General features: G+C 51.6%; 64 protein-coding genes (1 of these 64 cut by a window edge). 26 read left to right on the forward strand and 38 right to left on the reverse strand.

Annotated features, from left to right (window positions below; all coding sequences use genetic code 11):
* Positions 1 to 316: transposase (locus tag Q371_RS27770; RefSeq protein ID WP_034341845.1), on the forward strand; the 316-nt coding region annotated here is incomplete at its 5' end.
* 137 nt (positions 317 to 453) lie between these two features.
* Positions 454 to 1,269: a 1,4-dihydroxy-6-naphtoate synthase gene (locus tag Q371_RS14960; protein WP_034341846.1), complete on the forward strand. Its 816-nt coding sequence runs from the start codon at positions 454 to 456 to the stop codon at positions 1,267 to 1,269.
* Positions 1,270 to 1,322: 53 nt separating this feature from the next.
* Here Q371_RS14960 and mqnB read toward each other — a convergent pair whose 3' ends face one another.
* From mqnB to pyrE, 3 genes are all read right to left on the reverse strand, one after another.
* A complete protein-coding gene (gene mqnB, locus Q371_RS14965; protein WP_034341847.1) occupies positions 1,323 to 1,958 on the reverse strand; it encodes a futalosine hydrolase in 636 nt (211 codons plus the stop codon).
* 1 nt (position 1,959) lies between these two features.
* Positions 1,960 to 3,000: a stage II sporulation protein M gene (locus Q371_RS14970; RefSeq protein ID WP_157442727.1), complete on the reverse strand. Its 1,041-nt coding sequence runs from the start codon at positions 2,998 to 3,000 to the stop codon at positions 1,960 to 1,962.
* A gap of 92 nt (positions 3,001 to 3,092) precedes the next feature.
* A complete protein-coding gene (pyrE, locus tag Q371_RS14975) occupies positions 3,093 to 3,659 on the reverse strand; it encodes an orotate phosphoribosyltransferase (protein WP_034341848.1) in 567 nt (188 codons plus the stop codon).
* A gap of 164 nt (positions 3,660 to 3,823) precedes the next feature.
* Between pyrE and Q371_RS14980 the strand changes: the two genes are divergently transcribed.
* The 4 genes from Q371_RS14980 (at position 3,824) to Q371_RS14995 (ending at position 7,333) form a co-directional block, all read left to right on the forward strand.
* Positions 3,824 to 4,744 (forward strand): nitroreductase family protein, encoded by a 921-nt coding sequence (locus Q371_RS14980; RefSeq protein WP_034341849.1) that lies wholly within the window; start codon positions 3,824 to 3,826, stop codon positions 4,742 to 4,744.
* Positions 4,741 to 5,808 (forward strand): glucose-1-phosphate thymidylyltransferase, encoded by a 1,068-nt coding sequence (locus Q371_RS14985; protein ID WP_034341850.1) that lies wholly within the window; start codon positions 4,741 to 4,743, stop codon positions 5,806 to 5,808. Before Q371_RS14980 ends, Q371_RS14985 begins: the two co-directional genes overlap by 4 nt.
* 73 nt (positions 5,809 to 5,881) lie before the next feature.
* Positions 5,882 to 6,115, forward strand: a complete 234-nt coding sequence (locus Q371_RS14990; RefSeq protein ID WP_034341851.1) for a hypothetical protein — start codon at positions 5,882 to 5,884, stop codon at positions 6,113 to 6,115.
* Between the two features lie 522 nt (positions 6,116 to 6,637).
* Entirely contained in the window at positions 6,638 to 7,333 is a 696-nt protein-coding gene (locus tag Q371_RS14995) for a GntR family transcriptional regulator (protein WP_034341852.1), read from the forward strand.
* A gap of 52 nt (positions 7,334 to 7,385) precedes the next feature.
* Here the strand turns inward: Q371_RS14995 and Q371_RS15000 are convergent, their stop codons facing one another.
* The 6 genes from Q371_RS15000 to Q371_RS15025 all read right to left on the reverse strand — a co-directional run bounded on the left by Q371_RS15000 (position 7,386) and on the right by Q371_RS15025 (position 10,780).
* Complete coding sequence (locus tag Q371_RS15000; protein ID WP_034341853.1) at positions 7,386 to 7,670, reverse strand: hypothetical protein; 285 nt, start codon at positions 7,668 to 7,670, stop codon at positions 7,386 to 7,388.
* Position 7,671: 1 nt separating this feature from the next.
* Positions 7,672 to 8,061 (reverse strand): hypothetical protein, encoded by a 390-nt coding sequence (locus Q371_RS15005; RefSeq protein WP_034341854.1) that lies wholly within the window; start codon positions 8,059 to 8,061, stop codon positions 7,672 to 7,674.
* A gap of 59 nt (positions 8,062 to 8,120) precedes the next feature.
* Complete coding sequence (locus tag Q371_RS15010; RefSeq protein WP_034341855.1) at positions 8,121 to 8,729, reverse strand: TetR/AcrR family transcriptional regulator; 609 nt, start codon at positions 8,727 to 8,729, stop codon at positions 8,121 to 8,123.
* Positions 8,726 to 9,223 carry a DinB family protein gene (locus Q371_RS15015; protein ID WP_051964514.1) on the reverse strand — a complete coding sequence of 166 codons (498 nt, stop codon included), beginning with the start codon at positions 9,221 to 9,223 and terminating at the stop codon, positions 8,726 to 8,728. Before Q371_RS15015 ends, Q371_RS15010 begins: the two co-directional genes overlap by 4 nt.
* 124 nt (positions 9,224 to 9,347) lie before the next feature.
* A complete protein-coding gene (locus Q371_RS15020) occupies positions 9,348 to 9,710 on the reverse strand; it encodes a hypothetical protein (protein WP_034341856.1) in 363 nt (120 codons plus the stop codon).
* Between the two features lie 68 nt (positions 9,711 to 9,778).
* Positions 9,779 to 10,780: a TerC family protein gene (locus tag Q371_RS15025; RefSeq protein WP_034341903.1), complete on the reverse strand. Its 1,002-nt coding sequence runs from the start codon at positions 10,778 to 10,780 to the stop codon at positions 9,779 to 9,781.
* Between the two features lie 274 nt (positions 10,781 to 11,054).
* Here Q371_RS15025 and Q371_RS15030 point away from each other — a divergent pair, with 274 nt between their 5' ends.
* Both Q371_RS15030 and Q371_RS15035 read left to right on the forward strand, forming a co-directional pair.
* A complete protein-coding gene (locus Q371_RS15030; RefSeq protein ID WP_034341857.1) occupies positions 11,055 to 11,579 on the forward strand; it encodes an O-acetyl-ADP-ribose deacetylase in 525 nt (174 codons plus the stop codon).
* An 82-nt stretch (positions 11,580 to 11,661) separates the two neighbouring features.
* Positions 11,662 to 11,922 carry a hypothetical protein gene (locus tag Q371_RS15035; RefSeq protein ID WP_034341858.1) on the forward strand — a complete coding sequence of 87 codons (261 nt, stop codon included), beginning with the start codon at positions 11,662 to 11,664 and terminating at the stop codon, positions 11,920 to 11,922.
* A 44-nt stretch (positions 11,923 to 11,966) separates the two neighbouring features.
* Here Q371_RS15035 and pgm read toward each other — a convergent pair whose 3' ends face one another.
* From pgm to Q371_RS15075, 8 genes are all read right to left on the reverse strand, one after another.
* A complete protein-coding gene (gene pgm, locus Q371_RS15040; protein ID WP_034341859.1) occupies positions 11,967 to 13,607 on the reverse strand; it encodes a phosphoglucomutase (alpha-D-glucose-1,6-bisphosphate-dependent) in 1,641 nt (546 codons plus the stop codon).
* Positions 13,608 to 13,739: 132 nt separating this feature from the next.
* Positions 13,740 to 14,006, reverse strand: a complete 267-nt coding sequence (locus tag Q371_RS15045; protein ID WP_157442728.1) for a hypothetical protein — start codon at positions 14,004 to 14,006, stop codon at positions 13,740 to 13,742.
* Between the two features lie 137 nt (positions 14,007 to 14,143).
* Complete coding sequence (locus tag Q371_RS15050; protein ID WP_034341861.1) at positions 14,144 to 14,836, reverse strand: DUF1648 domain-containing protein; 693 nt, start codon at positions 14,834 to 14,836, stop codon at positions 14,144 to 14,146.
* Positions 14,833 to 15,102, reverse strand: coding sequence for an autorepressor SdpR family transcription factor (locus Q371_RS15055; protein WP_034341862.1), 270 nt, complete (start codon positions 15,100 to 15,102; stop codon positions 14,833 to 14,835). Before Q371_RS15055 ends, Q371_RS15050 begins: the two co-directional genes overlap by 4 nt.
* 84 nt (positions 15,103 to 15,186) lie before the next feature.
* The gene (locus tag Q371_RS15060; RefSeq protein WP_034341863.1) at positions 15,187 to 16,113 is read right to left on the reverse strand and encodes an alpha/beta hydrolase family protein; all 927 of its coding nucleotides are present in this window, start codon (positions 16,111 to 16,113) and stop codon (positions 15,187 to 15,189) included.
* A 110-nt stretch (positions 16,114 to 16,223) separates the two neighbouring features.
* The gene (locus Q371_RS15065; RefSeq protein WP_157442729.1) at positions 16,224 to 16,541 is read right to left on the reverse strand and encodes a hypothetical protein; all 318 of its coding nucleotides are present in this window, start codon (positions 16,539 to 16,541) and stop codon (positions 16,224 to 16,226) included.
* Positions 16,542 to 16,658: 117 nt separating this feature from the next.
* On the reverse strand, positions 16,659 to 17,207 hold the full coding sequence (locus Q371_RS15070) for a hypothetical protein (protein ID WP_034341865.1): 549 nt from the start codon (positions 17,205 to 17,207) through the stop codon (positions 16,659 to 16,661).
* A gap of 302 nt (positions 17,208 to 17,509) precedes the next feature.
* The gene (locus Q371_RS15075; protein WP_051964518.1) at positions 17,510 to 18,259 is read right to left on the reverse strand and encodes a DUF4344 domain-containing metallopeptidase; all 750 of its coding nucleotides are present in this window, start codon (positions 18,257 to 18,259) and stop codon (positions 17,510 to 17,512) included.
* 149 nt (positions 18,260 to 18,408) lie between these two features.
* Between Q371_RS15075 and Q371_RS15080 the strand changes: the two genes are divergently transcribed.
* Together Q371_RS15080 and Q371_RS15085 are read left to right on the forward strand one after the other, a co-directional pair.
* Positions 18,409 to 18,708: a hypothetical protein gene (locus tag Q371_RS15080; protein ID WP_034341866.1), complete on the forward strand. Its 300-nt coding sequence runs from the start codon at positions 18,409 to 18,411 to the stop codon at positions 18,706 to 18,708.
* Complete coding sequence (locus Q371_RS15085) at positions 18,708 to 19,706, forward strand: DUF6745 domain-containing protein (RefSeq protein ID WP_051964520.1); 999 nt, start codon at positions 18,708 to 18,710, stop codon at positions 19,704 to 19,706. Before Q371_RS15080 ends, Q371_RS15085 begins: the two co-directional genes overlap by 1 nt.
* A 55-nt stretch (positions 19,707 to 19,761) precedes the next feature.
* Here the strand turns inward: Q371_RS15085 and Q371_RS15090 are convergent, their stop codons facing one another.
* The 11 genes from Q371_RS15090 to Q371_RS15140 all read right to left on the reverse strand — a co-directional run bounded on the left by Q371_RS15090 (position 19,762) and on the right by Q371_RS15140 (position 29,661).
* Positions 19,762 to 20,616: an STM4011 family radical SAM protein gene (locus tag Q371_RS15090; RefSeq protein ID WP_034341867.1), complete on the reverse strand. Its 855-nt coding sequence runs from the start codon at positions 20,614 to 20,616 to the stop codon at positions 19,762 to 19,764.
* A complete protein-coding gene (locus tag Q371_RS15095) occupies positions 20,613 to 21,143 on the reverse strand; it encodes an SMI1/KNR4 family protein (RefSeq protein WP_034341868.1) in 531 nt (176 codons plus the stop codon). Before Q371_RS15095 ends, Q371_RS15090 begins: the two co-directional genes overlap by 4 nt.
* Positions 21,130 to 22,434, reverse strand: a complete 1,305-nt coding sequence (locus Q371_RS15100) for an STM4012 family radical SAM protein (RefSeq protein ID WP_245618356.1) — start codon at positions 22,432 to 22,434, stop codon at positions 21,130 to 21,132. Before Q371_RS15100 ends, Q371_RS15095 begins: the two co-directional genes overlap by 14 nt.
* 2 nt (positions 22,435 to 22,436) lie before the next feature.
* Positions 22,437 to 23,225, reverse strand: coding sequence for an STM4013/SEN3800 family hydrolase (locus Q371_RS15105; RefSeq protein ID WP_034341870.1), 789 nt, complete (start codon positions 23,223 to 23,225; stop codon positions 22,437 to 22,439).
* Complete coding sequence (locus Q371_RS25845; RefSeq protein WP_051964522.1) at positions 23,219 to 24,337, reverse strand: STM4014 family protein; 1,119 nt, start codon at positions 24,335 to 24,337, stop codon at positions 23,219 to 23,221. Before Q371_RS25845 ends, Q371_RS15105 begins: the two co-directional genes overlap by 7 nt.
* A 3-nt stretch (positions 24,338 to 24,340) precedes the next feature.
* Complete coding sequence (locus Q371_RS15115; RefSeq protein ID WP_034341871.1) at positions 24,341 to 25,258, reverse strand: STM4015 family protein; 918 nt, start codon at positions 25,256 to 25,258, stop codon at positions 24,341 to 24,343.
* 298 nt (positions 25,259 to 25,556) lie between these two features.
* Entirely contained in the window at positions 25,557 to 26,141 is a 585-nt protein-coding gene (locus tag Q371_RS15120) for a GNAT family N-acetyltransferase (RefSeq protein ID WP_051964523.1), read from the reverse strand.
* A gap of 56 nt (positions 26,142 to 26,197) precedes the next feature.
* Positions 26,198 to 26,695, reverse strand: a complete 498-nt coding sequence (locus tag Q371_RS15125) for a MogA/MoaB family molybdenum cofactor biosynthesis protein (RefSeq protein ID WP_034341872.1) — start codon at positions 26,693 to 26,695, stop codon at positions 26,198 to 26,200.
* 225 nt (positions 26,696 to 26,920) lie between these two features.
* Entirely contained in the window at positions 26,921 to 27,775 is an 855-nt protein-coding gene (locus tag Q371_RS15130; protein ID WP_034341873.1) for a DciA family protein, read from the reverse strand.
* Positions 27,759 to 28,808: a DNA replication/repair protein RecF gene (gene recF, locus Q371_RS15135; protein ID WP_034341874.1), complete on the reverse strand. Its 1,050-nt coding sequence runs from the start codon at positions 28,806 to 28,808 to the stop codon at positions 27,759 to 27,761. The genes Q371_RS15130 and recF overlap by 17 nt, the downstream gene beginning before the upstream one ends.
* A gap of 187 nt (positions 28,809 to 28,995) precedes the next feature.
* Positions 28,996 to 29,661, reverse strand: coding sequence for a PspA/IM30 family protein (locus Q371_RS15140; RefSeq protein WP_034341875.1), 666 nt, complete (start codon positions 29,659 to 29,661; stop codon positions 28,996 to 28,998).
* A gap of 296 nt (positions 29,662 to 29,957) precedes the next feature.
* On the opposite strand from Q371_RS15140, the gene Q371_RS15145 reads away from it, so the two are divergent.
* The 4 genes from Q371_RS15145 to Q371_RS15160 all read left to right on the forward strand — a co-directional run bounded on the left by Q371_RS15145 (position 29,958) and on the right by Q371_RS15160 (position 34,197).
* Positions 29,958 to 30,986, forward strand: coding sequence for a thiamine ABC transporter substrate-binding protein (locus Q371_RS15145; RefSeq protein ID WP_034341876.1), 1,029 nt, complete (start codon positions 29,958 to 29,960; stop codon positions 30,984 to 30,986).
* Between the two features lie 115 nt (positions 30,987 to 31,101).
* Positions 31,102 to 32,652, forward strand: coding sequence for an ABC transporter permease (locus Q371_RS15150; protein ID WP_034341877.1), 1,551 nt, complete (start codon positions 31,102 to 31,104; stop codon positions 32,650 to 32,652).
* Entirely contained in the window at positions 32,627 to 33,571 is a 945-nt protein-coding gene (locus Q371_RS15155) for an ABC transporter ATP-binding protein (RefSeq protein WP_034341878.1), read from the forward strand. The genes Q371_RS15150 and Q371_RS15155 overlap by 26 nt, the downstream gene beginning before the upstream one ends.
* Positions 33,568 to 34,197, forward strand: a complete 630-nt coding sequence (locus Q371_RS15160; RefSeq protein ID WP_034341879.1) for a thiamine diphosphokinase — start codon at positions 33,568 to 33,570, stop codon at positions 34,195 to 34,197. The genes Q371_RS15155 and Q371_RS15160 overlap by 4 nt, the downstream gene beginning before the upstream one ends.
* A 241-nt stretch (positions 34,198 to 34,438) precedes the next feature.
* Here the strand turns inward: Q371_RS15160 and Q371_RS15165 are convergent, their stop codons facing one another.
* Together Q371_RS15165 and Q371_RS15170 are read right to left on the reverse strand one after the other, a co-directional pair.
* On the reverse strand, positions 34,439 to 34,918 hold the full coding sequence (locus Q371_RS15165) for a GreA/GreB family elongation factor (RefSeq protein ID WP_034341880.1): 480 nt from the start codon (positions 34,916 to 34,918) through the stop codon (positions 34,439 to 34,441).
* Positions 34,919 to 35,191: 273 nt separating this feature from the next.
* Entirely contained in the window at positions 35,192 to 35,560 is a 369-nt protein-coding gene (locus tag Q371_RS15170; protein ID WP_034341881.1) for a hypothetical protein, read from the reverse strand.
* 121 nt (positions 35,561 to 35,681) lie between these two features.
* Between Q371_RS15170 and recO the strand changes: the two genes are divergently transcribed.
* Positions 35,682 to 36,371, forward strand: coding sequence for a DNA repair protein RecO (recO, locus tag Q371_RS15175; protein WP_034341882.1), 690 nt, complete (start codon positions 35,682 to 35,684; stop codon positions 36,369 to 36,371).
* Positions 36,372 to 36,433: 62 nt separating this feature from the next.
* On the opposite strand, the gene Q371_RS15180 is transcribed toward recO, so the two are convergent.
* From Q371_RS15180 to Q371_RS15190, 3 genes are read right to left on the reverse strand one after another with little or no spacing between them, the layout of a single operon-like run.
* Positions 36,434 to 37,123 carry a Type 1 glutamine amidotransferase-like domain-containing protein gene (locus Q371_RS15180; RefSeq protein ID WP_034341883.1) on the reverse strand — a complete coding sequence of 230 codons (690 nt, stop codon included), beginning with the start codon at positions 37,121 to 37,123 and terminating at the stop codon, positions 36,434 to 36,436.
* 9 nt (positions 37,124 to 37,132) lie between these two features.
* The gene (locus Q371_RS15185; protein ID WP_034341884.1) at positions 37,133 to 38,473 is read right to left on the reverse strand and encodes a phytoene desaturase family protein; all 1,341 of its coding nucleotides are present in this window, start codon (positions 38,471 to 38,473) and stop codon (positions 37,133 to 37,135) included.
* Positions 38,470 to 39,306: a UbiA family prenyltransferase gene (locus Q371_RS15190; protein ID WP_211253850.1), complete on the reverse strand. Its 837-nt coding sequence runs from the start codon at positions 39,304 to 39,306 to the stop codon at positions 38,470 to 38,472. The genes Q371_RS15185 and Q371_RS15190 overlap by 4 nt, the downstream gene beginning before the upstream one ends.
* A 114-nt stretch (positions 39,307 to 39,420) precedes the next feature.
* On the opposite strand from Q371_RS15190, the gene Q371_RS15195 reads away from it, so the two are divergent.
* On the forward strand, positions 39,421 to 39,654 hold the full coding sequence (locus tag Q371_RS15195) for a hypothetical protein (RefSeq protein ID WP_157442733.1): 234 nt from the start codon (positions 39,421 to 39,423) through the stop codon (positions 39,652 to 39,654).
* 101 nt (positions 39,655 to 39,755) lie between these two features.
* On the opposite strand, the gene gatA is transcribed toward Q371_RS15195, so the two are convergent.
* The 3 genes from gatA to Q371_RS15215 form a co-directional block, all read right to left on the reverse strand.
* Complete coding sequence (gene gatA, locus Q371_RS15200) at positions 39,756 to 41,207, reverse strand: Asp-tRNA(Asn)/Glu-tRNA(Gln) amidotransferase subunit GatA (RefSeq protein ID WP_034341887.1); 1,452 nt, start codon at positions 41,205 to 41,207, stop codon at positions 39,756 to 39,758.
* 240 nt (positions 41,208 to 41,447) lie between these two features.
* Positions 41,448 to 41,960, reverse strand: a complete 513-nt coding sequence (gene scpB / locus Q371_RS15210) for an SMC-Scp complex subunit ScpB (RefSeq protein ID WP_034341889.1) — start codon at positions 41,958 to 41,960, stop codon at positions 41,448 to 41,450.
* A complete protein-coding gene (locus tag Q371_RS15215; RefSeq protein WP_034341890.1) occupies positions 41,953 to 42,552 on the reverse strand; it encodes an L-threonylcarbamoyladenylate synthase in 600 nt (199 codons plus the stop codon). Before Q371_RS15215 ends, scpB begins: the two co-directional genes overlap by 8 nt.
* A gap of 9 nt (positions 42,553 to 42,561) precedes the next feature.
* Here Q371_RS15215 and pilC point away from each other — a divergent pair, with 9 nt between their 5' ends.
* Complete coding sequence (gene pilC / locus Q371_RS15220) at positions 42,562 to 43,779, forward strand: type IV pilus assembly protein PilC (protein ID WP_034341891.1); 1,218 nt, start codon at positions 42,562 to 42,564, stop codon at positions 43,777 to 43,779.
* Positions 43,780 to 43,996: 217 nt separating this feature from the next.
* Here pilC and Q371_RS27090 read toward each other — a convergent pair whose 3' ends face one another.
* Positions 43,997 to 44,152, reverse strand: a complete 156-nt coding sequence (locus Q371_RS27090) for a hypothetical protein (protein WP_157442734.1) — start codon at positions 44,150 to 44,152, stop codon at positions 43,997 to 43,999.
* Positions 44,153 to 44,467: 315 nt separating this feature from the next.
* Here Q371_RS27090 and Q371_RS27095 point away from each other — a divergent pair, with 315 nt between their 5' ends.
* From Q371_RS27095 to Q371_RS15250, 7 genes are all read left to right on the forward strand, one after another.
* Positions 44,468 to 44,620: a hypothetical protein gene (locus Q371_RS27095; RefSeq protein ID WP_157442735.1), complete on the forward strand. Its 153-nt coding sequence runs from the start codon at positions 44,468 to 44,470 to the stop codon at positions 44,618 to 44,620.
* A 247-nt stretch (positions 44,621 to 44,867) separates the two neighbouring features.
* Entirely contained in the window at positions 44,868 to 46,229 is a 1,362-nt protein-coding gene (locus tag Q371_RS15225) for a metallophosphoesterase family protein (protein ID WP_157442736.1), read from the forward strand.
* Position 46,230: 1 nt separating this feature from the next.
* Complete coding sequence (locus Q371_RS15230; protein WP_034341893.1) at positions 46,231 to 47,295, forward strand: GTPase-associated system all-helical protein GASH; 1,065 nt, start codon at positions 46,231 to 46,233, stop codon at positions 47,293 to 47,295.
* A complete protein-coding gene (locus Q371_RS15235) occupies positions 47,295 to 48,350 on the forward strand; it encodes a TRAFAC clade GTPase domain-containing protein (RefSeq protein WP_034341894.1) in 1,056 nt (351 codons plus the stop codon). The genes Q371_RS15230 and Q371_RS15235 overlap by 1 nt, the downstream gene beginning before the upstream one ends.
* Positions 48,347 to 49,216, forward strand: a complete 870-nt coding sequence (locus Q371_RS15240; protein ID WP_034341895.1) for a TRAFAC clade GTPase domain-containing protein — start codon at positions 48,347 to 48,349, stop codon at positions 49,214 to 49,216. The genes Q371_RS15235 and Q371_RS15240 overlap by 4 nt, the downstream gene beginning before the upstream one ends.
* Complete coding sequence (locus Q371_RS15245; RefSeq protein ID WP_157442737.1) at positions 49,213 to 51,321, forward strand: GAP1-N1 domain-containing protein; 2,109 nt, start codon at positions 49,213 to 49,215, stop codon at positions 51,319 to 51,321. The genes Q371_RS15240 and Q371_RS15245 overlap by 4 nt, the downstream gene beginning before the upstream one ends.
* Positions 51,322 to 51,674: 353 nt before the next feature.
* The gene (locus Q371_RS15250; protein WP_051964525.1) at positions 51,675 to 52,559 is read left to right on the forward strand and encodes a transposase; all 885 of its coding nucleotides are present in this window, start codon (positions 51,675 to 51,677) and stop codon (positions 52,557 to 52,559) included.
* Between the two features lie 495 nt (positions 52,560 to 53,054).
* Here Q371_RS15250 and Q371_RS15255 read toward each other — a convergent pair whose 3' ends face one another.
* Positions 53,055 to 53,399, reverse strand: coding sequence for a MerR family transcriptional regulator (locus Q371_RS15255; protein ID WP_034341897.1), 345 nt, complete (start codon positions 53,397 to 53,399; stop codon positions 53,055 to 53,057).
* 35 nt (positions 53,400 to 53,434) lie between these two features.
* Between Q371_RS15255 and Q371_RS15260 the strand changes: the two genes are divergently transcribed.
* Positions 53,435 to 53,872, forward strand: a complete 438-nt coding sequence (locus Q371_RS15260) for a helix-turn-helix domain-containing protein (protein ID WP_034341898.1) — start codon at positions 53,435 to 53,437, stop codon at positions 53,870 to 53,872.
* Between the two features lie 321 nt (positions 53,873 to 54,193).
* Positions 54,194 to 54,538, forward strand: partial view of a TnsA-like heteromeric transposase endonuclease subunit gene (locus Q371_RS15265; protein ID WP_051964527.1) — the 5' portion only. It continues 402 nt past the right edge of the window; only the first 345 of its 747 coding nucleotides appear in the window; its start codon is at positions 54,194 to 54,196; the stop codon falls past the right edge of the window.

Genomic DNA, 54,538 nt, shown 5'->3' on the forward strand with positions numbered 1-54,538 from the left:
TTTGCCTGCCAATGAACATGATTTTACGGGTGCCAAGAAGCTCAATGCCCGGTGGGCCGACTTTGGGTGTCCGAAAATCATTGGGGATAAGGCTTACGTATCGCCGGGGATCATCACCCCACCGAAGAAAAATGCCAAAGTGGTGGATGTGCGTTGGAAGCCTGAGTATGGGAAACTCCGGGTGAGCATCGAAAGGGCTTTTTCATGGGTGGTGCGAGTGGGGCTGAGGAGCAGTCAGGTGAAGACGCTCAGGACGCTAAAAACCCGACTGGCATTTGCTTTTCTAGCACACAACCTCAGATTTGCCCACCCCTAAACGGCATAGCTTGGAAAGCCTGATCCTGTCTGAGCAAGGCTTTTGCTGTGTAACGTCCACTGTAAACGGTTCACTTGAACCAAAGACAATGTGCAATTCGAAAGTTCTGATCCAGACATGGGGGTTAAAATGACCCCATGTTCGACCTCGGATACAGTTTTTGCCCCAACGACACCTTCATCTTCTATGCCCTGACCCACGGACGGATTGCCACCCCAGAGCCCATCCGCGAGGTGCTGGAGGATGTGGAAACCCTCAACCAGTGGGCTTTGCAGCAGAAACTGCAAATCACCAAAATCAGTTACCGCGCCTATGCCGAAGTCAGAGAACAATACATTGCCTTGCGCTCTGGAGGGGCTTTGGGACGAGGGGTGGGGCCTTTGATTGTGACCCGTGCCCCTCTGGCCCACCTGAACGGCAAAACCATCGCTTCGCCGGGTGCCCTGACCACCGCCGAGAGCCTGCTCAAGCTGTATGCACCAGAGGCCCACATCATACGGATGCGTTATGACCAGATCATGCCTGCTGTGGAAAAAGGGGACATCGATGCAGGTCTGATCATCCACGAAAGCCGCTTCACTTATCCCGATCACGGGCTGCAAAAGCATCTGGATCTGGGGGCATGGTGGGAGGAGCAAACCGGGCTTCCTTTGCCTCTGGGGGCCATTCTGGTGCGCCGTGATCTGCCCACCCAACTCCAGAGCGAACTGAATGCAGCCGTCAGGAGCAGTCTGGAATACGCTTACAGCCATCCTGAGGAGCCCAAAGCCTACATCCGTCAACATGCGCTGGAAATGAGCGATCAGGTGATGCAGGCCCACATCGACCTGTACGTGAACCCTTTTTCTCTGGATGTGGGTCCTGAGGGGGAAAGGGCCGTTCAGGAGTTGTTTTCCAGATTGGAAAAGGCAGGGGTGATCCGTCCTTCCAGCCTGCCCCTGTTCGTGGATTGAAGTTTGTGAATTCATGTTTGTGGATTGTGATTTGTGGGTTCTGAGCAGAACCGTCAGAAGTCCTGCACCACAGCCAGCAGTCTGTCCAGAGCCTCCCGGCAGTTCTTGAGGGCCAGAGGAATCTTCCAGCTTTCCCGGTCTCTGGGTCCCACCATGTTGCTGATCCCACGCACCTCCAGCACAGGCACATCCAGCCTGAGACCCGCCATTGCCACACCTGCCCCCTCCATGCCTTCAGTCAGGGCCTCGGGGTGGCAGGATTGCAGGCGTTCCAGAGAGGTCTGTGTGCCTGTTGCTGTGTCCACAGTAAGCATCTCCCCTGCTGGAAGGTTCAGCATTTCAGCCACCTGTGCAGCCTGTGACCAGACGGGCAACTGGTTGTAAAACGTGCCGTGCAAAGGAAACCCGAGGGTGCGCAGGTCCAGAAAGCTGCCATTGCTGTTTTCTGCGCCCATCGAGGCATACGTGATCTGGCTGGACACCACCACATCACCGATCTGGAGGGAACCCTGGGGGAAGGCTCCGGCAATTCCCACATTGATGATCAAATCGGGTCTGGATCCACTGGCCGCCTGCAAGGTGCCCAGAGCGGCATTGACTGCACCAATCCCGGTGACCGCCACTTCTGCCACAAGAGCACCAAAAAACAGGGCTTCCCCTTCTGTTGCCACCACAAGCAAAATGTTCACGTCAGGACCTCGGAATCAGGTACAGCAGTTCGAAGGCTTCGTACCAGTTGCCCAGCAGCAGGAACACGAAGGCCACCAGAAGGCTCAAGGGATATTCTTTGAGGGCTTTGCCAAAGCCTTCTTTGAACATGCGAATCAGGGTCACCACGGCAAACGAAGCCACAAAAATGTAGGCCTGCAATTCCAGCACCATCACCGGAATGTGTGGAATGAAACTGGACATCGGAATCAAAGCAGGAGACAAACCGATCCCCAAAACCGAAAACCGCAAGAGGTTGAACAACACCGCTGGAAACCCGAAAAACAGGCCGGGCAGGAAGGTGGTCAGCACTGCCCCACTGAAAAAATTCCAGAGGGTGATGCCCGTAGCAAGGGTCATCACGCCAGCACCCATGAACTGCTGAATGCCCGTCGAGGTCAAGGTGGAACCCAGATACGCCTGCAACTCACGGGCCAACTCTGGATCCTGATATGCAGAAAACATCCCGAACAGAAAACTGCCGTACAAAAGCACCTGGGGGGTCCAGAACCACACCCGGTACTCTGGCCTGAGGGCCACTTTCCAGGCGTGCACAAAACCTTTGCGGATGGGGGTTGGGAACACCATTCCGAGCAAAAACACCACGCTGATCAGGGTGAATCCCCACACAAAAGCTGGGCCTTTCAGCCAACTGGGAATGCCCACGTTCTGCAAGGTGGTGCGAACACTGCGGGCTTGCCAGCCTGAGGCGTCTTTCTGCACTTCAATCAGGACATTGCCTTTCACATTGCCTTCCAGAGGGTAAACATACAGTTCTTTGTCCTGCTGGGCAGAAACGTATTGTCCTTTCTGAATGTCCACTTTTTCCACAGGAACAGCCTGTTGGAAGCGCAGGAAACGCAGCACCACCTCACGGGTGTTGCCCACCTGATCTGGCTGAATGCGGTATTTTCCCTGCACCCACCCCTGCACCGCCTGATCTGCCGTCTGTCTGGCCTCGGGGGTCTGGGCCAGAGCCACGCAAAAAAACAAAGACAAAAGCATCGCCATCCAACGTTTCATGTCTGGTATTGTGTCACATCAAAAAACCGGAGCCTGTCTTGCAAGCTCCAGTTTCAGGGGTTTGGGTTGTCCAGCAAGGGTTTGCTGCTTGCTCAGATCTCCTGCAAAGGACGGGCAGCCAGCCACTCGGGCAGCTGATCGGGCAGGTAGGTGTCGAAGTAAAGCTGGGTCAGGGACACCACTTTGTGGCCTTCGAGCAGTTCTTCGGGGTTCTTGCGTCGGTCAATGATGCAGGCAATCCCGAGGCATTTTGCGCCCATGGCTTCGGCGGCACGCACGGCTTTGAGCACGCTGCCTCCGGTGGTGATCACATCTTCGACGGCAATGAAACTCTGGCCGTTGAAACTTTCACCGAAAGCTTCGCGGATTTTCATGCCCCCCTGACCGTCTTTTTCTGCGAAGATGGCACGGGTGCCCAGCTGACGGGCCGTCACATAAGCAAGAACCACACCGCCCATGGCCGGACCGATCACGAAGCTGGGTTGCCATCCAGCATGGCGGACTTTGTTGCCGAGGTCTTCACCAAACTGGTCGGCGGCAATGGGGTGTTGCAGCACGGTGGTGGATTGCAGGAAGTATGGAGAGTGGCGTCCAGAGGCCAGCAGGAAATGCCCCTCGTGGAAGGCGCCGTAAAACTTGTAGGTTTGCAAGACGTCCATGCGTCCATTCTATACACGAAGCCCTGAAAAACGCCGACTCGTTCACTCAAATCTGTACGTTGCCCTCCAGAGGCTGTTTCTTCAAACAAAATTGGTGTGCGGTTTACACCCGTGTCCCCTTGTCAACCACATTTCTCTCAAACAGAGCTGGTATAACTGCTTGCATGAACCCTGCAGATGTGAAACATTTCTTTGCCCAACACTGGACCGTGCGCAAGTACAAAAATGTGCCCATGCCAGAGGACCATCTGGATGCCATCCTGTATGCAGCCCAGCGTGCGCCCACCGATGCCACCGCCCAGATGTACACACTGATTCGCCTGACTGATCCTGAAGTTCGGCAAAAGATGGCAGACCTGACGAACAATGCCCACATCGGGACCGCCAGCGAAAGCTTTGTGGTGTGTGCAGACATCCACCGCTTGAACCAGTTGCTGAAAACCCGAGGATACATGCCCGGCAACTGGCCTGCTGTGGCCGTGCATTTCGCTGTGGGGGATGCTGTCATGGCCGCCCAAAACATGCTGATTGCCGCCGAAATGCTCGGATACATGGGGTGCTGGATTGGCGGCGTGATGAACAACCTGCCTGCCATCACTGAGCTGCTGGACCTGCCAGAGGGGGTGTTTCCATTTGCAGCCCTGACCATGGGTGTTCCAGACGAGGAGCCCAAACACCGTCCACGTCTGGAGCGTGCTCTGGTGGTCCACGAAAACACCTACCAGAAACCGGATGTGGCCTTGCTGGAAAAAGGCTTGAACGACATGGCCCCCATCACTGCCAGAGGGGATTGGGGCCTGACCCTCAGCCGTTACTTTGCTGAGGGGGGATCCATGGAAGCCAGAGAAGTGTTGCTTCGTCAGGTGCTCGAAGCACAGGGTTTTTCCCATGTGTCCAGCGCAGACCATTTGTTCAGAGAAGCAGTGCAGGCAGGATATCCAGAGTTGGTGGTGCGCCAGAAGAAGTCTGGAGGGCTTGAAGCCTGGATTGATCAGGGGCATCTGGCCCACCGTGGTGATGGAAACACCCTGACCGAAGCCCTCAAGAATGCTTTAATGGAAGCATCAAAGGAGCCCACTGAATGAAAGCCATCATTCCTGCTGCAGGCCTTGGCACCCGACTTCGCCCCCTCACTTACACCCGACCCAAACCTGTTTTGAAGGTTGCCAACAAACCCATCATCCTGTTTGCCATTGAGAACCTGATGGCAGCAGGCATCACCGACATTGGGATCATCGTCTCGGGCCTGACCCGCAAAGACATTGAAGAAGCCATCAATGGCACGCCCGGCGTCAACATCACTTACATCCATCAGGGGGAAACCCTCGGGCTGGGACATGCCGTCAAAATGGCCAGAGATTTTGTGGGTCAGGATGATTTCTGTGTGTACCTCGGAGACAACCTGTTTGGAAATGGCATCACCACCTACGTGGAGCGTTTCAAAGCCACACAGGCAGATGCCGTGATTGCTCTGGTTGAGGTGGAAAACCCCAGTTCTTTCGGGGTGGCGGTGCTGAACGAAGCGGGGCAAATCACCCAACTGGTGGAAAAACCCAAAGTGCCCCCGAGCAACCTTGCCGTGGCAGGCGTCTACTGCTTCAAGCCTGGCATCATGAACATTCTGGAACACCTCAAACCCAGTGCCCGAGGCGAGTACGAAATCACCGATGCCATTGCCGAACTGATCCACTCGGGCCAGAAGGTGATTGGTGAGCAGGTTCAGGGTTGGTGGAAAGACACTGGCAAACCCTACGACCTGATCGATGCCAACCGCCTTTTGCTGGAAGACCTTGAGCCTCAGGTGCAGGGCGAAGTGCATGATTCCCGCATCACTGGGCGCGTGGTCATCGAAGAGGGGGCTGTGGTTCGCAACAGCATTGTGATGGGTCCTGCCTTGATTGGCAAAGACGTGGTCATTGAAAACGCTTATGTGGGTCCCTTCACCAGCATTGGTCAAAAAAGCCGCATCTGCAATTCAGAAGTGGAATACAGCGTGATCGATGCCGAGGTGGTCATCGAAAACGTGGATGTGCGTTTGCAAGAGTGTCTGCTTGGCCTGCGAGCCCAGATCAAAGGCAAAACGGGGGTGCCCAGAGCGCACCGTTTCATCCTGTCAGACGCCAGTGTGCTAGACCTCAGCGTGCAGTGAGCCTCTGGCTTTGAGGTGAGCTGAATAGATTCCAAAGCACATTCCTTGAGTGTGGTTGTGTTAAGATACTTGCATGACACTGGAATTCCGTGAAGCCATGGAACGCCTCAAAGCGCAGTACGGCGAAGCCCTGCGTGACATGCCTCTGCCTGAAGGCGTCCCCGAGTACGTGCAAGAGTTGATGCAATCTGGAGACAGGGACACCCTGCTCCTGATGTTGAAACTTTCCTGGGTCTTTGGAGCACAAGCCGGACAGGCAGCTCAAACACAAGCCCAAACCATGCGTGTCCCCACCGCCCAGGCCTGATTTTTCTCCATACCTTGCACCCCATTCTCAACAGATGGGGTGTTTTTGTTGGCCCACCCCTCCGAAAGCCGAAAAACCGTGACCGTTTGCATGGCTCCAGACCACGTGATTGACCTTGTGCCCTCTGGGAGGTTGCTGAAGCCGAAAAAGGCTTTCAGGACTCGGGTTTTCTTTCCTTTGAATCGTTTTCATTTTGAAAGTGATGGTTTCTCAGATATACTTCAGTTGCAAGTCCATGCAGCACCCCCATGTCAGCAAAATTTCATGAGGGGATGGGCAAAACAGTAACCCCCTGTGTTACACCAATTCCGTTTTCACAGTTTCCATCGTGGTTTTTCGCAAAATAGAGCCATGTTACCGAAACAAGCAATAGCGTAGCTTTGACACAAATCATGTGAAGTATGTAAAATAACCATACAAGTTGTATACCTTTTACAGCTTCCCGGTTGTTCGCCCGCCCACTGCTCAAGGACCATCCGCAGCAAACCCCTAGCCCTACCCCCGACGTGGAGGTTGTTCCCTGTGGCCAAATACCCCCTGATCAAAGCGACGCTCAAGGAGCGACTGCTCAGCAGCTACTACCCCGAAGGCATCCCCCTCCCCAGCGAACCCCTGCTGGCCAAAGAATTTGATGTCTCCCGCATGACTGCACGCCGGGCCATCGATGAACTCGAACGCGAGGGCTATGTTTACCGCATTCAGGGGGCAGGCACCTTCCCCACCGGAAAACGCTTCCGTCAGGGGGTGTTCCGCATCCGTCCTTTCCGCGAATGGGCCAGAGGGGCAGAAACCCACACCCGCATCCTGCAGGCCCGCGTGCTGGACGCCACCCCAGAAATGGGCGTGGTGCTGCAGATCCCGGCTGGCGAACCCATCATCTTCATTCACCGCCTCAGAACTGCCGGAGACGAGCCTCTGGTGATCGAGAAGCGCTACATCAACTTCCGCATGGCCGGAGACCTCCTCAAGCACAACCTTGCCGTGGAGTCCATCCACGAAGTGCTCGTTGAGAAGCTCGGGATTCCGCTCACCCGCGTGGAACAGAGTCTGGAAGCCGTCAACCTCCGTCAGGAAGAAGCCGAACTGCTGCGTGTGCCCGTGGGAACCGCAGCTTTCTTGCTCAGGCGCACCACCTACAGTGGCCCCACCCGAGTGGCTTACGTGAACTACTGGGTGCGTGGCGACCGTTACGCCTTCCAGGACAGCTTCGAACCTTAAACCCATCAACAAAGAACAGTGCCCCTCTGGTTTCAGAGGGGCATTTCCTGTTTCAGGCTGGTTTTTCTTCAACGGTCAGGCTTTTCAGCGTGGCCCCCTGATGCCAGCCCAGAGCATAATCTTTGAAACCCAGAGCCTGTGCAAGGGCATGGCCCAGTTCTTCCTCGGGGGTGCCTTCCAGTTGGAAAAGCAAGAATTTGCGGCTTCCTGCCACAGAAATCCGGGCATAGAGGTCAGTGCCCAGTTCGATCTGCTGGGTGCGTCCGGTTTTCTCGGCGCGTTTGAACGCAGACTGCACGGCCTGCAACACGGTGACAGTAACGGTGGGTGGGACCATATCACTCCAGAATGTATTTGATGCCGTCCCAAAAGTCCACCAGTTCCAGGTCAGAGACTTTCAGAATGCGGTTTTTCAACCATGGCATGAATTCAAAAGACTTCTCGCTGCGCAGAAAAGCCCGGAAGCCCAGTTCTGCTCCTCTGAGGAGTCCGCTTTCCAGGCCTTTGCGAAGTTCTTCGCGGGCCTGATCCCGTTCGATGTCTCCGGTCAGGCGCACAGCACGCACTGCATCTGGCTCACCATAGAAGGTGACCCTCAGGTTGCCCCAGCCTTTGATGGCCTCTTCGGCATGGGCTCGGGTGAGTTCAGTGGAGAATTTCAGATGGGCATCCAATTCAAACCCACGCTGGCTGAATTCTTTCTGGGAAGGTTGCTGTCGGGTTTCCACGCCTCCAGTATAGGAGCATTGGACCTTTTCGCCTGTAGCGCTTGCAACGGGATGGGGATTCAGCGTTCCTGAAGGTGTCCCTGAAGCAAACCCAGCATGTGTTGCCTTGCATCGTGCAGGTAACGCACATTCCCATGCAAACGGGTCAGCAAAATGCCTCCTTCAAAGAGAGCGAACATGACCCGAGCCGTGCCTTCGGGGTCCAGTGTGGCCTTCAGTTCGCCTTTACGGATGCCCGAAGCCAGCACCCGCCCCATGAACTGCTGCAACTCCAGAGCGGCCTCTCTGGCCCGCTCAAGGAGCACAGGATGGGTATCGTCTGCTTCCACAGAGACATTCATGATTGGGCAACCTCCGGGCAAAATCTGATCGGTGGCAGAGCGCATGACGACATCAAAAATGGCCTCCAAGCGCTCAAAGACCCCATGTTTTCCCTGCTGGGCTTCACGGTGGGCCACAGACAGCAATGCCACCGCATGGTTGAACGCCTCCAGAGCCAGTTCATCCTTGCTTTTGAAGTGGTTGTAGAGGCCGCCTTTTTCAAGACCGGTTTCCTTGAGGATCTCCTGAATGCTGGTTCCAGAAAACCCTCGGGTGTTGAAGATGGGCGCAGACCGTTCAATGATGTGCTGGCGGGTCTGTTCGCCCTTTTTGACGCGGTTGTTCATGCCAGTTGTCTGCGGTGGTGGATCAGGTGGTAGGTGGCCATTTGCAGCCATTCCAGCACCGTCAATTCACCAAAGAATGGGTGGGTGAAGGTGCGTGAATCCTGCCAGTTCTGGACCCCTTCTGCAGCCTGAATCAGGCGGATGTGGGTTTTGGTCCAGTCCTCATGCAGATCTTCCCAGCTTTTTCCTTCTGTGGGAAGGCCGTAAGGTGGGCTTTGCATTTTTCCGTTTTTCATCTCCCCTTTTGCACGCGGGAAATCTGGAAACTCTGGCATCTGAAAGGCCAAGAGCACCCGGGACATGGCTCTGGAAATCAGAATCACATGTTCAGTGATCTGTGCTGGAGACCATGCACCTTCTGCTCTGGGGTGCAGCCAGTGGTCCTGTTGTTGCAGGGCTGCATCCTGATAGCGTGCAATCTCCTGATGCAGACGGGCAATGACTTCAGGGCCAGAGGTGCCCAGTTTGGAGAGAAAGGTTTTTTCAGCAAGCATGGAAACATTTTAAGACCGACTGGTCGGTTTGTAAATCCCCAACTTCGGCAGAAACTCCAAAAGCAAAAGACCCATCCTTGCCTGATGGGTCTTTTGAAGCACTTGAGAGGGGACGAAAGCTGTGTTACTGGGCCTGCATGTTGTCGGTGTTGTTCTGCCATGGAAGCAACAACACATGCTCTGTGTGCTGCACACTTGCAGACAGATACCCACCCGGCAACCCCTCCAGATGGACCTTGATCCACTTTCCGGAAGGTCCCAGGTAATACCACTGCAAGGTGCTGACGGGCAACAGGTGCCTGAACAACTCATGGCGGTAAAACTGGTTGAGCACGTGGTGCAACTCTGGAGCGGCTTTGCCTTGTGGATCGTGCAGGTAGATGCTCACCTCAAAGCGGCCCGGACTGAAATACACATCGAAATCGAAAACGCAGGGGGTGGCCTTGGACAAGCGGGGACTGAAATGCTGAACTTTCAGGTGCCTCATGCTTCCTCCTGTGGGACTTCTTTCATGCAAACCACACCGCAATTCGCGGGATTGGGTTGACATCTCAATCACTTGCTTCCAGAGCTGGACAGGGCTTTTTTCTCGTCGTTGCGGGTTTTGATCATCGAGAAGATCACCCCACCTGCGAGGAGGCCGAGGGTCACGGTCAGGGAGATGGCAGGGTCCATCTTGCCGAAAATCTGGTTGTAGAAAATCTTGGCCCCGATGAACACCAGCACCAGAGCCAGCGCATATTTCAGGTACTCAAAGCGGTTGACCATGGCGGCCAGAGCGAAGTACAGGGCACGCAAACCCAGAATGGCGAAGATGTTGGAGGTGTACACAATAAAGGGGTCCTGTGTGATGGCGAAGATCGCAGGGATGCTGTCCACAGCAAAGATGATGTCGGCAAATTCCACCATCACCAGAGCGAGGAACAAGGGGGTGGCGAAGCGCATCATTTTGCCAGAGCGAGGGTCTTTCTGGGTCACAAAGAATTTTTCACCGTGCAAAGTGGGGGTGACTTTGATGCGTTTTTGCACCCACTGCAGGAATTTGTTGTCTTCGATGCTGGTTTCTTCGTCTTTGTTTTTGAGCATCTTGATGCCGGTGAGCAGCAAGAACGCACCGAAAATGTAGAGCACCCAGTCAAAGTTGCTGACCAGAGCAGCACCCAGACCGATCATGATGGCCCGGAGCACAATCACGCCCAGAATGCCCCAGAACAAGACCCGGTGCTGGTACTGCCTCGGGATGGCCAGATAGCTGAAGATCAGGGAGATCACAAAAATGTTGTCCAGCGCCAGACTTTTCTCGACGGCAAATCCGGTGTAGTACGCCAGAGCAGCGTCTTGACCCAGATACCACCAGATGAATCCACCGTATGCAATGGCGATGGCAATGTAAAACGCAGAGAGTTTGAGGCTTTCTGCCACACTGATTTCTTTGTTTTTGTGCTTTTTGCTGAGCACACCCAAATCAAAGGCCAACAAGGTCAGGACGAGGGCAATGAACATGGCCCAGATCCACACGGGTTTACCAAGATAGGTCAGAGCGAGAAGTTCGGTCACAGGAGACTCACTTTCCGACTGGTGGTTTGCAAAAACGACAGAAACTCTGAGCAAACCACGACAAGTCTGCTCAGAGTCTCGCTGTTTTCTGCATTTACCGGGTCACCTGTGGTGCCGTATTGACGATAAACACAACCACAAGTGTGGTCGCTACTCCCCCTGAATTAAAAAACAAGGTAGCACATTTGACGGTGTCCAGTTCGTAGACCAGATTACGAAGTTGAGAATCCAGAATCAAAAGCCTTGCTTCAGCGCCATCGGATAAGCTGTACCCATGGAACGCATTTTGCTGCACCAAGGAGACATCACCCGATTGGAGGTGGATGCCATCGTCAATGCAGCCAACAGCAGTTTTCTGGGTGGAGGGGGCGTGGATGGAGCCATCCACCGTGCTGCAGGACCAGAGTTGGCTCTGGAGTGCCGCAACCTGCATGGCTGCAAAACCGGGCAGGCCAAAATCACCAGAGGATACCGCTTGCCTGCCAAACACGTGATCCACACCGTTGGACCTGTCTGGAATGGAGGGCAAAACCATGAGGATGAACTGCTGGCTTCCTGTTACCAGAAAAGTCTGGAACTTGCAGCCCAACACCAGCTGAAAACCGTGGCTTTCCCGGCCATCAGCACAGGAATTTACCGGTTCCCTCTGGAAAGGGCCACCCAGATTGCCCTTGAAACAGTGCACAGCTTTTTGCAAACCCATCCACTGCCAGAGCAAGTGGTTTTTGTTTGTTTCAGTGACAAAGACTTTGAGGTGTATCAGCACTCGGTACAGAAAATGGAGCTCAAAAGCCTGTGATTGCAGGAATGTTCACGGAAAAAACAGGTTTCATAGGCAGCTGGAATGTAAAACGAATGTAAAAAAGTGCATACTGTAACACATGGGCAAATTCATCAAGATCGAAAGCAGCACTACCGGAATGCACTACCTGAGTGTAGACACCCTGATGGGCTTCCGCGCCGCCGCCTTTCCCAAAGAAAACGCCATTGAGTTGATTGCCATCACCAAAGACAACAAAGTCCATTCCCTGAAAAAACAACGTGGACTGCAAGGCATCAACGAAACCGAAGCCATCAAAATCCTGCAGGACTACATGGAGCGCATCGCCCGAAACGACCCTGAAGTGGTGATCGAACTCTAAAACAAATCCTCCCTTGCGGGAGGATTTCGCTTTTCAGACAGGATTCACAGACCTGCAGCTTTGAATGCAGCACCAACCACTTCTCTGGCTTCGGTCATCACCTGTTGCAGGTGCTCGGGGCCTTTGAAGGACTCGGCATAGATTTTGTACACGTCTTCGGTTCCGCTGGGACGGGCAGCAAACCACGCATTCTCGGTGACCACTTTCAGACCACCGATGGGTTCGTTGTTGCCGGGAGCACGGGTCAGTTTGGCCAGAATGGGTTCTCCGGCCAGAGTGGTGGCCGTCACCAGCTCTGGAGACAGGTTGGAGAGCACTTTCTTCTGGGCAGCATTGGCTTCTGCATCCATGCGGGAGTAGGCGGTGGCCCCAAACTGGGCTTCCAGATCCCGGTAGTGCTCAGAGGGGCTTTTGCCTGTCTTGGCCAAGATTTCCGCGGCCAGCAATCCCAGAATGATGCCATCTTTGTCTGTGGACCATGCAGAGCCATCAAAACGCTGGAAAGAGGCTCCGGCGCTCTCCTCACCACCAAAGCCAATGGTGCCCCCTTGCAGGCCATCCACAAAGTATTTGAAGCCCACAGGCACCTCAACCAGTTTCTTGCCCAGAGCGGCAACCACCCGGTCAATGATGCTGCTGGACACCAGTGTTTTGCCCACACCCATGTCTGCGTTCCAATCGCGGTGCTGGTACAGGTAAGAAATGCACACGGCCAGATAATGGTTGGGGTTCATGATGCCATCCCGGGTGACAATGCCGTGGCGGTCCGCATCCGGGTCGTTGCCAATGGCAATGTCAAACTGGTCTTTGAGTCCGATCAAAGAGGCCATCGCATAAGGGCTGGAGCAGTCCATGCGGATTTTGCCGTCTTTGTCCACGGTCATGAAACTGAAGTTCGCATCAATGCGCTCATTGACGATGGTGAGGTCCAGACCGTAATGGTCCCGGATGACCTGCCAGGTTTCCAGACTGGCCCCTCCCAGAGGATCCACGCCGATCTTCACACCTGCCTGTTTGATGGCATCGATGTCAATGACTTCTTTCAGTTGCTCAACATAAGGGGTCACAAAGTCAAAAGGGGTTGCAGCTTTGAAAGCCTCTTCAAAAGAGATGCGCTTGACCCCATCCAGACCGTTTTCCAGAAGCTGGTTGGCCCGTTCCTGAACCACTTTGGTGATGTTGGTGTCTGCAGGCCCACCAGAGGGGGGATTGTATTTGAATCCTCCGTCCTGAGGAGGGTTGTGACTTGGGGTGATCACAATGCCGTCTGCCAGACTTTCGGTGCGGCCTTTGTTGTGGTTCAGAATGGCATGGGAGACCAGAGGAGTGGGGGTGTAACCGCGGCCTTTGTCCACTTGCACATCCACCCCATTGGCCAGCAACACTTCCAGAGCGGTGATCCATGCAGCCTCAGAAAGGGCGTGGCTGTCCATCCCAATGAACAGGGGGCCAGTGATGCCTTGTTCTGCACGGTATTCTGCCACGGCTTGTGAAACCGCCAGAATGTGGTTTTCGTTGAAGGTGCCATTGAAAGAGGTTCCACGGTGACCGCTGGTTCCGAAACCCACCCTCTGTGCAGGGTTCTGGGGATCGGGTTTGACGGAGTAATAACTGCTCACCAGACGGGGAATGTTGACCAGAATGTTGTGGGGGGCGGGTTTGCCAGCCAGTTCATGCAGCGCCATGTTGCCTCCTGAAATTCAAAAAATCATGCTTTCACTGCCGACTCTGGCAGCTTCTCAGCCGAGTTTAACAGAAGACAGCATGCAGGTCGTTCTCCAATCTGGGCATTTGCCTTTTGCATGGGGTCCAGCAAATCAGGGTTTTCTAGACCTTTGCTGTTGCTGCAATGCAGTGAAGCCCATCAGGATCATCACGAGCAACAGGTACATGTCTCCGTCCAGTTCCATGTTTCCCTGTGTCACGAAAAACCTGTACATCAACAAAATCAGGCCTGAAACACCTGTCACCAGATACATTCCCCTGAGCAGAAACAACCACTTTCTGTTGATCCAACCCAGAACAGCACTGAGCATGATGCCGCCCCACATCCAAAGACCCCAATTCAACAATGGATTTTCCATTGCCATCACCTCCCACCCCACAATAAATGGCCTCTGCATCTGGCACATCCATAAAAACCCCGATCCCAAAGCCAGCCAAAAACCAACCAGAGCCTTTGTGGCTCTGGTTCAGAACAGGAAAAGTGTGTTGTTTCAGTTCAAAAAGGCTGTTCTTCCAGAGGCACCCTTTTGGGATCCTGCTCCCAGAGCACTCTGGCCCTACGGTTCAGGAAGAACAGGCCCAGCAGCATGGCAACAATGCTTGCCAGCAATCCAAAAATGGGGGTGGTTCCGGGCAAAATCCAGGTCAGAATCACGATCAGGCATCCGCAGGCGGTCATCAGGTAAGCGGATTTGCGGTTGATTTCATACCAGGCGCGGTCACTGCGCAGGGTGTAGGCCGTCCTGAAACCTGACACGGTGTTGCGTGGGACTCTGGGAGCCACGTTGCCCATCAGGGTCAGGAACACCCCGACCATGGTGAAAATCACTTTCATGGTGCCGTTCTGGTCCAGCATGCCCTGCCAATTCAGCACCTGTCCCAGAGCAATGCTGGAAGGCAGCAAAATCAGCAAAATGCGGGCGTACTGCTGGGTCTGGGCAAAGTTCTGCTGGTTCTGTTCTCCTTTGATGCCCATGTTGGCCGGGTTCAAAAACAGCAGGAAGAAATAGGGCAGCATGGTCACCAGAGAGATGAACACTTCGGAGGGATGACCAAACCGGTCGGGCTCACCTTGGATGTTGAAATGGACCGGGACCCGCTCTGGCAGGGCGTTGAAGTTGTAAACGATGTAACCCCACACCAGCACAAAAATCAGCCAGGCCCAGAGATCTGCTTTGAGGTTGTTCATAAACCGTCTCCCACTTTGAAGAAGCCCATGATGTGTGTCAGCGCATCTTGCATCACGGTGGCGTTCAGGTGATAGGTGATGGTGGTGCCTTCTTTTTCTGTGCGAACCAGTCCGGCGGCTTTCAGCACATTGAAGTGCCCGGAAAGGGTGCTTTTGGCCAGAGGAAAAAGTTCGGCCAGCTCACCAGCGGTTTTGGGACTGTCGCGCAGGACCCGCAGGATTTCCCGGCGGGTGGGGTCAGACAGGGCTTTGAAGACTTCATTCATGGGTCACCACGGCATCACGGGATTGAAAAGCATCTTTGGGGGTTGGGTGCCAGAGGGCAGGGCCTCCAGCACCCAAAAAATCCCTCACTTCAAGAATTCTACGATACCCTGCAGCAAACCATCGGCCAGAGGAAGGTCTGGATTGCTGTAAGTGGCAAGGTTGCCCTGTGGATCCTGAGGGGCAGATTTCAGAACGTGGTTCATGGTGGGCACCATCAGGACCTGTGCATCGGGTTTGGCCTTTTGAAGGATTTCGGCATTCTGAACCCCCACTTGCAGGTCACGGTCCCCCTGCACAATCAGGGTGGGGGTTCTCAGCCCTGCAAGAAGTTGTGCAGGATCGTACTTGAACCATGAAATCAGGTACGGCTGAACCGAGGGGCGGAACAGGGCGGCCAGAGCAGGATCAGGCACCGGTCCGGTCTTCCCTGCTTTCAGAAGGTCAATCAGGTCTGCACTCTTCTGAAACAGAGGCTCGGGCAGTTGGGGTTTGAGCTGTTGCAGGAGGAGGTCTGCAGCGTTGATGCCTGTTCCAGCAATCGAAACATAACGGTCCACCGGGTTCTGTTTGGCCACAGCCAGACCGATTAAAGCCCCTTCGCTGTGCCCGAGGATGAAATGCCGGTTGAACCTCTGGTCTTTTTTGAGGAGGTCCAGCCAGTTGCTGGCATCCTGCACAAAGTCATCGAAGCTCTGGTCTTCTTCTTTGAGGTTGGGAATGGCACTCTCTCCGATGCCCCGTTTGTCGTAGCGCAAAGAGGCAATGCCTTTTTCTGCAAGTCCTTCCGCAAGCATTTTCAGACTGTTGTTTTTTCCAGCCAGAGGGTTGTTCCCATCCCGGTCGGTGGGTCCAGAGCCTGCAATGATCAGGGCCACAGGGAAAGGGCCTTGGCCTTCTGGCAGAAGCAAGGTGCCTTTGAGGGTTGCCGTGGGTGCAGCAAGGGTCAGGTTTTCGGTGGCGGCGAAAGCAGTGCTGGTCAGGGCAAGGGTCATCAGGATGGCTCGGGTCATGGGTGTCTCCTTTTTCGGTATTTCGCTAATTAGCGAATCAACGAAATTATGGTAGCACATATTTCGGGAAATTGCGAAATAGGCCATTTCGCAGAGCTGGCCTCTGGTGTTCAACGCCCGAGATGTTGCAGAATCCAGCGTTCTTCGCTGTGCACCAGACCACAAAAAGACAACATTTCCTGCTGAACGCTGGCCCACTGGATCGGCAGGACAATGTTCTGCATCTGGCCTTCCCCATCACAACACATGCCTTCAAAGGTCAGGTGATCCAGAGCCAGCAATTTTGTCCGATCGGCTTCAGAAAGGGTGTGGATGTCACCATAAATGGCGGTGACTTTGCCGGGAGCACCCAGCATTTTGATTTGACCGAACACAGGAATGCCATTGATCTGGCCTTCTTGAACCTGTGCATGGGATGGGGTGTGCATTTTGTCCTCCTGAGAGGCACCTGCAAAACGAAAAGACATCTGGCCTGCCTTTCAGGGTAAAAAGAAAAGCAGCACACTTCGGTCAAATGTGCTGCAAATGGATCCAAAAAAGAGAACTCAGTTTCTGAGTCCTCTGGGCATGGCGGGTCGGGTGGATGGAGACTGCATCGCCTCATTGCGCTTTTTTCTGGTGGTGCTGGTCATGTTTTCCAGTTCGATTCCCGAGACCTGACGGGTGGTTCCGCGTTCACGCAATGCGTAAATGCACATGCTGCCCACGAATTTTCCGAACAGCATTCCCTGTCTGCGCATCTCTTCCAGGGTGGCTTTGACTTCTCTGGGAGGCAGGTTCAATTGAGAAGCCACACTGAAATGGCTTTCGGATTTGCCCCCGGCAAACCAGTTTTTGAGCATCTCGAACCACTCTTCTCGCACGAGGTCCATGTCATGGTCAAAAGCCCGTTTCATGTACCGCACGGAACTGGTTTTGCCTGCGGTTTGCACAAAGCCCTGCGCAATGAGTTCTTCCATGACCCCGTGTGCGGCCACTGCAGGGCAGCCCAGCACTTTGCGGATCTCTTCGGTGGTGGCGGATTCCTGACGTTCCAGCAGTTGCATCACAGCATCGAGATGCTCCTGTGTGTTCCATTGGGGATTGAAAGACATGTTTTCTCCTTGACTTGACACAGGCAGGATTGAACCACCTGTCTTGAATGGTCTGGCGTCCAGTGTTTCGGAGAGTTCAGAAAGACAGAACCAGAGTGAACATCGAATCTCGGGGTGCTGGTTCTGCTTGGGTTGAGGTTGGAAAGCCCTCTGGGATGGCCCACATCCCGGGCAACTTGAACATTGTAGCATCTGTGGGCATGAGAATCATTGCTTTTGGATGATCAATTTATCATGGAAAAACATCGATCAGAACATCAAAAAGCACTCAGATGAGAAGCAAAAAGTGGACCTTGTTCAACCTAAAAAATCTTTTTGGAGGGGTTTTTCAGGTGGGGTTTGAGGATGGTGTTCCAGGCGTACTGGGCATCGTCATGCTCTTCCTTGCATTCTTCAGAACGCTCTCTGGGAAGGTCATATTCTTTGGGCAGTGTCTTGAAACGGCGGGTGTTGCTGCCATACACCAGACAGGTCATGGCATACATCCGCTGCATGCTGAAAGAGTGCGCGCCAGAGTAGTCCAGTTCGTCTTCGGCTTCCTGCTCTGCGTCAGACAAAAACTGACCAATGCCTGAAAAAATGGCCTGTTCATCTTCCAGAGCCAGCAAAGCCAGCGTGGCAAACTGGTCTACAGCATCTTCTTCGCGACCTGTGGCTGGAAGCCTGAGTTGATCAATCAGGCCATGTCCCAGTTCGTGCAGCAGGGTGAAAACTGTGGCATTCAGGTACTTGTCTTCGCGGTCTGAAGTGTCTTCCAGTTTGCTGTACCCTTCAATCAGTTCGTAGCACATCTGGATTTCACGCAGATCAGGGTCGTAAAAAGCATTGTCTTCTTTGCAGGTCAGAAAACGGATGGGCAGCTTTCTGGGAAATTTGATTCGATCGTTGAAAAACTTTGCGGTGTCTTTCAGGTACTGGCTTTTGCTGAGCACCTGTGCAACGCTCTGGTGGTCTTTGGTGGCCCCTTTGTCAAACGTCAGAACCAGTTGGGCTGAGGCTGAGCCCAGAGAAAACGCCAACAAAACCAGCAAACCTTTCCACCTTTGCAACATACAGCCATCATAAAGAATCTGAGGCCCAAAAGGTGTGTTGGAGAAGCAAAAACTGTGTCTTGCACCTCTGCCTGTTGCAACGTTCCATGCTGGCAACCCAGCCAATTCTGTTATATACTAAATAAAGATTTGATTTTTCGGAGGTTTTCATGCTTTACCGTCACGGAGATGTATTGGTCCACCTCATCCCCAAACTGCCCGAGCAAGCCACAGAGCGCCCCGGCACCATTCTGGCCCGTGGTGAACTGACCGGGCACAGCCACCGCATTCAGGACCCTGAAACGGTCCAGCTCTGGCAACTGAACGGCGAAATTTACATTGAAGTCAAAACAGATGTGGCCCACCTGATCCACGAGGAACACCACACCATCCCCTTGCCCAGAGGCTTTTACAAAAGCTGGATGCAGCGCGAGTACACCCCCAAAGCCATCGTGAGGGTCCGCGACTGATGCGGGTTTCGGCTCAAGAAGCACAATCCCTGATTCTGTCTGGCAAAGCCCCAGAGGGCATGGTCGTGCATGGAACACTGGATTTCAAGGGCAACAAACACCTGAAAACCCTTCCCATTGACCTGACTTGCGATACCCTGCTGGTGCAGGAATGCCAGAACCTCCACAGCCTGCCAGAGGGCCTGAAGGTCAAAACCTTGCTGGCAAGCCACACCCACCTGACCCACCTCCCTGCAAGCCTGCAGGTGCAAATCAAACTGGATCTGGAAGGATGCACCAACCTGCACAGCCTGCCAGAGGGTTTGAAAGTGGGGTCTCTGGTCCTCAGGGACTGTGTGCGCCTGCAAAGCCTTCCAGAAAAGCTGGAGGTGTTCTTTCTGGATGTCAGCGGATGCAGCCTGCTGGAAAGCCTCCCTGAATCTGCAAGGGTGCTCGGGGGGCATGTGGTGCTCACAGGGTGCAGACGCCTCACCCACCTGCCTGCATGGCTGACCAGGGTGGCACGGCTTGACCTGAGGGGCTGTGAAAGCCTGAATGCCTTGCCTGAAACCCTGAAGATCAGTGGATGGCTGGACCTTGCAGACAGCGGAATCACTTCCCTGCCCCACCACAGTCAGGTGCCTTTGCGCTGGAAAGGGGTCGCCATTGAGGCCAGAGTGGCTTTCGATCCAGAAAGCATCACCGGGCAAGAGGTGCTGGAGACCCCCAACGCCGAACTGAGGCGCGTCAAACTGGAACGCATGGGCTACGAGAAGTTCCTTTCAGAAGTGCATGCCCAGATTCTGGATGAAGACCGGGACACCGGCGGTCCCCGAAAACTGCTGAAAGTCCCCATGCAAGACGACGAGGATCTGGTGGCCCTCTGGGTGATCTGCCCTTCCACAGATCGCAATTACGTGATCCGGGTGCCTCCCACCATGCAGACCGCCCATCAGGCTGCGGCTTGGCTGGCCGGATTTGATGATCCCACCCTGTATCAACCGGTCATGGAAACCTGAGCATGGCAAAAAAAGAAGGCGAGGTTTTCTCGCCTTCTTTTTTTGCTCCCTGCCTTCACAAAACAGGAATTCTTTCCAGCACGCCATCCTGATACACCGAATACAGTTCCAGTTCCTTGAGGTGCACGTAGCCAATGTGGCAATCGCAAAAACCCCTGCTGCAAAGTCTGGGCTGCAAAGCAGATTTCCAATCAGGATCATGGATGTTCCCGAGCACCTGATCCACAAAATGGCACCTGCGGATGTCTCCGTGCTCATCAATGGTGATGACTGTTTCTCCAGCGAAACAGGCTTTGCCCCGGCTCGCATACCGCACTGTGTTGTGCTCAAAAAAAGGGTCCAATGCTTTCAGGAATTCCCTTTGCTCTGGCGAATAAGGGTAAATTTGTGCTCCCCTCTGGTAAGCATTCACCCAGAGGTACACCTGCTCTGGCAAATCCTGTCTGAGCCTCTGGATTTCTTCAAAGTGGGAAGGTTTTCCAACCACCCCCACGCTGAAACGCACCTCTTGCTCCAACAGCGTCTGGCACTGCTGCACAAACCTTGCTCTGGACACCTGCGAAGGATGGTAAGTGCACCAGAGGGCCACTCTGGAGCGGTCTGCATCTTGCAAGAAATCCAGTCTGGCGCTCAGGTTGGTTTGCATCGCCACTTTTTCCACATGGGGCAAGTGGGACAGTTCGGTGATGGCCCTCTGGTAACGCGCAATGGGCAGGGCTTCTCCCCAAGGGGTGAAAAAAATGCTGAATTGCACAGCCGTTTCTTGCTTGACCCAGTTTAAGAATTTCTGCAAACTTTCTGTGTCCTGCAAGCGTTTCTCTGGGGTTTCGGTTCGTTTGGCAAAAGGGCAGTAACTGCAATCGTAGTTGCAGGTTTCCAGAGCCCCTCTGTACAGCACCGACAATTTCATGGTTCGTCCAGATCAAAGAACAGGTCTTTGCCCTCCAGCCAGTTTTCCAGCCATTCCTGCAAAGATTCGGTTTGCCAGAGGACCACCTCTTCTGGAGGGGTTCCCTCTTCGCAAGTGTCGAGGCCCAGAATGCCGACCTGTCCGGTGTTCACGTTCAGCACCGAGTAAATGTCGCAACCCCAGTAGCAAAACAACAGAAGGTGCTCGGACCAATCGTGTTCGGTCATCTGCTCGTGCAAAACCACCACGTTTTCAGAGGTGGAGGTGTACCTGTGGTCCTTGAGGGGCAGCAACCCATAACCCGGTCCAAAATTCCCATCGCCCACCTGTGTGTACACTTGCTGGAACGCCTCTGGCAAAGCAAATCCGAGTTCCCTTTCCAGTTCTGCAAACCGCTCTGGTGTGACAGGAGGGCTCGCCACATGGCTGAACGGTGGATCCCAGCCTTCATCAAGGTGCTGGTCGGTGGCGGACTTGGGGTCCAGAGCCCGCACCTTTAGACGTTCAAGCAGGTCAGCGCAAAGCATAAGTTTCCATCTCCTTGCGGATGTGGTCGGCATAAAGCCATGGGCCAATCAGGTCGGACTGTTCAAACCCTCCATCGGTGAGGGTCCAGAGGTCTCCATCCTCCTGCGCGAGTCCGAGATCCAGCAGTTCTTGCAACTGGGGATAGGCTTGCAGGAAGTCTGTGCCAAATTGCCTGTGGTACTGGCTTTTCCGCAGGCCAGAGGCATGCAGAATCGACTGCAAAATGAAGCGCCTCTGGCGGGTGTCCTGATCCAGCAGGATGCCGTACTGGATGTTTTGAAAAGAGCCTGCATCACGCTGAACGTAATCCCAGAGGATTTCCCTGACCCCACTCTGGCCCACTGCATATTCGCTGGAGTAATGCACCTGAGCGGTATAGGAACGTGCCCCACACCCGAGCCCGACCATCCCATCCTCCTGACAACAGTAAACCGGACCTTCTGTGTTCTGCACAGGCTTTCTGAAAAAACGCATGCTGACCTGCTCGTAGCCATTCGAGCGCAAGAAATCCCGTCCAATGCGGTAGAGTTCCAAACGCTCGTCTTCCCATGTGCGTCCAGCACGACCAATGCCCGTCAGGGGGCGCACATAGAGCGGATAGAGAAAAACCTCCTCTGGGCTGTATTCCAGAGTGGTTTTCAGGGAATGAAGCCAGCTTTCCGGGGTCTGGTGGGACAGGCCATAAATCAGGTCGAGGTTCAGCACCGGAATGCCCGCCTCCCGGATGTGCCCGAGGGCCTGATGCACCGTCCGGTTGTCCTGACTGCGCCCCACCGATTTGACCTCCTGCTCGATGAAACTCTGGACCCCCATGCTGATCCGGTTCACATGGTGGTCAGACAGCACCTTCAAACGGTCAGGTGTGACTGTGGCTGGACTGGTTTCAATGCTGGTGGGCACCTTGGGCAGGTCCAGACCAAAGATGTGCGCAATCCCAAACAGCCTTTCCAGATCCTGAGGCTCCAGATAAGTGGGGGTGCCTCCGCCCAGAGCAAACCGCGAAAACTTTGCCTCTGGAAGGGCCTCTCTGGTGATTCTGGCTTGCAATTCGAGGGTGTCCAGATAGGCCTTTTCCAGAGGTTTGGGCGCATTGACCGTGGTGAACAGGTTGCAAAAACCACAGCGCATTTCACAAAAAGGAATGTGCAGGTACAGAAAAAGCTGGCTCTGGTCCTGAAGAGACCACACCTCTTGAAGGGACAAGGGATCAAGAGCACGGTAAGCGGTTTTGTGCGGATACGCATAGGTATAGCCCAGATAAGGATTTTTGTTGTCTAGCAGGTTTTTCAAGTTCACAAGGGCTCTCCAAGCAGGAATTCGGCATAAGGCACGGTCCAGACCGTTTCATGCCCGAGGCGGTGTCCATGAAATCCGTCTTCTCCAAACGCTTCACCGTGGTCGGAAGTGATGATCACCAGAGCCGGACCCCGTTTTTCCTGATGTTCGAAAAGCTGCATCAGATGGGGCTCGATGGCTTCCAAGGCACTTTTCTGGGTCTCGATGGAATCTGTCCGGTGGTCGGGGTGAAAGATGTGGGTGGGTTTGTGGGTGGCCGAAAAGTTCATGAACAGAAACATCCGTTGTGTGGCAGGAAACCCATCCAGCACCTCAAGGGCCTTTTTGACCTGTGCCCTTGGGGAATGCCGACTCGTCACCCCCATGTCTCTGGTCCAGAAACTGTGCTGGAACATGTCAGGAAACACCTTTCCCAGAGCGGTTTGCTGGTTGAAGAAGCCCACCCCTCCGATGCACACCGTGCAGTAGCCTCTGGCCGCCAGAGCTGCGGGCAGGGTTGCTTCTTCAAAGACAAACGTGTGCGGATGGGTGGTCTCAGAGCCCTGAAACTGTGCAGCAAAAGGCCTCGGGTGGCGTCCGGGTGTGGCAGGGGTGGGCAGGAAGCCTGCGAAAAAGGCGTGGTGGGCAGCATAAGTGAAACTGGCCGGACTGTGCCGTTTTTCCCATGCAGCAAAATGCTTGCGAAGGCCAAACAGCGGGGTTTCCTGCGCCACATCGAACCGCAAACTGTCGAGGGTGATCAGGTACACGTCATGGGTGCCGATCAGGGCTTTGAAGTTCAGCATGTGCGCCTCTCTTGCAGGGTCCAGAGTTGGGCCGTGAATGTGTCCATGCCTTGGTAAAAGACGTTGCGGTGGTAATCCCCGAACGTGTTGGCCTCCAGCAAGTGGTGCTTGCTCAGGTTGGGGCGAATCAACACATCCAGACCCGCATAAAGCGATCTGGGAAAAACCTGCATGGCCCTCTGGCAACTGGCCTCGATGCCGTCCCAGTGTTCGCCCAGATGGGCTTTCAGGGCGTCCATGTCCCCTCTGGAATTCCCGAGGTGCAAATTGGTCATGGCCCCCTGCCCGAGTCGAACCAGAGCGTGCATGGGCACTCCACCCACCACCACCACCCTCAGGTCGATGGTCTTGCCCTGAAAGGTGGCTTTGGGAATCCACGCTTCGACCTGCAAGGGATGCTGGCACAACAGGTTCACTGTCTGGGCAATCTCAGAGCGGTCTGAGAGGTGAAGCAACTGACGGGAATTGAAAAGCCTCTCCCCTTCCCTCCTGACGGTGGTGATGGCCCGGATTTTGCGTCCAGAGACATGCAAAGCCAGAGCTCCACTCGCACTGCTGCCGTGGGCCAGTTTCACAAACACCCGTTGCAGGTTGTTGCTCTGCATTTCAGACAGCAAATCTTCGAAATTTTGAGGTTCCCTGAGGGGGGCAGGAACAGAAACCCCAGCCTCCTGCCACTTTCTGGAGGTGATGCGCTTGTCGAAAAGTTGCAGGGCCTCCTGAAAATCGAGGGTTCTCTGGTGTGCAGGACAAGCTTGCAGTTGGGTTTCCAGCACCTCAAAAAACCTTTTGAGTCCGTCATGCCACGGTCCAGAGGGCATGATCTGGCCTTCTTCCAGTGCAATGGAATCCGGGTTGATGCCTGTTTCCAGACCTTCAAGGCCCAACCTGAGCAGATCCCGTTCGGTTTGCAGGGATTCACCGGGAGACTCAATGCGGACAAGGGTCTCTGGGGTGACCAGAGCTGCAAAATCCACTTTTTCCTGAAGCACATCCTGATAAGACACCACACGGGCTTCAGGCCAACCCAGTTGATGCAGGGTGGCCTGAAACGCCCGAACCCGTCTGCTTTCAGGAGGTGCAACAATCAGCACGGGACGGGGAAGCAACATGGTTTATTCGCTGATGCTCACAAAACGCCAGTCGTCTTCGGGGTCCTCGGCGTCGCTGAGGTCCACCTCTGGGGCCAGATTTTGCAGTTGTTCTTGCATGCTGTCGGTCATGAAGTGGTGGTGCAGGTCCAGCTTTTTCAAGTGGGCCAGACGGTCCGCACTGGCCAGCAAAGCCTGCCCGCCTTCATCGGAGAGGATGCCCAGAGACAGGTCCAGCACTTCCAGACGGGCCAGAATCGGTGAATTGACCACCACCTGCGCGATTTCGTCCTGATTTTCGGCGTTTTTCAGACCAAGGTAAGTCAGTTTGGGAAAGAGCGACCCTTCAAAGAGTGGGGTAAGGTCGGCAATTTCGATGTTGGCCCCATAGTTTTCCGAGCCAAAATACAGTTCAAGGTGATTGAGCTCTGGGAGATTTGCACCCAGAATGTCACGCAGGGTTTCCACATCCAGAGCCCCAGTTTGCACCAGCAAGGTCTGGAGTTTGGGGGCAGAAAGTCCAGAGAACCTCAGGCCGTTCCCTCCGCGTGCTCCGTAGTGCTTGAGATCAGGATAAGCCTGAAACAGAGGGCCATGATCGGTGTTGTAAATCCATGAGATTTCATTCTCTTCGGAGATGATGTCGCCAAAGAAGATGGCTTCCAGCAAAGGCAACTGATCTTTGGCAGACAGCAGAGCGCTCATGGCATCGTCGGCGCTTTCTTCGCTGTCGGTGCCCCACATGCCCACCACCAGACCTCTGGACTGGGCAGCACCTTCGGTGTTCAGGTAAGCCTGAAACTTCTCGGGCCAGGAGGTTTCATCGTCGTACTCCACAGAAATTCTGTAAATGGCCGTGTCCAGATGGTTGAGGGGTTTTCCGGGTTCCCAACTGCGAACCTGAAAGCCTCCAAAGGTGGTCAGATGCTGGTTGATGGTCATGTTCAAATTCCTCCGTTATGCACACAACAGAATAACTGAAATTTTACAAAAAAGAAACATCCCTTACAGCCCGACCGGGTAAGCGCAAAGTCTGAGGTTTGGCCCATCCACTGAAAAAGCGTTCAGCGAAAAGCCCATTCAGAGGCTTTTGCTGTAGGGAGCAGCAAGACCAAAAGTCAAAACCCAAGTGGGTTTTGCAAGCCCAAAGGGTTAGATGAAGACTTCCCTTCTGGCTGACGGCTGACCGCTGAGGGCTTTGTCTGTTTGCATTGCCCAAACAGCGACTTGGAGTAGAGCCTTACAGCCCGAGCAGTTCCGCCGTCCGACCCTGAGGGGTGCGGTACCCACTTCTGGCATGCAGGGCTTCGCGGTAATCGGGGTTGAAAGCATAAATCAGTTCCACGTTGCTGCCGTAATGGTCCACCCGCATGCCATTGATGAAAAAACCCGCTTTGAGTTTGGGAATGATCACCTGATTGTTGGTCATGCGGTGGTGACTGATCACCAACTCAAATCCCAGAGCTTCAAACAGTTTCAGAAGCTCTGGAAGGAGTTTTTTGTACAGGCCCTTGTTCTGGTGCTCGGGAAGCCAACCGGTGTCTTTCATCACGATGGTCTGCCTGTCCAGTTGCTGGGCAAAGTGCCAGCCCACCAGCTCATCTTCAAAGAACAAGCCCAGACACACCTGAATGCCCACAGGCATCTGGCCCAGTTGCTGCACCCTTGCTTGCTGCTCTGGCGTTCTGGCTGTGTCCCAGCGAAAAGCAAAATACTCGCCAAAAATCCGGTCTTCAATTCTGGCGCAGACATCCAGATACACCTGATGGGAAATTTCCTGAATGCGGTATCCATTGCCCAGATCCATGTTTTGAATGGTTTTCATTGTGGTTGATGGGTTCACAAGGCGCATGATACTGGATGCCACTCAAGAATTCGAAATCAACGCACCACTTCGTAAGCCAGATGGGCCAGTTCATCTCTCAAAAGGCCTTCCCATCCAGTTTGCACGGCATTCAAACTGCCCGGCAAAGCGAAAAGCAAGGTTTTGCCTGCCAGACCGCCCACCGCTCTGGACAGCATCGCAGCCCCTTTGACCTGCTGGTAAGACAGCATCCTGAACAGCTCACCAAAACCCGGCATGGGCTTGTCAATCAAGCTTTCCACCACCGGAATGGTCACATCCCGCCCGGTGATCCCCGTCCCACCCGAGCTGATGATCACTTGCGCCTCGGGCATGAACCGCTCAAAGGCTGCCTGAATCTGGTCTTTCTCATCTTTGACGATGGTGCGTCCCACCACCTGATGCCCCTGCTTTTCGATTTCAGCGACCAGATGGTTTCCACTGTGGTCGTTTTCAAGGGTGCGCGTGTCGGAAATGGTGATCACAGCCACCCGCACCACTCTGGGGGCCTGCTGCTGGTGTTCGCTCTGGGTCATGGGAACAATTTAACAGAAGGGGCTTTGCCCCGCCGAGGGCACAGAGCCGAGGGCACAGGGCATGTTGCTTCACACAACAACAATCGTCAAGTCGCATGTCTGTAGGTTCGAGTGGTCAGAGGGAGCAAATGGCAGTCCCTTGTTTTGCACAAGACGGTGCGCCTTGCCCTGAATGCCCTGGCCAAAACTTTCTTTTGCCCTCGGCTCTGGGCTCTGGGCCCTCGGCTAAAAATGCGTTTCCACCTTCAAAGCATGCTGCACGGCATCAGGAAGCTTCTTCCACCATTTGCGGTTGATGCTTTCCACAGGCTGAGCGTATTCAAGAGCCAGCATGGCATAAGCCCGTTCCTGAAGCATTTTTTGCAGGGTGGATTCACCTTTAGACTGGATGAACTCCAGCAGCACATCGCTGAGCTGTTTTTTGACCTCCTCGAAAGCCAGATGAGCGGCCACTTTCATGCCATCCTCGGTGAGGAAAGGAAAGCGGGAAAGCTCAAATTGCAGGTCTGGATTGGCTTGCAATTTCTTGGCCACAGCCTGCACCTGCGTGCTCAGAGACAGGTCACGGCAAGGCAAGCACAAGCCATTCCGGTCCGTGAGGCTCCGGCAGGCAGGGCAGGGCTTGAACCCTTTTTGGGAACGGATTTTTTTGGATTGCAGCACCGCCTCAGCAGCTTTGCGGGCCGTTTCCCTGAAGTGCTCAGGGACCTCCTCGATCAGGTGCTCCACGGTTTCCAGATCTCTGGAGGTCAATTTGGGTGGAGGAGGTGGTTTGGGAGCATCCGTCTGGTTGTGCACCGTTCCCACCACAAATTTGATGTCCTCGATTTTGCCCGGTCCCACCACTTCGGCCATTTTTTGCACGAATTTGTTGCGCTGCAAGGAAAGGTGATGGGCCACCACCGAATCCTGCACCTCCACAACCAGAACTTTGTCCTGCACTGCTCTGGCACGGGTCATCTTGCTGAGCTGTGGACCCACCACCTGAGGCCAGACCGCCACTGCACGGGCACGCTCCACGCCACCCTGAATTCCCTGTCTGCGCATCATTCTGAAGAGCAGATCATTGAATTCTTTCAAGGGTCCCTCCCTGCATCTGGTAATGGTGTTCAGCGTAAGGCAAGGGCTCCGTGCCGGTGATCAGGGCCTGAGGGCTGCGCTTTGCCAGTTCGATCAGGGCGGTTCTGCGCTCTGGATCGAGTTCGGCACTGAAGTCATCGATCAGGAGGATGGGGTTTTCCTGATAACGCTCGTACAGCAACTCGTACTCGGCGTACCTGAGGGCCAGAGCGATGGTGCGGGCCTCTCCCCTGCTGGCGTAATCCGAGGCAGGCTGTCCACGCAAATTCAAAACCAGATCGTCGCGGTGGGGTCCAATCACTGTGCTCTGGCGGGCAAATTCTTCTGAGCGCTTCAGGAGGAAATCTCTGGCATAGCCTTCAATGGAGGTGGTCTCCTGCAAGAAAATGGAGAGTTCCCCTCTGCCCCCAATTTTCTCGTGGGCTGCACTGGCATACCTCTGGATTTTCTGGATGGACCTCTGGCGCAAATCCATCACCACCGTCCCGAGTTCGGTGAGTTTGGCGTCAAACACCTCTAGGGCCCACTGTTCATCGTTTTTCAGGGCTGCGTTTCTCTGGGCGAGGTTCTTCTGGTACAAATCCAGAGCCTGCGCGTACCTGGCACTGATTCTGGAGAGCAAATCGTCCATGAATTTTCTGCGCACCGAAGGGCTGCCAAACACGATTTCGCTGTCTTCAGGGGCAATGAACACTGCGCCACCCCGCAGCAGTTCTGCACTTTTGACCCGCACACCATCCAGTTTCATCAGGCGTTTCCCACGACCGATGCCCACCTCTGCAATGCTCTGGCCTTCGTCCCGTTCCAGAGCGGCTTTGACGTAAGCCTCGGTTTCTTCGAAGCGCACCAGTTGCTGCAAACGCGAAGCGTCCACCACCCCGGTCAGGACCAGATAAATGGCTTCCAGAACATTGGTTTTCCCCTGACCGTTCAGACCAGAGATGGAGTGGATGCCCTGCTGAAAGGAGATGCTCTGGTCTTGCAAATTGCGGTAGTTGAGGGTGGTGAGCTGGCGCAAAATCACGAGCATCATCCTACAGCATGTGACTTTGTGACTCTAGGGCGTTAAAGGGAAAGAGCAGAAGGTCGAAGGCCAAGGCAACCCAAAAGCTTTGTCTGATGCGCACACCACATGCACTTTTAATTCCGCACACTCCTGACAAATCCCCCGAGATGACTCGGGGGATTGTTGGTTTCCGGTTTGTCAGAAGAAAAATGTGTTAAGACTGGCCCATTGAGCGTTTGAGGGCTTCAAGCTCCTCATCGATCTCTTTGTCACGGCCAAGGTCTTTCAGCTGGGCATCGATGTCTTCTTCTTTGCGAAGCTGGGACATGGCTTTGGCTTTGTCTTCCATGCCAGCCACTTTGCGTTCCATTTCATCGAAGGCGGCCATGGCACCTTTGGCTTTGTCAAAACCAGAGACGCGCTCCAAGGTTTGTGCAGCTTCTGCGCCTTTTTGACGGGCTTGCAGCAGCTCTTTTTTGGCCTGCATTTCGCTGATTTTGGCTTCCAGAGCACGAAGCTGGGTTTTCAGCTCTTCAATGATGCTGTCTTGCTGCTGGATCTGGGCGGTGTAGGCGTTGGCGATGTCCTCGTTGTTCTTTTTGCGGGTGAGGGCTTCGCGTGCAAGGGCTTCATTGCCGAGCTTGAGGGCTTCCTGGGCCTTCACCATGTACTCTTCGGAGAGTTTTTTGTTGAGGGTCTGTTCCCGCTTGAGCTTTTCGCTCTGTGCCATGGCTTCTGCAACTTCTTTGCGGGCCTGCGCGTAGGCGTCGCGCATGTCCATCAGGCTCTGTTCAATGATTTTTTCAGGGTCTTCGGCCTTGGAGATGAGGTCGTTGACATTGGCGCGAATCAGTCGGCTTAAACGGTCAAAAATGCTCATGGGTTCCTCCTGTATGCAAGTACGGAATAGAGGGTGGAAAAGTTGCCACTCGGGACTTCACCTATTGTAATTGTTCAGCTTGATCCTATTGTGTCATTTCCCGCTGAGGTATACTGCCTACTGCGTCACCGGGGGTGCCCCCATCCATGTCTAAAGGATGGTTCAATGCCTGTCATCTCAGACAGGCCCGGGCTGAGATCATACCCCATCACCTGATCTGGTTCGTACCAGCGGAGGGAGAGTGCCCACAGATGTCCCGAGCATTCTCTCCTTTCGACGCGAAAGGAGACTTTTTCATGAAGAAAACCATGCTGTTCACCGTTGCTTTGCTGTCCACTGCCCACGCTGCCGAATTGCGGGTGGTCACCCACGGTTCTTTCAACCTCGACAAGAAACTGCTGGCCAAATTTGAGCAGGACAACAACGTCAAACTGCAATTCATCGAGGCTGGAGATGCCGGAGAGATGGTCTCCAAACTGATCCTCACCAAAAACGCACCCATTGCGGATGTGGTGTACGGCATCGACAACACCTTGCTCTCCAGAGCTCTGGATGCAGACATTCTGGCCCCTTACCAGTCTGGTGCACTGAAGAATGTGCCCAAAAAATACCTGCTGAATGGCAGCTTCAACCCCATCGATTATGGTTTTGTGGCCCTCAACATCGACAAGGCTTACTTCCAGAAAAACAAACTGGCCCTGCCCAAAACCCTCAAAGACCTGCTGAAACCCGAGTACAAGAACCTGCTGGTGGTGCAAAATCCTGCCACTTCCAGTCCGGGTTTGGCGTTTTACCTCGCCACCCTCAAAGAACTCGGGGAGCAAGGGGCTTACAGCTTCTGGGCTGGCCTGCGCGACAATGGGGTGAAAATCACCCGTGGCTGGGACGAGGCTTACTACACCGAGTTCAGCCGCAACGGAGGAAGCCGTCCCATCGTGGTCAGTTACTCCTCCTCTCCTGCTGCAGAAGTCTTCTACGCCGAGAAGAAACCCAAGAGCAGCCCCACCGCCAACCTGTTTTTGCCCGGCAGCACCTTCTTGCAAATTGAAGGGGCCGCCCTGATCAAAGGGGGCAAGAACACCGAACTGGCCAAGAAATTCATTGATTTCCTGCTCTCTCCAGAGGCCCAGAGTGACATTCCCACCCAGATGTGGGTTTACCCTGTGGTGCAGGGCATCAAACTGGACGCCACGTACCGTTATGCTGCAACCCCGGTGTACAACAAGAGCCTGACCCCCAAAGAAATTGCCTCTGGACAACAAAAATGGGTGGACAACTGGGCCAAAGTGGTGCTCAGGGGGGCAGATCCCAAAGACCTGAAATGAGAACCCCCGTTGCTCGCTTTGCTTGCAAGCGACCCCTTGATGAAGGGGTAAAATTGCCCCTTGCTGGTCAAGTCCTCCTCTTTCAGGGGGACTTTTGCTCTGGTGGGAGGAGGACATGAACACCTTCCTACTGGCCCTGATTCCTCTGGGGTTTCTGGGTTTTTTCCTGATTTACCCCTTTGCCAGAGCCTTACTGGCTGGTGCAGAGGGGGGTTTTTTGCTGCAACTGCAATCCGTGCTCTCTGAGAAATACTACTGGGAGCGGATCGGGTGGTCTTTGCAGCAGGCCGTGTATTCCAGCGGTCTGTCGGTGCTGTTGGGTGTGCCTGCTGCCCTCACCCTTGCCAGGTATGATTTTCCGCTCAAAAAGAGCCTTCTGAGGGTACTGATGCTTCCTCTGGTGACCCCCAGCATTGTGGCAGCGATGGGGATTCTCAGTCTGGTGGGGGCCAGAGGCATCACTGGAGTTCACTTGCAGGACACCGCTTTTCTGGTGATTCTGGGGAATGTGTTTTACAACCAGTCCCTGATTGTACGCTTTGTGTACTCGGGCCTGATGCGGATTCCAGAGCATGCGGTGCAGGCAGCAAGGGTGCTGGGGGCAAACAAATGGCGGGTGCTCTGGAAAATCACTTTGCCTCTGGTGATGCCGCACTTGCTCAGCGGATTCAGTCTGGTGTTTTTGTATTGCTTCAGCAGTTTTTCACTGGCGTTGCTGCTGGGTGGGCAAAAATTCAGCACCCTTGAGGTGGAGGTCTACAGCCTGACCCTGTACCAATTGGATTTGTCCAGAGCAGGGATTCTGGTCCTGATCCAGTTTCTGATCACAGGTCTGGCCGCTCTCGTGTACACCAGCCTGCAAAAACGCACGTCCACAACAGGGGAATTCAAAAACCGGGTTTTGCCTGTACCTCAAAAAATGCAGTGGGCAGAGGTGGGCTTCTGGGTGGGTCTGACGGCCCTCATCGCTCTGGCCCCTCTGGTCAGTGTGTTTGTCAAAAGCCTGATGGGGCAGGACGGTTTCACCTTGCAGTTCTATCAGGGGATCTTGACCCCAGAAACCCTGCAAGCCCTCTGGAACACCTTGCGGTTTTCTGGGGCTGCCACTGTGCTGGCCCTGCTGCTGGGCATCTTGCAAGCCCTTGTGACCCACAGGAAGGCCAGTCCAGCCATGGATCTCCTCACCTTGCTGCCTTTTCTGGTTTCAATGGTGAGTGTCAGTGTGGGTTACCTGATCGCTTACCCCACCCTGAGTGCAAGCCTGACCCTCCTGATCGGGGCCTACACCTTGCTGGCCTATCCTTTTGTGACGCGCACGATGCTGGCAGGTTTACGAACCCTGAGCCCGGCCATGTTGCAAAGTGCCCGAGTGCTTGGTGCCAGCCCTTTCAGGATGTGGATCCGGGTGATTTTGCCCCTCCTGAGAGGAAGCATTCGGACCGGGGCAGCTTTTGCTCTGGCCAGCGCCATTGGAGAATTTGCTGCCACCCTGATTTTGCAGCGTCCCGAGTGGACCACCTTGAGCACCCTGATTTACCAGACCCTCGGGAAACCCGGAGCGGTCAATCTGGGGCAGGCTGCGGCATTATCCAGTATGCTTTTGGGAATCACTTATCTGGCCTTCCGGGCCCTTGAGAACGATGCTGAACATCAAAGCCATTTCTAAAACCTACGGCACAGTGCAGGCCCTTCGGGACATCACCTTGCAGATGCAGCAAGGGGAAACCCTTGCCCTGCTGGGACCTTCAGGATGTGGGAAATCCACCTTGCTGCGCATTCTGGCCGGACTGGAAAAGCCAGACAGCGGGCAAGTGCTCTGGGACAACGAAGACATCACCTTTCTGCCCCCAGAGAAACGCCTGTTTTCGCTGGTGTTTCAGGATTACGCCCTGTTTCCGCACCTGAATGTGCTGGGCAACGTGATGTTTGGCCTGATCGAACGCAAAATCCCCAAAACACAGGCCGAAAAAACCGCTCTGGAATGGCTGGAAAAAGTCAATTTGCAGGGTCTGGAACGCCGCAAAGTCACCGAACTGTCTGGAGGGCAGCAGCAGCGTGTGGCAGTGGCGCGGGCTCTGGCCGTAAGTCCCCGTTTGCTGTTGCTGGATGAGCCTTTCTCCAATCTGGACCAGCAACTCCGCGAAGAGGTGCAAAACGAACTGCTGTACACCCTGCAAAACAGCCAGAACAGCACCCTTCTGGTGACCCACGACCAGCAAGAAGCCTTCAAACTGGCCTCCAGAGTGGTCCTGATGCGCTCTGGTCAGATCGAGCAGGTGGGAAGCCCAACCGACCTGTACCAGCATCCTGAAAGCAAATGGGTGGCCGAGTTTCTGGGTCATGACAATGTTTTTGAAGACCACTTCATCCCACAACATGCGTTTTTGCTGGATGCCCCAGAAGACCATGCCCGAGTGCTTTCTGTGGAACGTCTGGGCCGTGAGTTTGCAGCACGCATTGAACTGGATGGCCAGCAGTACACCATACATTTCAGCGAACGTGAAGCCTTCAGGTGGCAGGTGCATCCAGACCAGAGGCTGCCCCTCCGCATCGACCAGAGCCAGATCCAGAGGTTTGCAAAATGATTTGCCACATCCTGATCAACGGTGATTTGCACCCCACTCAGCACATGCAGGAGGTGCTTGAAGCCTTCCCTCCAGATCTGGTGGTGGTGGCCGATGGAGGCATCCGGCATGTCCAGACACTGGGTTTGAAACCTGACATCTGGTTGGGAGATTTTGATTCTGCTCCTGAAGGCACCTTGCAGGCTTACCCGGAGTTGAAACGCCTCCCCTACCCTACAGAAAAAGACCTACTGGATTCGGAAATTGCGCTGGAATACGCCATTGAACAGGGAGCACAGAAAGTGATTTTCTGGGGGGCTCTGGGGGGCAGAACCGACCATGCCCTTGCCATGATGCTGCTCTGCACCCGTCATCCGCATTTGGATTTGATGCTGCACAGCGGTAACGAAAGTGTGCATCCCCTGCATCCCCACCATCCCCTGATCCTGCACACCCATACAGACCAGACTGTCAGTGTACTGGCCATCGAACCTCTCAAACACCTCAATTTGCGTGGGGTCAAATGGGAATTGCTGGACGCAAACGTGGAACGCGGCTCTGGCTGGACCATGAGCAATACAGCCATTTCAGAAGAGGTCAAAGTGTGGTGCTCTGGTGGGGTGGGTGTGGTGGTTTTGCAGCATTGAAATGAGGGCTCGGCGGGCTTGCCTGAAGCCGAGAGCCGAGAGCCGAGAGCCGAGAGCCGAGAGCCGAGAGCCGAGAGCCGAGAGCATCGTGCAATACGTATGAGAACTGGTCAAGGGCATCTGTAGGGGCGAGGCATGCCTCGCCCTGAATGCTTTAGCCAAAGCCTTTTTTGCCCTCGGCTCTCGGCAGGGCGAAGCCCTCTACAGCAAAAACCCCCGCCTTTCAGCGGGGGAATGTTCTTCAGTACTCGATGCCAACAACTTTGTACTTCAACTGCCGTTTGCCTTCATCGAGGTTGACCACGAACGAGTCACCGGCTTTGCGGCCCATCAACTGGGTGCCCACCGGGCTGTCTTCGGAGACGATTTTCTGCCCGAGCACTTTGGCTTCGGAGGCACTGACCAGTTGCACTTTCATTTGCTTGCCGGTCTTTTCGTCTTCGAGGGTCACGTAAGCGCCGAGGTTGACGCTTTCCTCTTTGAGGTCTGCAGGCGAGATGATTTTTGCTCTGGCGAGCATGTCCTCAAGTTCTTCAATGCGGGTTTCAATGTTCAGCTTTTCGCGTTTGGCTTCTTCAAGACCGTTGTCTTCAAGGTCATCGGCGGCTTCCATTTGCTCGCTGAGAATGCGAGTGGCTTCTGCGAGGCGCTCTTGTTCCTGTTCCAGCGTCCTTTTCAGGCGCTCAAAACCTTCTTGAGTGAGTTTTACTTCGCGGCTCACCGTTACCTCCGAAAGTGGGGTTCAGATTGATGCCCGACATTGTGCCACAGTTTTTGCAAATACACAATACACGAATTTTTGGCCGAGCGAAGAAATTCTGGGTTCAAAGCCGAGGGCCAAGAGCCAGGCTGTAAAGCTTTGGCTCAGGCTGATCAAAAAAGCCTTGGGGTGATCTCCCAAACATCATTTCCCTTAAAGGAAAAATTTGACGTACATGCCCTCTGCATCAGCTTTTTGATGTCCTCGGCTCTCGGCCCTTGGCCCTCTGCACCCTCAATCCAGCAACCCCAACCGCTCCACCAGATGCTGCAACTTCTCCCGGGTGGTTCTTTTGACGCAAGCAGAGGTGTGTTCACACAGGCTGACGTACTGGTAAAGCCCGGCACCGATTCTGGCCCGATAAAACATGGCATCAAAGCGGCTCAGGGTGGTGTTGCAGAGGTCGCACATCACCGAATGTTTGGTGTGTTTTTCCAGAGGTTCCAGTTCCAACAACCGGTCCCCGTAGACCAGAGCCAGTTTCCCCTCGTCCACAGCGTAGAGGCCCAGTGTGGGGTTGGAGGGGCCATCTTCCGGGTACAGCTTGCGGGCGGTTTCCGGGAAGAGTTCAAAAAGCAGGTCGCGTTCAGAGTGGTCTGGCACCCTTTCAGTATAAGAAACCCGAGGGGGCCGAATAAGTGAGAAAATCAGGTATTGGAGGGCTCAAAAAACGGTACAATGAAGGCTGGAGTTTCATCTCCCAGAGAGGAAAACAACCCCACCCATGCGTGAACGTTACAGGAACATCTCGGGGATCATTCTGAGGCGCAGCACCACCCCGGGCGGAGACATGATTGTTTCTCTGCTCACGCCCAGAGGCAAATTCAAAGGGGTCAGCCGCAAAGCTGCACCTTCACCCAGCACCTTGAAACTGAACCTTTTTCAGCATGTCACCGTGCAGATGTACAACCGCCAGCAAGACGATCTGGGCTTGCTCACCCAGGTCAAACTGGAAGGGGCGCTTTCCCAACTGGTCAAGCCCGAGGTGTACCCTCTGGCGAGTTTTTTGTGTGAACTGGTGGACCATCTGGTGGAAGGCGAGATGGACATCCCCCAGACTTATGACCTGCTGGCCGGAGCCTTAAGGGGCCTCAATTCCCATGAAGACCCCGAGTGGGTCGCTCTGATCATGGCCTTCAAACTGCTGGGCAGTCTGGGTCTGGCCCACCGCACTGAAGATCCAGAAGGCGTGTTCTTCGATGCAGAGCGGGGCGTGATCACCAGCAAAAATGCAGGCTTGCGGCTTTCTCAGGAGGGGGCTGCCTTCCTGAACCGGGTGCACCACAAAAGCGTGCGTGACTTGATGGCCCACAGGGTGCAGGACCGCAAAGAATTGTGGCTGGCTCTGGAGAAATTCATCGTGACCCATGCGGGTGCCTTGAAGTCTTTTGATGTGCTCAGAACCGTGCACTGAACAAAACCATCCAAAACAAAAACACTGGCCATCAAGCCAGTGTTTTTTGACAGCACCAGCTTTCATCCAATCAAAATGGGGGCATCCAGACTGATCCGCTCGGGTTCACCTTCCTGAGGGACCTTCCAGACCCACTCGCCGTAAGTGTGGACCAGTTCACCGTTGTGGAAGTGTGCTGCGGAGTTTTCATCCAGACCCCAGGCCTCCTGAATGTACAGCTCAGAAGCGGCTTGTTGCAGTTCTGCAAGGCCATTCCATTCGGTGAAATGGGGGAACACCAGAGCCGTGGTCATGAAACCAAAACCGGGCAGGTAATGGGGTTGTTCGGGGGCGGTGCGGTCTTCTTCGGGAATCACACAGGTCAGGCAGGCCAGAATGGCTCCAGCCGAGATCCCTGCATAGGGTATCCCTGAGCGCACTTTCTGCCGGATCAGATCCGACAATTCGGAGAGCACGTAGTGTTGCTGGTACAGATAGGTGTCTCCTCCAGCGACCAGCAACAGAGACGCAGCTTCGATGTTTTCTCTGGCTTTTTGAAGGTCCAGAACCCCATCTTCTTCGCCCACAAAACGCACTTCTGAAGCCCCTGCCTCCAGAAAAGTCTGCAGGTATTGGGGGGCATATTTGGGCCATTTGGCTCCAGCGCACAAAACCGTCACTCTGGGGTTTTCGCCTGCCAGAGCCATCAGGTCCGTGACCACCAGACCGAGGGCCGGGGTGTTTCCCAGCAAAAACAAATGCATTTTGAACATTCCTCCTGATCAAAACATCAACTGGTGCAGGATGAGGGCACCACCCAGCGTGGCAGGGATGCCACCTCCGGGGTGCACACTGGTTCCGGCAAGCCAGATGCCTTTGTAGGCATGTCCGGGCTGATGAAAAGGCCCCGAGCGCCATGCAGCACCCAGTTTACCGTAGATGGCCCCTCCCCATGCTCCCCACCTGGACAGCTTTGCTGGGTCCAGCAGGACAACATCCCGGAGATGTTCAGTTATTGTAACCTTTAGCACCGTCTCAATGCGAGCGAGTTGTGACTGAACCCACGGATGCTCCAGATCGTACCCTCTGCCATCTGGAGGTGCAGTAAACCCCACAGACAGCACAGGCAAGGTGTTCTCTGGATAAATGTGCCCGGCACGGTAATGGTTCACAAACACCATTGGCGAGGGACTGGGGCGCAACTGCTGCACATCTTTGGCCAATTGAGCGGTGTTCTCTGGCAAAAGCACGCTGTGAAACGGCAAATCCAGAGCCTGATTCAAGGTGGCATACAGCACCACGCCGCTGCAACTGAGGCGCTCGGGTTTCTGCACCCTCTCGCCCATCAGGACTTTCAGGCGTTCAAAGTCCAGCGTGGAAATGACCGTACCAGAGAACCTTCCAACCACTGTGTCAATGTGGTCTTTTTGCACTTTCAGAACAGGCGTGTGTTCTCGAATCTCCACCCCGAGGTGCTCACACGCCCTCTTGAGCCTCAAGATGAGTTCATGGATACCGCCCACAGGCACACGCAGGTCTTGCAGCATCGCATAAGGCACCAAAGCATGCAAAGCACTGGCTTCCTCTGGAGAAGCCCCCGTATTGAGGGCATACACCGCCAGAGCCTCTTCCAGCAAAGGATCCAGACCCAGGGATTTCAAGTAAGCCCTTGCCGTGGGTCTGGTACCGATTTCTGCAAACAATGCCCTGCCCAGCTTTTGAAAAGCCACAGAATGAAGCTGAGGAGGTGTGTAAAGCAGTTTTTCAAGGATGGAGGTCAATCTGGCTGCACGGCTCTGGTACCTGTCCCAGCCCTCCACTGGTCTCTCTGGAGGCAAACCCAATGTTCCCTGCCCATGATGCACCCCCAGAGATTCCAGCGAGATGTAAGGCAATTCTGCCCACTCTGGCAAACCTGCCCGCTTGAACACCTCCGCCCAGACCGCAGGGAAGCTCCAGACCGCAGGACCTGTGTCGATCCTCTGGCCTGAAAGCGAAATGCGGGCACTTTTGCCCCCACAGGTTTCGGCTTCAAAGAGGGTGACCTGAAAACCTTTGGAGGCGGCCAGCAGTGCAGAAGCCAAACCGGCAAAGCCTCCACCCAGAACCAGAATGTGTTTCATCCACGCACCAGAGAAGCCACCAGAAGCACCCCGGCCACCGTACCGATGTACAGCGGACTGAGCATGCTGCTGGGATACAGCTTGCGGGCCTGCTCTGGGGTGGGTTTCTGGCTGAGCAAGTACAGCAGACGACCATTGACCAGAGCCACCGTTGCGGCCACCACCTCGCTTTCCAACCCGAAACACAGCAAGGCCACGGTGTACCAGCAAGCACTCCAGACCATTGTTCCCTGCACCCCGAGTTTGACCGCGGTGTTCACGATGCCCACCTTGTGGTCGTGGGGGATGTCCTGAATGGCATCAAAAGCCTGCTTGCCGACACTCCAGGCCATGGTGCCCACAAAAGCCCACCATGGGATGTCAGAGCCCATCAAAAGGGGCACAAAGGCCATTGGGAAAGCATAAGCGGCATTGGACAGGGCGTCCCAGTAAGGTCGTGCCTTAAAACGCACAGGCTTCGCAGAATAACCCACAAAAATCAGGGCATAAAACAGCATCCACGCCAGAGCTTGCCAAGGGATGCTCAGGGCAAAGTACACCAGAAAAGGCACATTCAGAATGCCCACGGCCCAGAGGATCAGCTTCACATCCTCGGGGTAAATTCTGGCCCCCTGAAGCCCCCCTTTTCTGGGATTGATGGCATCCTCTGCCTGATCAAAAATGTCGTTGATGCCATAAATCAGCAGGTTGAAAGGCAACGTCAACCAGAGCATCACCATCCAGAAATCCCAACGGGTGGTGTACAGGTGCCCACTGAGCCACAGGGCCGTGATGGCCACACCCAGCGTGTTGATCCACAGGGCGGGCCTTGAAATCCAGAACAAACGCAACACCTTCAACCCACCCACTCCATTTCCAGACCCCAAAATACCAGACCGGGCACAGAAATGAACATGCCGATTGTGGCTGCTCTCATGTTTGATGCCCAAGGTGCTAAGCTGAACACCATGGACCAAGTGAGATTTGTTGCTGATGCCCAGCTTTTCGAAGGCACCCGCGTTCAATTTGACGAGCTTCCCGAAACCGTGCAATCCAGCCTGAAAGCACAACTGGGAAGTTTTGAACTCTCCCCCTACGATGTGCTGGTGCTCGAAAACGCCACGGTGAATGGCAAATCTCAGGGCACCCCTTACATTGCTGTGCGTCTGGCCAGCATCAGTTCCATCAATCTGGAACCTTAACCCCTTACCTCCTGTCTTACCCCCTGCTCACCACTGACACTTAGAACTGTCCCCCTGTTTATCAGGGGGACAGTTTCGAGTGAAACAAGAAACAGGGGGAGTTAAGGTGCAACCTTCAGGTAAGCCCGTTCGGTGGCCTTCTCGAAGGCATCAGACACCGAGATCAGACGCTCGTCTTTGAGTGCAGGCGCAATGAACTGGATGCCGATGGGCAAGTCCTTGCCTTCCAAGGTCTCAAAGCCTGCTGGCACACTGATGGCTGGAACCCCTGCAAGGTTGATGCTGACAGTGTCCACATCGCTCTGGTACATCGCCACCGGATCGCTGGACTTCTCTCCAAATTTGAACGCTGGGAAAGGGCTGGTGGGGGTCACCAGCACATCAAACTGCTCGAAAGCACGCTGGAAGTCCTGAGCGATCAGCTTGCGGACCTTCATGGCCTTGGAGTAGAAGGCATCGTAGTACCCACTGGACAGGGCGTAAGTGCCCATCAGGATGCGGCGTTTGACCTCATGGCCGAAGTGCTCCCCTCGGGTCTGGCTCATGCTGGTGTTGAACTCTTCTGATTGCACACGGCTGGAATAAACCATGCCGTCATAACGGGCGAGGTTGGACGAGGCTTCACTGGTGCAAATCAGGTAATAGGCAGCAATGCCGTATTCCAATGTGGGCAAAGACACTTCGCTGAAGGTGGCCCCGAGGCTTTCCAGAACCTCTCGGGTGCGTTCCAGAGCGGCTTGCACACCGGGGGTGTTTCCTGCCCCCAGCGATTCTTTGATGTAGGCAAAACGCATGCCTTTGATGTCCTGACCCAGTGCAGACACGAAATCCGGCTTGACATCCAGGCTGGTGGAGTCCAGAGGATCACGGCCACTGGTGGCATCCATGACCAGTGCGAGGTCTCGGGTGGACAGGGCCAGCGGTCCAATCTGGTCCAGTGAACTGGCAAAAGCCACCAGACCATAGCGGCTCATGCGGCCATAGGTGGGTTTCAGAGCAAGGGTACCCGTGAAGGCTCCGGGTTGGCGCACACTTCCTCCGGTGTCGCTGCCCAGAGCAATGGGGGTCATGCCTGCGGACACAGCAGCAGCACTTCCGCCAGAAGAACCACCCGGCACACGGTCATGGTCCCAAGGGTTCACGGTGCGCTTCATGGCGCTGTTCTCTGTGCTGGATCCCATGGCGAATTCATCCATGTTGACCTTGCCGACAGGAATGGCCCCAGCGGCCAGCAAACGCTCCACCACGGTTGCAGAGTAAGGGCTGAGGTAATTTTCCAGAATTCTGGACCCGCAAGTGGTGCGGGTGCCCTTGAGGTTCATGTTGTCTTTGATGGCCACAGGTACACCGGCCAGAGGCCCCACAGGGCTTCCCAGACGCACCGCTTCATCAATGCGGGCTGCACGTTCCAGAGCAAGTTCTTCGGTGACGCTCAAAAAGGCCTGAACCTCGGGGTCTTTCTGTTGAATGGTCTGCAAAGACTGTTGCGCCACTTCGACAGCGCTCAGCTCTCCAGCACGAATTTTTTGTGCGATTTCTGCGGCCGTAAGCATAATGGAACACTATACCACTGGTGTTTTGCCCGATGAGGGGAACGTACAGAAGAGATTGGGTCAGAAGGATCTGCGACATGCCGAGGGCACAGGGCCGAGCGCCGAGGGCCAGAAAAACAGAAGGCAGAAGGACATTGCAAGACATGCCAATGCTGGTCAAGCAAACTGCCAAGACATGGATCGATGAACAAGGCAAAAGCCTTGTTTGCCCTCAGCGCTCGGCCATTGGCTCTGGGCGTCTCAGCCCCGCAAAAATTCTGTGAGTCCTTCCAGTTCCAGAGCAGGAAGTTCAGACAGGTCTTTGAGGCCAAATTCCAGCAGGAATTTCTCGGTGGTGCCATAAAGCAGAGGTTTACCAATCACATCCTTGCGACCCACCACTTTGATCAGTTCACGCTCTTGCAAGGTGATCAGACTGCTGGCAGAACTGCCGCGCATCAGTTCAATGTCGGCACGGGTGATGGGTTGCTTGTAGGCCACAATGGCCAGCACCTCCAGAGCCGCCTGAGACAGCGCTGGAAGAGGTGGAGGGGCCATCAGGGGCTCCAGGGCAGGGACAAGCTCTGGAGCCACAATCAGGCGATATCCTCCGGCCACGGCTTCAACGGCAAGACCCACTTGACGCAAGGTCCCGTTCAACTCCTGCATGCCCCTGTGCACGGCTTCTTCGGGCAAACCCAGAAGTCTGGACAGTTCTTGCGGGGAAACGGGTCTTCCTGCTGCCAGAAGGGCTGCACCCATCACATCAAGCATTGAGCACAGCCTCAATTTCTGCAAGGGAGATGGGACCTTCCCTGAGAATTTTGTGTTCTGTGAAGTCATACACGGTGCTGGATTGTCCTTTGCTGATTTCACCGGGCAAAATCACGTCGTAGAGTTCTTTCAGTTCCAAAGCCCGTTCATGGCTCAGGGCAGGGGGTTCTGCGCTGCGGTTGAGGGAGCTGGCCAGCAGGTATCCTCCACATTGTTCCAAGAAGGCCAGCGTCACAGGATGGTCTGGCACCCTGACCCCCACTTTGCCCTTGGGGGCAACCCAATCGGGCAAGGAGGACACCGCAGGAACCACCACCGTCAGAGGGCCGGGAACGAATTTCTCACAGAGCTGTCTAAACTGCTGTTGCTCGTTCTCGGGCAGAAAAGCCAGTTTCATGGCGAGTTCACGGGAAGCACACAGCACCTGAGAAGGCTTGGATGGGTCTCTGCCTTTGACGGCGTAAAAACGCTGGACAGCAGAAACGTTGAACGGATCACAGGCCAGCCCCCAGACGGTTTCGGTGGGAATGGCCACCAGACCTCCGGACTGAACTGTTACAAATGCTTGATGATTGACTGTGCTGTGATTCATACTGAGATTATGCCGACTTTTCAGTATAAGGTACGCTCGAACAATGGTCAGGTGATCACCTCTACCATCGAGGCAGAGTCCATTGACCAGGTGCGCAATGCACTCCGGCAACGTGGCTTCTTCATCGTAGACATCAAAGCACCTGCCACAGGTTTGAATCAGGACATCAAAATCCCTGGCCTCGACCGACCCGCAGGACTCAAAGAAGTGGCGATTTTTGCCCGTCAGATGGCCACCATGATTCAAGCCGGTGTACCGCTGATTCAGGCTCTGGTGATTTTGCAGAAACAATCTGAACACAAAGGCATGCAGGAAACCATTCGCAAAGTGCGTTCAGAAGTGGAAAGCGGTCTTTCTTTCTCTGAAGCCCTTGCCAAGTACCCCAAAGTGTTCAACCGACTTTTCCTCAACCTGGTCCGTTCAGGGGAGGTTTCAGGCAACTTGGAAGTGGTGCTGGATCGGGTCAGTGGTTTCTATGAGAAAGAACTCGAGTTGCGCGGCAAAATCAAAAATGCCTTGACCTATCCTGCCATCGTTCTGGTTTTTGCCATTGCGATCACTTACTTTTTGATGACCACCATCGTTCCCCAGTTTGCCAGCATCTTGGACCAACTGGGCGCCGAACAACCCGCCTTGACCAAAGCCCTTGTGGCCATCTCCAACTTCTTGCAACATCAAACTTGGCTGATGATTTTGATTGTTGCTGCTGTCACTTTTGCACTCAGGGCCTATTATCAGACCAAACAGGGCCGCTGGGTCATTGACGGCTTCAAACTGAAGGTGGCGGTTTTTGGTCCTCTCACCCAGAGGTCCACCATCGCTACCTTTTCCCGCACCTTTGGATTGCTGCTTTCCAGTGGGGTCAACATCATTGAGTCTCTGGACATCACCAAAGGCACCGCCAACAATGTCATTGTGGAGTCTGCCATTTCCAATGCGCAGCTCAGCGTGATGTCTGGGGATCCGATGTCCAATGCTCTGGCCACTTCTCCAGTCTTCCCTCCCATGGTGATTTCCATGATCAGCATCGGTGAAGAAGCAGGTGCTCTGGACCAGATGCTCAACAAAATTGCAGACTATTACGATCGGGAAGTGGAAGAAGCAATCAACTCCCTGACTGCAGCCATTGAGCCCATCATGATTGTGGTGCTGGGTGCCATCGTCGGATGCATTGTGGCAGGGATGTTCCTTCCCATGTTCTCCATCATCAACGCCCTCAGTCAGTGACTCTGTAGGCGGTAAGGGATAAATGTCAGTAGTAAGTTAGAAATGTCAGTAGCTATCCTAGGTAGTATAAACCATGAGGCCCCGAAAGGGGCTCTCATTTTTTTCTACTCCTCATAATTCGTCCCTGCTTCACGGGTATTTATGTATTAAGCATAATGCAATTAGCACTGAGCCTTCTGCTAACTAGAGCGTTTTTGTAGGCAGTAAGGGGTAAATGTCAGTAGCTATTCCACGCGTAGAAGGTGGTCACACTGATGCGATAGTGCTCACACGCAATTTTGCAGTGCTGCAACGATTTCTCAGAGGAAAGGGCAAAGTTCAAACGGCGTTCTTCCAATTGTTCACGGGTCCAGTGTAAAGGGTACCAGGACATGTTCAGAAAGTATGCAGAAGGCCTGGAGCTTTCTGTGACGGTTGTCCTTTACTGTGAAGTATGGCTGAGCGATTGCATCTCTACCGGATCAGCTCTCCCTCCTGGAATCCAGGTGATGCTTTGATGTTTTCACCTGGGTTGCCTCCAGAAAACCGAGAAAAGCTCTTGGCGCATCAGACAGCTCTGCTGGAAGCTGTTCACCTTGCTCTGGAAGACTATTTATAGCCAGAAGCGGGTTTAAGCAGCTCTGGTGAACCAGCGGACGATTGGTTCCCCAATCGAGCCAGGTTGACTGGAGCCTACTACATTTCTGAAATGGAATTTTTGTCTGCTGATGAAGCCCATTTTCCACTCAGTCAGGGTGTTGGCTCGCTTTCTGGAAACACCCTCAAGGCAGGGACAGGTGAATTTGGATTACCTGCGCTTGGAAGTGTGGCTCAATTACACGAAGGCCCCTATCACTTTTGAGGTGGGCCACATCGACTCTGCGGCCCTGTGAGGCAAAGCCGTCATGGGTTTCTCTCGGAATAAATGCAATGATCAATAATTTTAAAGGCTAGAGTAAGGTGCAGATCTGTTGTTGTTTTAGAGACAACAAATTTCAATCTATTATTGTGTAACATAGTTTTTATTCAGATTCTCAGGAAGTGTATATGCAAACTGCGGGCGCACGTACCAGATTCTCAACTGAGGAGAGCCAGTGTATAATTTCAGGATGGAAACAATAACTCATCCACTCACATTCCTTCATCTCTCAGATATTCACTTCAAAGCATACAGTGAGGGAGAGCATAATGATCTAGACAGTGATTTACGTCAGCAGTTATTAATTGATGCCGAAAACCTTCTAGATAAAATAGAAAATATCGATGGAGTTCTAATAAGTGGAGATATTGCTTTTTCTGGAAGCGAAAAAGAATATGAAATTGCATCAGATTGGCTAAAAAGACTATGTAACACCATAGGTTGCGAGGAAAGTAAGGTTTGGGTAGTACCAGGCAACCACGATATAAACCGCAGAGCAATACAAGACAGTCCAATGCTTCAAGATCTGCATAACAGCCTGAGATTAACGTGCAGAACCGATATCAAAAAGCTAGATGATAAGCTTAGAGGTTTCCTTAGAGATAGAAATGCGGAATTGCTATTGAGCCCTTTAAGAGAGTACAACTCGTTTGCCTTAAAATACGAGTGCATCACTACAGCCAACAAACTTTTTTGGGACAGCGAGGATTTCCAGTTAAACGCTGGATATCGATTGAGAATTAGAGGTGCAAATTCCGCTCTAATTTCTAGCCATCTTGACAATTCTGGTGACAACAAATTGATTGTTGGAGAAGTTCAAGCTATGATTCCCAATGAAGATGGGGTAATTTACATTTTTATGTGCCATCATCCATTCAATTGGATATATGAATGGGATAATATTGAAGATTTATTGATCAACCGCTCCGCAATTCAGATATATGGCCATAAACATGATCTTAGACTAGATTTGATCAACGGAAAAAGTGTTAGGTTAGCCTCCGGTGCTCTACATCCATCCAGGAACGAAGATAGTTATGATCCTAGGTACAATCTTATAAGAATTGATATTGAGTCTACAGAAAATCACCACAATCTACTGATCGAGGTCTGGGAGCGTCAATGGAATAAAAGGGACCGAAGTTTTCAGGCAGTTTACCAACACGCGAATGCGGGGAAAGAATATAGAAGCTTCAAGATTCCTCTTCAACCCTTACGCTCTAGGGCAAAAATTAAATCCGAGAAAGCTGCTACTCCTTTTATTGAGTTACCTCTTCAGGGTGAAGCAATTAGCGAGGAGGTGATTGAGGTGCAACCAAAGCGTGACTTGGTTTATCAGTTCATGTCACTATCCTATATAAATTTGATTTCTTTTGCTTTGGAACATAAACTTCTTCTTGATACAGATTCAAATTTACCAGAGATCGATCTAAAGCTAGAAATCTTTAATCGTGCCGAGAAAACTTTAGGATTATATAAGATATGGGAGGAATTAAGCAAACTCTCTCCTCATAATTTTGGAAACGATAACCCCTTCGAAAGGAAAAATTGAAATGCACAGACTCCTGACAACATGGCTCCAAAAGACAGAAATCACCCTAAGCAAAGAGATTGTGTCGTATAGAAGCGATTCTATCAGTGATGTTCTAAAGAATCTTACTAAAAATAAAATAATAGATCTAATAAAATTGGCATTTGGTTTTCCCTCAAATGAAGTAAGTTTTTCACCAAAACTTAGGGAGATTTTTCAGAGTCACGATATTACTTTCATCATGGAAGGCAATGATAAGGAGTTGCATATTTTAGCTGGTGCAACACTAGCAACTCTACTTGATGAAAAGAAAACTTCTATGGCTTCATTTGCTGCTGCAGCTATTCTATCGGCATCATTCAGGAGAAAGCGCAATGGACCAGTTATAGAACAACTTACGGATTATGCGGAGCAATATATAAGCGAACGCTCCAGAGAAGTACGCGAAATTGGTGAAATTCCTAAGATTGATGCCTACAGTATCAGTAAAGAATTAACAGCACTGCAGAAAGCAACATCCGTCAGTGATGCTTCAACTCTAGGCAATTTAGTTTCAGCAATTAATAAAATCAATAACGTGAGTCAGCACTTACCAAAAATTCTAGATCTTCACAAAGTTTTCAAAGAGGAAAGTAATATAATGTGGTGGATTATTAACAGAAGAATATACAGCATTGACAAAGAATTTCACAATCTTACAAAACAAGAGGCAGTTCTTTACCTACCGTTTGAGTTAGTAGAAATGGTAGATATTTATCCAAGCTCTCCAGCAGCATACTATATACTCCAGCAAATCTTGCTTAGTATTTTTCCCGGGGGCAATGAGCAAAATACTTCGATTTCCGCAGTAATTGCTTTCATAGATAAACAATGGAAAGAGGAGCTATTAGGAGACATAAAGCAATCCGATCTACTAGATGTATGTCCAGGTTTATATTCCATCACAAAAGCAGGCGATACTGGTAGTGAGTGGGTGAAAGCAGTTATAGAAAAAATTAGAATCACCCCCGATATTGAAATGCCCATCACCGAATTGTCCTATCAATTTTACTTGGAGTTTTTACTTCTTAGAATGGCTAAGTTATAATGGAAAGACTTGTATGCAAACAAAAAGATTGTACGTTTAACACACAAGGAATCTGCCTAGAAGGGTTAGCTATCACGGATTGTTCATTTATTGTTGAGGAAGACTTTGACGACACCAACGATACAGGTTTATCTATTGAAGAGTTGGAAAATTTATCCTTTGATACTGAAATTGTATATGATTTACATAAAGGTAGAGCATTCAGCTATGATGAAGTGAGAAATTTATTAAAAACAGAGGATTGCAAGATAATTGTATTTGCTGGAGATGCAGAAAGCGGCAAGACAACTCTAATGGCTTCCCTAAATGATGCCTTTCAGCATGGCAAATTTGAGAATTTTATCTTTGCAGGATCATTGACTCTCCCAGCCTTTGAAGAAAGGTGCTTTAATGCACGGATTTCTTCAAAAGGTGGAAAGCCTTCTACTCCACGCACTCGACTTACATCTACAGAAATATTCCTTCATCTAAAGATCAGAGACAAAGAAGTTTCTTATCCTCCAGTCTCTCTTCTATTGTGTGATTTGAGCGGAGAGCTATTCATAAACTCCATAAGCGATTTAGAACATGCAAAATCTCTTATGATTGTAGAAAAGGCTAATCATTTTTCTTTATTGCTAGATGGAGAGAAAATTATGGACAAAAGCCAAAGACACTTATTGCTAAGCGATACTAAAGATATTATTAGAGTATTTTTCCAAATTGGCTATTTAAAAAAGGAAACTCCGATTGAATTTATAATTACTAAATGGGATCTAATTCCAATAGATAAAGATCCTAAAATAGGAGAATATATTGAATTTCTATATAAAGACTTGATCGCTTGTATAAATGATTTTACAAGTAGCAGCAATATAACATTTGTTAAAACTGCCGCCAGGTCAATAGGGGTAAATGAAGTCGAAGACGGCTTTGGATTAGAAAATCTTATTTCTTTATGGAGCCGCAAGGAGCAATCTAAATCGGTTGAAAAGATAGAACCATATCACCCCAAAATTTCTGCTCTTAGAGGCTGGTTATCTTTTGGTGCTCGGAAAGTAAGGAGAGTACTTTGAAAAAAAGCAAAAAAATCGCGATCCTTGGCTTAGTAAATTCTGGCAAATCTACTTTTTTAGCTGCTTTATGGCATATCCTAAAAAACAATAAAACAAAGGCGAGTTTAGCAATAAGTGCTCTTCCCGAAAATAGCACATATTTAACGGAAATCTCAAGAAGCTGGCTACAGTTTAAGGAATTGTCAAGAACACCCACAAAAAGATGGTATGAAAATCCATTAACTTTAAAAGATAGAGCTAATGAAAAAGAGTATGATATATTAATCCCTGATCTCGCTGGAGAAACATTTTTTCATCAATGGTTTCATAGACAATGGCAAGGAAAATATAAAAGCCTTGTAGAAGAATCTAGTAATTATATATTGTTCATACATCCAAGCGTAGAAAAACCCGAACTTCTTTCTGTAGTCAGAAGAGCATATTCAAAAAGATTTAATGAGGAGCTGCCAGCAGAAGAGAGCCCAGAAGAACCTACAATCAAAGTATGGAATCCAGAAAAATCGCCAACGCAAGTCATTTTAGTCGAATTACTGCAGTTTATTATGCAATTCAAAAAATCTAAAATAAGGATCGCGATCGTAATTTCTGCCTGGGATTTAGTGAATAACGATCCATTATGCAAATTTAAGCTACCTACCAATTGGCTAAATGGAAATCTACCATTACTATACCAATATTTAACTGCTAATCCAGAGTATTTTTGTTTTAAAACCTTTGGAATTAGTGCACAGGGAGGAGATTTGCAAACGCAAAAAGCGCAACTTCTTGAACATGAGAATGCATCTGAAAGAATAATAGTGGCTTCGGATACCGACACTAGCAATGATATTACTGAGCCTATAAAATGGCTTATGGAGGAAATTTGACTTTCGATCTTAGACAACCGATTAAAATTCATCAGACTCTGCACGGGTATAGTGCAGGCCACAAATTACTTGCCTCCTCTTTAGATCTTCCAGAGTTTACCAAGATACAAATGCTATCAATGAGTGACTATAACCCAAGCGCCAATAAATCATTACATCGTTCAATATTAACTGGCTATCCCCTAAAAGGAGTCGCTGCATATGCTTTAGCAAAAACTTGGCCAGACCACAGACAAAAAAGACCTGGCTGCGTCTGGACACACACATTAATTATTGGCTTTACTGAGATTGCCAGAATCACTAGTGGCTTATCTCTTCTCCCATTTTTTGTTCCACCTTCTGAAAATAGCACCATGAAGCACGTTGAAGCTCCAATCTTGCTATTTCAAAATACCCCCTACTACAAAGCATTTGATCAAGAAAAGGAAAGCACGATGATTTATGCTGATTTAATAAGATCATATTGCAATACAAAAAGTGATAGTTTTATTTATGAAAATCATGAAAATTTAGATAGTAGTTTACTGGAAGAGCTAGCTTTAAAGTTCTGGAGCCAATTGTGGCCTCGAAGTCGTCGATCTCTTACATTTCGAGCTGGATCGTTTTTGATAGAAGAAGATAATAGACATTTTGATTTAATGTTACCTGAACAGGTACATAACAACCATCTGTTTAATATATCAATGAAGACTGCTGAGTCGAATGACGAAATTCAATGGTCAACCTATGCTTCTCTAGATACTCTTAAACCTCAACCCTCAAACCTTAGTCTATTTTTAAGAAGATATAGTCTTGACGTCTATGATGAAAAGAAAGCCCTGAAAGAGCTAGTTAAAATATTTCAATATATTCATGATTCACCTCATGTGTCACTTGAAAGTGTATTAAAGTATTTAAGTGTGATATTCGAAGACAAAAATGAAGGAACGAAGCTTAAAGAGGATTTAATTAATGGTGGGAATCATAAAAACATTTTTGGATTTTCAGATTTTACTATCTTAAACGCTTTACTTAGTATAAATGACATATCATTTATACAAATTGATTTGACTGATATTAGACATAGAGCAGAAAAAATATGGTCTACACACAAAAATTCCTCTATTGAACTAATAAATATCGCAATGTCCCTCAGGGACAACCCACTTGGGATTGAAATTATAACTGGGATATCTATGGCCATCTCCGATAAAGATATACCCTTTTTCTCGAATTTACCAAAAAATTTACAGACGCTATTGCTGCAACATAACCCACGTTTAACTGAATTTCCCATGTTATGGCAATCAACCCAGCTCGAAAATTCTGAAATCTTTGATATAGTAGAAGAATACTATTCAACGATGCCAACTGATGTTCAAAAACTGTTTGTCAACTCCATTTTAACTGCAGATGCCGTAAATTTAATTAATGATATCTATAGATTATTTGGAGGACTAATAATTATTTGGTTATTAGACTGGTATTCAATTAATAAGAGTAACAATATTTTATTTGTAGAAAAGTTAAAGCAATTATCAATATTACACCCCGAGAGAATAATCGAGTGGCTACACGGATCACAGGTAATCAACTATGATATTTTATACTTAGTATCAAAATCAATTGATCCAGCGAATAGTGAATTTGATAAAGTACCCGACTTAGTCTGGGAAGATATGTATGACCATATTTCAATTAACTTAAATCCTTCAGAAACTACTTTAAGATTTGCAGCTCTAATATTTTCTTTAGCTATAAAAAGAAAACAGATGCGTGACTTTAAATATATTCAACGCACTATGCCGATTCTTCATAAAATGGCGGAAAACGATAATCTGCCATTTGAAATATGGAGACTTATCAGAGATTGGTTGCCTTCTCTTGGTTATCACGAATGGGATAAATGTGAGAAAATTCGTAGAGCAGTTGCCTTGTTCTGCAATGATGCTGATGTAAAAATCAATGACATACTTAATCTGGAGATAGGTGATAAAAATTTACGATTAATGATAAAATATGGAGAGAATGAAAAGTCCACGAGGAAATATTTCAAAAGACTAATAGAATTTATTAAGAACACCGAAACTGTTGACAAAATACGCAAAAAGAACTTAATACCATAGACTACCTGAGGTGTGAGTGAAATAATACTGTTGAATCTATCTTCAAAAAGAATCGAGTAGAGGCGTTCAATTGTCTTTAACTGATTTGTTTCACCTATGCGATCCTGTGCAGTTCAATCACCGAAAGCTCATGTGAGACAATGAAAATAGGCGGAGTGTCTAGATCCGCCTATGAACTATTATGCACGTTGTTGGCCCTCTTGCCAAACCAAAACCAGAGAAAACTGTTCCAGATTCAGCTTCGGGGCTTCCTCAGAGGGAATAAACAAGTCCGTCCCAGGCACGCTACGCTGAGTAGCCCCGCTGCAGCCAGTCGGTTCTACAACCATGCCCAGTGGAACACCCGGGCCTTGATGAAAGCCGTCCAGCAAAACATTCTGCAGCAACTCTTCAAAGCCTACAGTCGCAAAAAAGGCCGGAAGCCCAGCCTGGATGTGGTGGTGGATCTGACCACGCTGAGAAAAGAAGGCCAATTTAAAGGGCTACCCGTCTCTTGCTTGAATGGCAAGTATGGCTTGCACCTGGTGGTGGTCTACTTACTGATCGGCAACGCTAGATTTCCTTGGTCTTTTGCCATCTGGAAAGGCAAAGGGATGGCCAGTGAAAGCAAGCTAGCGGTGGCCATGATCAAGTCTCTGTGCCGTCGACTTCAGGGCCGCTTTCAGATCAAAGTAATGGCTGACAGTGGTTTTGACAACCAGTATTTCCTGCGTCCCCTGTCACAACTGGGTTTGACCGTACTGGTGGCCACCAAAGGGGACCGTAAAGTGGGCGAAAAGAAGGTCAAGGAGCTGTTCTACAACGGGAGTTGGGTCAAGCTGAACACCCCAGAATTGCAGGTGACCGTGGCGTGGTTCGAGCGGCGTTATCCCACGGGAAAAACCGAAAGGCGCTATGTGCTGTGCAATCAGCCCGTGTCGGCCAGGACGCTGATTCAGTGGGGTCGTCGGAGGTGGGCCATTGAAACGTTCTTCAAAACGGCCAAAGGCCGCTTTGGACTGGATCAGTTTGGCCAACGGACCTTGCGGGGTCTGATTCGCTTCTTGTTTTTGTCTTTGCTGGCCTGGATCCTCAGTTTTCTGGTGTCTGAGCAGCCAGAACAGCTGGAGGACTGGGGTGACCGGGCAGTACGGGTGACCAGAGTGCTGTTGCACTGGGTGCTGGTCGCAGAGTTCCTGATGCTGCAAGACCAGCTATTTTCGCCCTCCAGGTTGTATGTTCTTTCAGTCGCTGGATAAGTGGAACAAATCAGTTAACCACCTCTACTCGAATTTCCAGCACAGATCTTACCATAATTTCCAATTCACTAAACTGCAAGCCAAATTGAAATAGCAGTATAATTACTGAGATTAATTTTCTCATCTTCCTGTAGACTAAAAGAGAAGTTAGGCGATCTATAGTCCATACCCTGCGAAGCCCAGAACTCGGCTTACTATATATTTGTCTAAAATAATCCTAATTCTTTAACAAAATTCTATTAGTAAGCCTGGAATCACTTATGAAAATAGGGGACATGAATCTAAAAAGCAACTACATCGATAAAGCTGTGACAAATGGGCCATTCTTCTCACTTATTTAACCTTGCACAAACTTTATTCCAGTAGCGCAAATGCTCCCACTGGACTATCTTAAATTCGCTCGGTGAATCATGGGCGATATTTTATCATCTTGGATAGCACTCTTAAACATATAAATTGTGAACATAATTCATCTTTTTGTTTCATTTTATAAATTCATTGTCTGGGAATGCATATCTTTGTCAAAATGTCGATCTTGTATTCCAAGTCCGTGCGCCTTTGTTTTAACAGGCGTAAATGCTGATACAATATTGCATCTACAAATGATTCGTTTGGATTATCAATTATCATTTTTATTTTTTCTATAGGTATTTCCAGATATCTCAATTCGATGATTAATCTAATAATAAAAATATCATTTTCGTCGAAAATTCGATACTTGTTTGCAGCAGAAACCTTAGGTTCGACTAAACCTACTTCAATATAATATCGAATTTTGCTTTTGCTAGTCTCAAGTTGAGCAGCAACCTGGCTGATGGTGTATTTCTGTTCTTGTGTCATGTGTAGCTTTGGTGCCTCCGATCACAGGTTCCACCATGAGACCACTGCACAGTCAAGAGCTGGGTAAAGAAGAAAAACAAAAAAGTCGTCCTGCACATGACAAACAACACGCCTATGAAGGCGTTCAATTTGCACCCCAGGCCCGAAATCATACTGGGGTGCAGCACGACGACTTTCTGACCATCGTTCGGAGGCGGATCAAGCGCCTCCGCCTGGAGCGCCAGCTCCGACAGGAAGACATGGCTGAAAAACTCAACTGGAACCTCCGGTACTACCAACGGTTCGAAAGTCAAAATGCTGGAGAATCTTTCAACCCTAAAATTCGCATGTTCCTGCAGGTGGCAGAGGCTCTGGGAATCACCATTGACACTCTCTTCGCTGTCTCAGAGGAAAATTCTCCTGAGGTTGAATCCACCCCTCAGAGAGTCTCCAAGAAGCTTTCCCGTCGAAAGTCTCCCGATGGTCATCATTAAGCTCCAGGCCATTGGCAGCAGGACGAGCAACACTGTAGAATTTTCATAGGGAGAAATCTTTCATGATACCTCGGCCTTTTGTGGCCGCTTTTGCAGCTGATCTTTACTGGATCAGTTGCTAACAACTACCTCAGTAGTTGCTCAGCAGTAAACAGAAAACCCTAGGAGAGACTCCACAAGCTCTCCATATGTTTTTGCTGTCCTGCTGCTTTGATGGTATACAGACCAGGCAACAACCAAACTGCAATTGTTCTGCAGAAAACCTCTGGCCTTGGCTTCCAGCCAAGGCCTATCTGTTTCGGGTCATGAAAGGTGAAAACCATGGAACAGGAGATTCCCCCAGAAAATTTTGTTCTCAGCTACCTCAGTTCAGAATCACTCCAAATAGAAACAATCACAGCCTTTGATCTGGCAGATCTCAGCACTGCCAGGATGAAACCGGTGCGCATACCAAGAAACTTCAGAGGCCAAAAACATAAATTAGGATATTATTGGTTTTCGAAGTCTCGAATTCACATAAAATATGAAAGCCGACTAGAGTTGTTTGCTTATCAGTTATTAGATTTTGACCCTAATGTCAGAAAAATCTTACCACAACCCTTGGTAATTAATTTCTTTGACGGTGATCGCGAATACCACCATATACCAGATATTCTTTGTGAGCGT

Origin of the sequence: Deinococcus misasensis DSM 22328, assembly GCF_000745915.1 — a bacterium.
GTDB classification, from domain to species: domain Bacteria; phylum Deinococcota; class Deinococci; order Deinococcales; family Deinococcaceae; genus Deinococcus_C; species Deinococcus_C misasensis.

What these genes read in the sequence shown, in the direction of transcription:
- Q371_RS14960 (WP_034341846.1), top strand. Translation starts at nt 454, where the DNA reads ATGTTCGACCTCGGATACAGTTTTTGCCCCAACGACACCTTCATCTTC.
- Q371_RS14970 (WP_157442727.1), bottom strand. Translation starts at nt 3,000, where the DNA reads ATGAAACGTTGGATGGCGATGCTTTTGTCTTTGTTTTTTTGCGTGGCT.
- pyrE (WP_034341848.1), bottom strand. Translation starts at nt 3,659, where the DNA reads ATGGACGTCTTGCAAACCTACAAGTTTTACGGCGCCTTCCACGAGGGG.
- Q371_RS14980 (WP_034341849.1), top strand. Translation starts at nt 3,824, where the DNA reads ATGAACCCTGCAGATGTGAAACATTTCTTTGCCCAACACTGGACCGTG.
- Q371_RS14985 (WP_034341850.1), top strand. Translation starts at nt 4,741, where the DNA reads ATGAAAGCCATCATTCCTGCTGCAGGCCTTGGCACCCGACTTCGCCCC.
- Q371_RS14990 (WP_034341851.1), top strand. Translation starts at nt 5,882, where the DNA reads ATGACACTGGAATTCCGTGAAGCCATGGAACGCCTCAAAGCGCAGTAC.
- Q371_RS15000 (WP_034341853.1), bottom strand. Translation starts at nt 7,670, where the DNA reads ATGGTCCCACCCACCGTTACTGTCACCGTGTTGCAGGCCGTGCAGTCT.
- Q371_RS15010 (WP_034341855.1), bottom strand. Translation starts at nt 8,729, where the DNA reads ATGAACAACCGCGTCAAAAAGGGCGAACAGACCCGCCAGCACATCATT.
- Q371_RS15015 (WP_051964514.1), bottom strand. Translation starts at nt 9,223, where the DNA reads ATGCTTGCTGAAAAAACCTTTCTCTCCAAACTGGGCACCTCTGGCCCT.
- Q371_RS15020 (WP_034341856.1), bottom strand. Translation starts at nt 9,710, where the DNA reads ATGAGGCACCTGAAAGTTCAGCATTTCAGTCCCCGCTTGTCCAAGGCC.
- Q371_RS15030 (WP_034341857.1), top strand. Translation starts at nt 11,055, where the DNA reads ATGGAACGCATTTTGCTGCACCAAGGAGACATCACCCGATTGGAGGTG.
- Q371_RS15035 (WP_034341858.1), top strand. Translation starts at nt 11,662, where the DNA reads ATGGGCAAATTCATCAAGATCGAAAGCAGCACTACCGGAATGCACTAC.
- pgm (WP_034341859.1), bottom strand. Translation starts at nt 13,607, where the DNA reads ATGGCGCTGCATGAACTGGCTGGCAAACCCGCCCCCCACAACATTCTG.
- Q371_RS15045 (WP_157442728.1), bottom strand. Translation starts at nt 14,006, where the DNA reads ATGGAAAATCCATTGTTGAATTGGGGTCTTTGGATGTGGGGCGGCATC.
- Q371_RS15050 (WP_034341861.1), bottom strand. Translation starts at nt 14,836, where the DNA reads ATGAACAACCTCAAAGCAGATCTCTGGGCCTGGCTGATTTTTGTGCTG.
- Q371_RS15055 (WP_034341862.1), bottom strand. Translation starts at nt 15,102, where the DNA reads ATGAATGAAGTCTTCAAAGCCCTGTCTGACCCCACCCGCCGGGAAATC.
- Q371_RS15060 (WP_034341863.1), bottom strand. Translation starts at nt 16,113, where the DNA reads ATGACCCGAGCCATCCTGATGACCCTTGCCCTGACCAGCACTGCTTTC.
- Q371_RS15065 (WP_157442729.1), bottom strand. Translation starts at nt 16,541, where the DNA reads ATGCACACCCCATCCCATGCACAGGTTCAAGAAGGCCAGATCAATGGC.
- Q371_RS15070 (WP_034341865.1), bottom strand. Translation starts at nt 17,207, where the DNA reads ATGTCTTTCAATCCCCAATGGAACACACAGGAGCATCTCGATGCTGTG.
- Q371_RS15075 (WP_051964518.1), bottom strand. Translation starts at nt 18,259, where the DNA reads ATGTTGCAAAGGTGGAAAGGTTTGCTGGTTTTGTTGGCGTTTTCTCTG.
- Q371_RS15080 (WP_034341866.1), top strand. Translation starts at nt 18,409, where the DNA reads ATGCTTTACCGTCACGGAGATGTATTGGTCCACCTCATCCCCAAACTG.
- Q371_RS15085 (WP_051964520.1), top strand. Translation starts at nt 18,708, where the DNA reads ATGCGGGTTTCGGCTCAAGAAGCACAATCCCTGATTCTGTCTGGCAAA.
- Q371_RS15090 (WP_034341867.1), bottom strand. Translation starts at nt 20,616, where the DNA reads ATGAAATTGTCGGTGCTGTACAGAGGGGCTCTGGAAACCTGCAACTAC.
- Q371_RS15095 (WP_034341868.1), bottom strand. Translation starts at nt 21,143, where the DNA reads ATGCTTTGCGCTGACCTGCTTGAACGTCTAAAGGTGCGGGCTCTGGAC.
- Q371_RS15105 (WP_034341870.1), bottom strand. Translation starts at nt 23,225, where the DNA reads ATGCTGAACTTCAAAGCCCTGATCGGCACCCATGACGTGTACCTGATC.
- Q371_RS25845 (WP_051964522.1), bottom strand. Translation starts at nt 24,337, where the DNA reads ATGTTGCTTCCCCGTCCCGTGCTGATTGTTGCACCTCCTGAAAGCAGA.
- Q371_RS15115 (WP_034341871.1), bottom strand. Translation starts at nt 25,258, where the DNA reads ATGACCATCAACCAGCATCTGACCACCTTTGGAGGCTTTCAGGTTCGC.
- Q371_RS15120 (WP_051964523.1), bottom strand. Translation starts at nt 26,141, where the DNA reads ATGAAAACCATTCAAAACATGGATCTGGGCAATGGATACCGCATTCAG.
- Q371_RS15125 (WP_034341872.1), bottom strand. Translation starts at nt 26,695, where the DNA reads ATGACCCAGAGCGAACACCAGCAGCAGGCCCCCAGAGTGGTGCGGGTG.
- recF (WP_034341874.1), bottom strand. Translation starts at nt 28,808, where the DNA reads ATGATGCTCGTGATTTTGCGCCAGCTCACCACCCTCAACTACCGCAAT.
- Q371_RS15140 (WP_034341875.1), bottom strand. Translation starts at nt 29,661, where the DNA reads ATGAGCATTTTTGACCGTTTAAGCCGACTGATTCGCGCCAATGTCAAC.
- Q371_RS15145 (WP_034341876.1), top strand. Translation starts at nt 29,958, where the DNA reads ATGAAGAAAACCATGCTGTTCACCGTTGCTTTGCTGTCCACTGCCCAC.
- Q371_RS15150 (WP_034341877.1), top strand. Translation starts at nt 31,102, where the DNA reads ATGAACACCTTCCTACTGGCCCTGATTCCTCTGGGGTTTCTGGGTTTT.
- Q371_RS15155 (WP_034341878.1), top strand. Translation starts at nt 32,627, where the DNA reads ATGCTGAACATCAAAGCCATTTCTAAAACCTACGGCACAGTGCAGGCC.
- Q371_RS15160 (WP_034341879.1), top strand. Translation starts at nt 33,568, where the DNA reads ATGATTTGCCACATCCTGATCAACGGTGATTTGCACCCCACTCAGCAC.
- recO (WP_034341882.1), top strand. Translation starts at nt 35,682, where the DNA reads ATGCGTGAACGTTACAGGAACATCTCGGGGATCATTCTGAGGCGCAGC.
- Q371_RS15180 (WP_034341883.1), bottom strand. Translation starts at nt 37,123, where the DNA reads ATGTTCAAAATGCATTTGTTTTTGCTGGGAAACACCCCGGCCCTCGGT.
- Q371_RS15185 (WP_034341884.1), bottom strand. Translation starts at nt 38,473, where the DNA reads ATGAAACACATTCTGGTTCTGGGTGGAGGCTTTGCCGGTTTGGCTTCT.
- Q371_RS15195 (WP_157442733.1), top strand. Translation starts at nt 39,421, where the DNA reads ATGGACCAAGTGAGATTTGTTGCTGATGCCCAGCTTTTCGAAGGCACC.
- gatA (WP_034341887.1), bottom strand. Translation starts at nt 41,207, where the DNA reads ATGCTTACGGCCGCAGAAATCGCACAAAAAATTCGTGCTGGAGAGCTG.
- scpB (WP_034341889.1), bottom strand. Translation starts at nt 41,960, where the DNA reads ATGCTTGATGTGATGGGTGCAGCCCTTCTGGCAGCAGGAAGACCCGTT.
- Q371_RS15215 (WP_034341890.1), bottom strand. Translation starts at nt 42,552, where the DNA reads ATGAATCACAGCACAGTCAATCATCAAGCATTTGTAACAGTTCAGTCC.
- pilC (WP_034341891.1), top strand. Translation starts at nt 42,562, where the DNA reads ATGCCGACTTTTCAGTATAAGGTACGCTCGAACAATGGTCAGGTGATC.
- Q371_RS27090 (WP_157442734.1), bottom strand. Translation starts at nt 44,152, where the DNA reads ATGTCCTGGTACCCTTTACACTGGACCCGTGAACAATTGGAAGAACGC.
- Q371_RS27095 (WP_157442735.1), top strand. Translation starts at nt 44,468, where the DNA reads ATGGAATTTTTGTCTGCTGATGAAGCCCATTTTCCACTCAGTCAGGGT.
- Q371_RS15225 (WP_157442736.1), top strand. Translation starts at nt 44,868, where the DNA reads ATGGAAACAATAACTCATCCACTCACATTCCTTCATCTCTCAGATATT.
- Q371_RS15230 (WP_034341893.1), top strand. Translation starts at nt 46,231, where the DNA reads ATGCACAGACTCCTGACAACATGGCTCCAAAAGACAGAAATCACCCTA.
- Q371_RS15235 (WP_034341894.1), top strand. Translation starts at nt 47,295, where the DNA reads ATGGAAAGACTTGTATGCAAACAAAAAGATTGTACGTTTAACACACAA.
- Q371_RS15250 (WP_051964525.1), top strand. Translation starts at nt 51,675, where the DNA reads ATGAAAGCCGTCCAGCAAAACATTCTGCAGCAACTCTTCAAAGCCTAC.
- Q371_RS15255 (WP_034341897.1), bottom strand. Translation starts at nt 53,399, where the DNA reads ATGACACAAGAACAGAAATACACCATCAGCCAGGTTGCTGCTCAACTT.
- Q371_RS15260 (WP_034341898.1), top strand. Translation starts at nt 53,435, where the DNA reads ATGAGACCACTGCACAGTCAAGAGCTGGGTAAAGAAGAAAAACAAAAA.